Source organism: Rhizobium sp. BK098, from assembly GCF_014193155.1.
Lineage (GTDB): Bacteria > Pseudomonadota > Alphaproteobacteria > Rhizobiales > Rhizobiaceae > Rhizobium.
Window position 1 is genome coordinate 55,990 of record NZ_JACHYY010000012.1, and the last position, 55,704, is coordinate 111,693.

The 55,704-nt window shown below is 60.6% G+C and carries 56 protein-coding genes and 1 tRNA gene (1 of these 57 only partly in view); 34 read left to right on the forward strand and 23 right to left on the reverse strand.

Annotation, left to right across the window (positions count from 1 at the left end; all coding sequences use genetic code 11):
• Positions 1 to 107 precede the first annotated feature (107 nt).
• From FHT73_RS24930 to FHT73_RS24945, 4 genes are all read right to left on the reverse strand, one after another.
• Entirely contained in the window at positions 108 to 1,130 is a 1,023-nt protein-coding gene (locus FHT73_RS24930) for a glucokinase (RefSeq protein ID WP_183715579.1), read from the reverse strand.
• A 34-nt stretch (positions 1,131 to 1,164) separates the two neighbouring features.
• Complete coding sequence (locus FHT73_RS24935) at positions 1,165 to 1,545, reverse strand: methylglyoxal synthase (protein WP_015338371.1); 381 nt, start codon at positions 1,543 to 1,545, stop codon at positions 1,165 to 1,167.
• 100 nt (positions 1,546 to 1,645) lie between these two features.
• Positions 1,646 to 2,680, reverse strand: a complete 1,035-nt coding sequence (mepA, locus tag FHT73_RS24940) for a penicillin-insensitive murein endopeptidase (RefSeq protein ID WP_183715581.1) — start codon at positions 2,678 to 2,680, stop codon at positions 1,646 to 1,648.
• A gap of 139 nt (positions 2,681 to 2,819) precedes the next feature.
• Positions 2,820 to 3,389: an isochorismatase family protein gene (locus FHT73_RS24945; RefSeq protein ID WP_183715583.1), complete on the reverse strand. Its 570-nt coding sequence runs from the start codon at positions 3,387 to 3,389 to the stop codon at positions 2,820 to 2,822.
• Between the two features lie 36 nt (positions 3,390 to 3,425).
• Between FHT73_RS24945 and FHT73_RS24950 the strand changes: the two genes are divergently transcribed.
• The 7 genes from FHT73_RS24950 (at position 3,426) to pncB (ending at position 12,535) form a co-directional block, all read left to right on the forward strand.
• Positions 3,426 to 4,061 carry a TetR/AcrR family transcriptional regulator gene (locus FHT73_RS24950; RefSeq protein WP_183715585.1) on the forward strand — a complete coding sequence of 212 codons (636 nt, stop codon included), beginning with the start codon at positions 3,426 to 3,428 and terminating at the stop codon, positions 4,059 to 4,061.
• A gap of 107 nt (positions 4,062 to 4,168) precedes the next feature.
• Positions 4,169 to 6,007, forward strand: coding sequence for an extracellular solute-binding protein (locus tag FHT73_RS24955; RefSeq protein ID WP_183715586.1), 1,839 nt, complete (start codon positions 4,169 to 4,171; stop codon positions 6,005 to 6,007).
• Positions 6,008 to 6,178: 171 nt separating this feature from the next.
• Positions 6,179 to 7,273, forward strand: coding sequence for a microcin C ABC transporter permease YejB (locus tag FHT73_RS24960; protein ID WP_112414841.1), 1,095 nt, complete (start codon positions 6,179 to 6,181; stop codon positions 7,271 to 7,273).
• A complete protein-coding gene (locus FHT73_RS24965; protein ID WP_183715588.1) occupies positions 7,273 to 8,427 on the forward strand; it encodes an ABC transporter permease in 1,155 nt (384 codons plus the stop codon). The genes FHT73_RS24960 and FHT73_RS24965 overlap by 1 nt, the downstream gene beginning before the upstream one ends.
• Positions 8,424 to 10,061: an ABC transporter ATP-binding protein gene (locus FHT73_RS24970; protein WP_183715590.1), complete on the forward strand. Its 1,638-nt coding sequence runs from the start codon at positions 8,424 to 8,426 to the stop codon at positions 10,059 to 10,061. Before FHT73_RS24965 ends, FHT73_RS24970 begins: the two co-directional genes overlap by 4 nt.
• Positions 10,062 to 10,072: 11 nt before the next feature.
• Positions 10,073 to 11,032 carry a glyoxylate/hydroxypyruvate reductase A gene (locus FHT73_RS24975; RefSeq protein WP_183715592.1) on the forward strand — a complete coding sequence of 320 codons (960 nt, stop codon included), beginning with the start codon at positions 10,073 to 10,075 and terminating at the stop codon, positions 11,030 to 11,032.
• A gap of 198 nt (positions 11,033 to 11,230) precedes the next feature.
• The gene (gene pncB / locus FHT73_RS24980; protein ID WP_183715594.1) at positions 11,231 to 12,535 is read left to right on the forward strand and encodes a nicotinate phosphoribosyltransferase; all 1,305 of its coding nucleotides are present in this window, start codon (positions 11,231 to 11,233) and stop codon (positions 12,533 to 12,535) included.
• A 53-nt stretch (positions 12,536 to 12,588) separates the two neighbouring features.
• On the opposite strand, the gene FHT73_RS24985 is transcribed toward pncB, so the two are convergent.
• On the reverse strand, positions 12,589 to 13,560 hold the full coding sequence (locus FHT73_RS24985; RefSeq protein ID WP_210290477.1) for a hypothetical protein: 972 nt from the start codon (positions 13,558 to 13,560) through the stop codon (positions 12,589 to 12,591).
• Positions 13,561 to 13,799: 239 nt separating this feature from the next.
• Here FHT73_RS24985 and FHT73_RS24990 point away from each other — a divergent pair, with 239 nt between their 5' ends.
• A complete protein-coding gene (locus FHT73_RS24990; protein ID WP_246712220.1) occupies positions 13,800 to 15,914 on the forward strand; it encodes a mechanosensitive ion channel family protein in 2,115 nt (704 codons plus the stop codon).
• Here the strand turns inward: FHT73_RS24990 and FHT73_RS24995 are convergent.
• The gene (locus tag FHT73_RS24995) at positions 15,911 to 16,978 is read right to left on the reverse strand and encodes a LacI family DNA-binding transcriptional regulator (RefSeq protein ID WP_183715596.1); all 1,068 of its coding nucleotides are present in this window, start codon (positions 16,976 to 16,978) and stop codon (positions 15,911 to 15,913) included. The two genes, FHT73_RS24990 and FHT73_RS24995, sit on opposite strands and share 4 nt — an antisense overlap.
• 137 nt (positions 16,979 to 17,115) lie before the next feature.
• Between FHT73_RS24995 and FHT73_RS25000 the strand changes: the two genes are divergently transcribed.
• Positions 17,116 to 17,424, forward strand: a complete 309-nt coding sequence (locus FHT73_RS25000; RefSeq protein ID WP_246712221.1) for a hypothetical protein — start codon at positions 17,116 to 17,118, stop codon at positions 17,422 to 17,424.
• A 33-nt stretch (positions 17,425 to 17,457) separates the two neighbouring features.
• Here the strand turns inward: FHT73_RS25000 and FHT73_RS25005 are convergent, their stop codons facing one another.
• From FHT73_RS25005 to FHT73_RS25020, 4 genes are all read right to left on the reverse strand, one after another.
• Positions 17,458 to 18,186, reverse strand: coding sequence for an SDR family NAD(P)-dependent oxidoreductase (locus FHT73_RS25005; RefSeq protein ID WP_183715598.1), 729 nt, complete (start codon positions 18,184 to 18,186; stop codon positions 17,458 to 17,460).
• A complete protein-coding gene (locus FHT73_RS25010) occupies positions 18,183 to 19,304 on the reverse strand; it encodes an alkene reductase (RefSeq protein WP_183715600.1) in 1,122 nt (373 codons plus the stop codon). The genes FHT73_RS25005 and FHT73_RS25010 overlap by 4 nt, the downstream gene beginning before the upstream one ends.
• Before the next feature lie 135 nt (positions 19,305 to 19,439).
• Positions 19,440 to 20,246 (reverse strand): alpha/beta hydrolase, encoded by an 807-nt coding sequence (locus tag FHT73_RS25015; protein WP_183715602.1) that lies wholly within the window; start codon positions 20,244 to 20,246, stop codon positions 19,440 to 19,442.
• An 84-nt stretch (positions 20,247 to 20,330) separates the two neighbouring features.
• Positions 20,331 to 21,212: a LysR family transcriptional regulator gene (locus tag FHT73_RS25020; protein ID WP_183715604.1), complete on the reverse strand. Its 882-nt coding sequence runs from the start codon at positions 21,210 to 21,212 to the stop codon at positions 20,331 to 20,333.
• Positions 21,213 to 21,310: 98 nt separating this feature from the next.
• On the opposite strand from FHT73_RS25020, the gene FHT73_RS25025 reads away from it, so the two are divergent.
• The 4 genes from FHT73_RS25025 to FHT73_RS25040 all read left to right on the forward strand — a co-directional run bounded on the left by FHT73_RS25025 (position 21,311) and on the right by FHT73_RS25040 (position 24,121).
• Positions 21,311 to 22,060 (forward strand): sulfite exporter TauE/SafE family protein, encoded by a 750-nt coding sequence (locus tag FHT73_RS25025; protein WP_183715606.1) that lies wholly within the window; start codon positions 21,311 to 21,313, stop codon positions 22,058 to 22,060.
• A 79-nt stretch (positions 22,061 to 22,139) separates the two neighbouring features.
• Positions 22,140 to 22,724, forward strand: coding sequence for an isochorismatase family protein (locus FHT73_RS25030; protein WP_183715608.1), 585 nt, complete (start codon positions 22,140 to 22,142; stop codon positions 22,722 to 22,724).
• A gap of 69 nt (positions 22,725 to 22,793) precedes the next feature.
• On the forward strand, positions 22,794 to 23,243 hold the full coding sequence (locus FHT73_RS25035) for an Rrf2 family transcriptional regulator (protein WP_112412786.1): 450 nt from the start codon (positions 22,794 to 22,796) through the stop codon (positions 23,241 to 23,243).
• A complete protein-coding gene (locus FHT73_RS25040; protein WP_183715610.1) occupies positions 23,240 to 24,121 on the forward strand; it encodes an NAD(P)/FAD-dependent oxidoreductase in 882 nt (293 codons plus the stop codon). Before FHT73_RS25035 ends, FHT73_RS25040 begins: the two co-directional genes overlap by 4 nt.
• Before the next feature lie 41 nt (positions 24,122 to 24,162).
• Here the strand turns inward: FHT73_RS25040 and FHT73_RS25045 are convergent, their stop codons facing one another.
• The gene (locus FHT73_RS25045) at positions 24,163 to 24,615 is read right to left on the reverse strand and encodes a helix-turn-helix domain-containing protein (protein ID WP_112414852.1); all 453 of its coding nucleotides are present in this window, start codon (positions 24,613 to 24,615) and stop codon (positions 24,163 to 24,165) included.
• 109 nt (positions 24,616 to 24,724) lie between these two features.
• On the opposite strand from FHT73_RS25045, the gene FHT73_RS25050 reads away from it, so the two are divergent.
• Entirely contained in the window at positions 24,725 to 26,035 is a 1,311-nt protein-coding gene (locus FHT73_RS25050; RefSeq protein WP_183715612.1) for an MFS transporter, read from the forward strand.
• Here FHT73_RS25050 and FHT73_RS25055 read toward each other — a convergent pair.
• Positions 26,032 to 26,934, reverse strand: a complete 903-nt coding sequence (locus FHT73_RS25055) for a LysR family transcriptional regulator (protein WP_183715614.1) — start codon at positions 26,932 to 26,934, stop codon at positions 26,032 to 26,034. The genes FHT73_RS25050 and FHT73_RS25055 overlap by 4 nt on opposite strands.
• Positions 26,935 to 27,044: 110 nt before the next feature.
• Here FHT73_RS25055 and attM point away from each other — a divergent pair, with 110 nt between their 5' ends.
• Positions 27,045 to 27,836 (forward strand): N-acyl homoserine lactonase AttM, encoded by a 792-nt coding sequence (gene attM / locus FHT73_RS25060; RefSeq protein ID WP_112610766.1) that lies wholly within the window; start codon positions 27,045 to 27,047, stop codon positions 27,834 to 27,836.
• A 16-nt stretch (positions 27,837 to 27,852) separates the two neighbouring features.
• Here the strand turns inward: attM and FHT73_RS25065 are convergent, their stop codons facing one another.
• Positions 27,853 to 28,794, reverse strand: coding sequence for an NmrA family NAD(P)-binding protein (locus FHT73_RS25065; protein WP_183715616.1), 942 nt, complete (start codon positions 28,792 to 28,794; stop codon positions 27,853 to 27,855).
• Positions 28,795 to 29,041: 247 nt separating this feature from the next.
• A complete protein-coding gene (locus FHT73_RS25070) occupies positions 29,042 to 29,875 on the reverse strand; it encodes a helix-turn-helix transcriptional regulator (RefSeq protein WP_112399439.1) in 834 nt (277 codons plus the stop codon).
• A gap of 93 nt (positions 29,876 to 29,968) precedes the next feature.
• Between FHT73_RS25070 and FHT73_RS25075 the strand changes: the two genes are divergently transcribed.
• Entirely contained in the window at positions 29,969 to 30,865 is an 897-nt protein-coding gene (locus FHT73_RS25075) for an SDR family oxidoreductase (RefSeq protein WP_183715618.1), read from the forward strand.
• 121 nt (positions 30,866 to 30,986) lie between these two features.
• Here FHT73_RS25075 and FHT73_RS25080 read toward each other — a convergent pair whose 3' ends face one another.
• Positions 30,987 to 31,613, reverse strand: coding sequence for a TetR/AcrR family transcriptional regulator (locus tag FHT73_RS25080; RefSeq protein WP_183715620.1), 627 nt, complete (start codon positions 31,611 to 31,613; stop codon positions 30,987 to 30,989).
• A gap of 216 nt (positions 31,614 to 31,829) precedes the next feature.
• On the opposite strand from FHT73_RS25080, the gene FHT73_RS25085 reads away from it, so the two are divergent.
• Positions 31,830 to 33,371, forward strand: coding sequence for an FAD-dependent monooxygenase (locus FHT73_RS25085; RefSeq protein ID WP_183715622.1), 1,542 nt, complete (start codon positions 31,830 to 31,832; stop codon positions 33,369 to 33,371).
• A 205-nt stretch (positions 33,372 to 33,576) separates the two neighbouring features.
• Here the strand turns inward: FHT73_RS25085 and FHT73_RS25090 are convergent.
• A tRNA-Ser gene (locus FHT73_RS25090) sits at positions 33,577 to 33,666 on the reverse strand.
• A 233-nt stretch (positions 33,667 to 33,899) separates the two neighbouring features.
• Between FHT73_RS25090 and FHT73_RS25095 the strand changes: the two genes are divergently transcribed.
• The 9 genes from FHT73_RS25095 to deoA all read left to right on the forward strand — a co-directional run bounded on the left by FHT73_RS25095 (position 33,900) and on the right by deoA (position 42,542).
• Positions 33,900 to 34,217 (forward strand): hypothetical protein, encoded by a 318-nt coding sequence (locus FHT73_RS25095; protein WP_183715624.1) that lies wholly within the window; start codon positions 33,900 to 33,902, stop codon positions 34,215 to 34,217.
• Between the two features lie 364 nt (positions 34,218 to 34,581).
• Entirely contained in the window at positions 34,582 to 35,577 is a 996-nt protein-coding gene (locus tag FHT73_RS25100; RefSeq protein ID WP_041677159.1) for a BMP family ABC transporter substrate-binding protein, read from the forward strand.
• Positions 35,578 to 35,657: 80 nt separating this feature from the next.
• A complete protein-coding gene (locus FHT73_RS25105; protein WP_112399443.1) occupies positions 35,658 to 37,169 on the forward strand; it encodes an ABC transporter ATP-binding protein in 1,512 nt (503 codons plus the stop codon).
• Between the two features lie 7 nt (positions 37,170 to 37,176).
• Positions 37,177 to 38,280, forward strand: coding sequence for an ABC transporter permease (locus FHT73_RS25110; protein ID WP_112338447.1), 1,104 nt, complete (start codon positions 37,177 to 37,179; stop codon positions 38,278 to 38,280).
• A 10-nt stretch (positions 38,281 to 38,290) separates the two neighbouring features.
• Positions 38,291 to 39,262 carry an ABC transporter permease gene (locus FHT73_RS25115; protein WP_112414860.1) on the forward strand — a complete coding sequence of 324 codons (972 nt, stop codon included), beginning with the start codon at positions 38,291 to 38,293 and terminating at the stop codon, positions 39,260 to 39,262.
• A 3-nt stretch (positions 39,263 to 39,265) separates the two neighbouring features.
• Positions 39,266 to 39,658, forward strand: a complete 393-nt coding sequence (locus FHT73_RS25120; RefSeq protein WP_112412774.1) for a cytidine deaminase — start codon at positions 39,266 to 39,268, stop codon at positions 39,656 to 39,658.
• Positions 39,655 to 40,461: a purine-nucleoside phosphorylase gene (locus FHT73_RS25125; protein ID WP_183715626.1), complete on the forward strand. Its 807-nt coding sequence runs from the start codon at positions 39,655 to 39,657 to the stop codon at positions 40,459 to 40,461. The genes FHT73_RS25120 and FHT73_RS25125 overlap by 4 nt, the downstream gene beginning before the upstream one ends.
• Complete coding sequence (deoC, locus tag FHT73_RS25130) at positions 40,458 to 41,231, forward strand: deoxyribose-phosphate aldolase (protein WP_183715628.1); 774 nt, start codon at positions 40,458 to 40,460, stop codon at positions 41,229 to 41,231. The genes FHT73_RS25125 and deoC overlap by 4 nt, the downstream gene beginning before the upstream one ends.
• 3 nt (positions 41,232 to 41,234) lie before the next feature.
• Positions 41,235 to 42,542, forward strand: coding sequence for a thymidine phosphorylase (gene deoA, locus FHT73_RS25135; protein WP_183715630.1), 1,308 nt, complete (start codon positions 41,235 to 41,237; stop codon positions 42,540 to 42,542).
• Between the two features lie 49 nt (positions 42,543 to 42,591).
• Here deoA and FHT73_RS25140 read toward each other — a convergent pair whose 3' ends face one another.
• The 7 genes from FHT73_RS25140 to FHT73_RS25170 form a co-directional block, all read right to left on the reverse strand.
• Positions 42,592 to 43,116, reverse strand: a complete 525-nt coding sequence (locus FHT73_RS25140; RefSeq protein ID WP_183715632.1) for a TIGR02281 family clan AA aspartic protease — start codon at positions 43,114 to 43,116, stop codon at positions 42,592 to 42,594.
• Positions 43,117 to 43,242: 126 nt separating this feature from the next.
• On the reverse strand, positions 43,243 to 43,872 hold the full coding sequence (upp, locus tag FHT73_RS25145; protein WP_015338410.1) for a uracil phosphoribosyltransferase: 630 nt from the start codon (positions 43,870 to 43,872) through the stop codon (positions 43,243 to 43,245).
• 121 nt (positions 43,873 to 43,993) lie between these two features.
• Positions 43,994 to 44,962, reverse strand: a complete 969-nt coding sequence (locus FHT73_RS25150) for an adenosine deaminase (protein WP_183715634.1) — start codon at positions 44,960 to 44,962, stop codon at positions 43,994 to 43,996.
• Entirely contained in the window at positions 44,959 to 46,179 is a 1,221-nt protein-coding gene (locus tag FHT73_RS25155; protein ID WP_183715636.1) for a phosphopentomutase, read from the reverse strand. The genes FHT73_RS25150 and FHT73_RS25155 overlap by 4 nt, the downstream gene beginning before the upstream one ends.
• 132 nt (positions 46,180 to 46,311) lie before the next feature.
• Positions 46,312 to 46,884: a TadE/TadG family type IV pilus assembly protein gene (locus FHT73_RS25160; protein ID WP_112338550.1), complete on the reverse strand. Its 573-nt coding sequence runs from the start codon at positions 46,882 to 46,884 to the stop codon at positions 46,312 to 46,314.
• Positions 46,885 to 46,898: 14 nt separating this feature from the next.
• On the reverse strand, positions 46,899 to 47,519 hold the full coding sequence (locus FHT73_RS25165; protein ID WP_112412768.1) for a TadE/TadG family type IV pilus assembly protein: 621 nt from the start codon (positions 47,517 to 47,519) through the stop codon (positions 46,899 to 46,901).
• 153 nt (positions 47,520 to 47,672) lie between these two features.
• Positions 47,673 to 48,098, reverse strand: coding sequence for a pilus assembly protein N-terminal domain-containing protein (locus FHT73_RS25170; protein ID WP_015338415.1), 426 nt, complete (start codon positions 48,096 to 48,098; stop codon positions 47,673 to 47,675).
• Positions 48,099 to 48,501: 403 nt separating this feature from the next.
• Between FHT73_RS25170 and FHT73_RS25175 the strand changes: the two genes are divergently transcribed.
• The 8 genes from FHT73_RS25175 to FHT73_RS25210 all read left to right on the forward strand — a co-directional run.
• Positions 48,502 to 48,693, forward strand: coding sequence for a Flp family type IVb pilin (locus FHT73_RS25175; RefSeq protein WP_015338416.1), 192 nt, complete (start codon positions 48,502 to 48,504; stop codon positions 48,691 to 48,693).
• A 126-nt stretch (positions 48,694 to 48,819) separates the two neighbouring features.
• The gene (locus tag FHT73_RS25180; RefSeq protein WP_183715638.1) at positions 48,820 to 49,323 is read left to right on the forward strand and encodes a prepilin peptidase; all 504 of its coding nucleotides are present in this window, start codon (positions 48,820 to 48,822) and stop codon (positions 49,321 to 49,323) included.
• Between the two features lie 172 nt (positions 49,324 to 49,495).
• The gene (gene cpaB / locus FHT73_RS25185) at positions 49,496 to 50,311 is read left to right on the forward strand and encodes a Flp pilus assembly protein CpaB (protein WP_183715640.1); all 816 of its coding nucleotides are present in this window, start codon (positions 49,496 to 49,498) and stop codon (positions 50,309 to 50,311) included.
• Between the two features lie 14 nt (positions 50,312 to 50,325).
• Positions 50,326 to 51,825, forward strand: a complete 1,500-nt coding sequence (locus FHT73_RS25190; protein ID WP_112610798.1) for a type II and III secretion system protein family protein — start codon at positions 50,326 to 50,328, stop codon at positions 51,823 to 51,825.
• A gap of 55 nt (positions 51,826 to 51,880) precedes the next feature.
• Positions 51,881 to 52,627: a CpaD family pilus assembly protein gene (locus tag FHT73_RS25195; protein WP_112610854.1), complete on the forward strand. Its 747-nt coding sequence runs from the start codon at positions 51,881 to 51,883 to the stop codon at positions 52,625 to 52,627.
• Between the two features lie 37 nt (positions 52,628 to 52,664).
• Positions 52,665 to 53,936: a CpaE family protein gene (locus FHT73_RS25200; RefSeq protein ID WP_183715642.1), complete on the forward strand. Its 1,272-nt coding sequence runs from the start codon at positions 52,665 to 52,667 to the stop codon at positions 53,934 to 53,936.
• 77 nt (positions 53,937 to 54,013) lie between these two features.
• On the forward strand, positions 54,014 to 55,492 hold the full coding sequence (locus FHT73_RS25205) for a CpaF family protein (protein ID WP_183715644.1): 1,479 nt from the start codon (positions 54,014 to 54,016) through the stop codon (positions 55,490 to 55,492).
• Between the two features lie 8 nt (positions 55,493 to 55,500).
• Positions 55,501 to 55,704 carry the start of a type II secretion system F family protein gene (locus tag FHT73_RS25210; RefSeq protein ID WP_183715646.1) on the forward strand. It continues 804 nt past the right edge of the window, so the window shows 204 of its 1,008 coding nt (coding positions 1-204); the start codon lies at positions 55,501 to 55,503; the stop codon falls past the right edge of the window.

The following is a 55,704-nucleotide window of genomic DNA, read 5'->3' on the forward strand; positions in this document are numbered from 1 at the left end:
TGGTTAAGGCCGATCACGGAGCCGGGTCTACTATAGAGGAAGGCGGCCCCTTCAAAAAGGTAGGCGCGCCAGCTGTTTCGGTGCGCCATGAGCTGTTTGGCAAGCGGTTAACGCCGCCAGCGACGGCCTTCTGTCGCAAGGCCGAAGTTTGTCGGCTTGCGGGCATAGGTCGCCAGGCCGGAAAGCGCTGCCAGCGGATTGACGACCACGTGCGTCGGGATGGTCTTCATCAATTCCGTGTGCGGTGCCTTGTCTTCGAAGGCGGCGCGGAATTCCGGCTTCTGCAGCGCGGGCAGGATCTTCTGCGGAATGCCGCCCGAGAGATAGACGCCGCCGCGCGCCATGAAGACCATGGCGAAATCGCCGGCGACACGGCCGAGATAGGTAACGAACAGCGTCAATGTCTCCTCGGCCTGCCTGTTGGTGCCGGCGAGTGCATGATTGGTGATATCGGCTGGCTCTTTGAGGCTCGGTTCGATGCCGTCAGCCGCGCAGATCGCATGATAGAGGTTCTGGAGGCCGCGGCCGCAGATCACCTGTTCGGCCGAGATACGGCCTTCGATGGGTTCTAGATGCGGCCAGATCTGCAGGTCGCGTTCCGTGCGCGGTCCAAGATCGATATGCCCGCCTTCGCCCGGCACCGGCACCCATTGATGCTGAGTATGAACCAGGGCGCCGACGCCAAGCCCGGTACCCGGCCCGAGCACGACGCGCGATGCGGTCATGTTCCCGGATGCTTGGCCGATGGTTTGGCGATGCTCGTCGGAAATCTCGGCGATCGCGAGCGCCTGCGCCTCGAAATCGTTGATGACGAGCACGTCCTCGATGCCGAGATTGGCGATCATCGTCTTCGGACGGATCACCCAATCGCAATTGGTCAGCGGAATCTCGTCACCCTGCACGGGACCGGCCATGGCAAGAATTGCCGAGCGGGGTCGGACCTTGCTGTTTTCAAGGGCGAGTTTGATCGCGTCGTCGATCGTGGCGAAATTCGCCGTCTGCACGACCGGGAAATGCTCCTGTTCGGAGTCCGCATCGACGAGGATGGAGAAGCGTGCATTGGTGCCGCCGATATCGCCGATCAGGATTGGGAAAGGCAGGGGGGCATCACTGTGATTGAGCTCGGGCATGGCCAGGTCCGTGGTCTGCCGCCGGCAAGGCGGATTAATGGTTCAGTGTTTTGATCAGGCGCTCGGCAGTGGATTCGTTGAGCGCCATCGGAATGTCGTAGAGAACGGCAAGCCGCGTCAATGCCTTGACGTCGACGTCGTGAGGGTGCGGAGTGAGAGGATCGATGAAGAAGACGAGCATGTCGATCTCGCCGGTGGCGATGAGCGCGCCGATCTGCTGGTCGCCACCGAGCGGGCCGCTTTTCAGACGGGTGACCTTGAGGTCGGGGCAGGCATCCAGCACGCGGCCGCCCGTCGTACCCGTGGCGACGATGTTCCAATTGGCAAGGGCGGCCTCATTGCGTCGGGCAAATTCTGCCATCGCATCTTTTTTCTGATCATGCGCGATCAATGCGATGCATTTGCTGCCGGCCATGAAATCCTTGCTCCGCCCGATGCTTTCAATCGATTTATCCGCCTTCTATACCAAGGGGGCGCGTTTTGAAAGACGCCTCCGGCAAGGACGGGTGCAGGATCTATTGCTGTGGAATCTGACCTGGCGGCGTATCACCCGAAACCGGCATTGCGTCCGTCTCCGCCGAAACGCCGGCAGCTTTATCGCCGGAGGCAGCCGAGCGTGCGGAAGCAGCCGAAGGTGCCGCCAACACGGCCTGACAGGCCTTGGGCAGATCGGCAACCATGACTTCGCGTGGCTTGACCGGGGGCTTGGTGCTGGGCTTCGGCTTTGCCCAGGGCTCGGGTCCGAACCACCAGGCGAGCGACTTGTCGCAGCCATCGCCGGCGGCGACCGGGGCCTGCCCCGTGCAGCCGACCGAGCCGGGAGGGCAGCGAAGGCGGATGTGGAAATGCGAGTCGTGCCCGTATTCCGGCCTAAGCTTGCCGAGATTGCTGCGGTCGCCCGTCCATGTCTCGCACATCTTCTTCTTGATGGCCGGGTTGACGAAGATGCGCTCGACCTCGGGATAGCTCGCCGCGCGCATCAGCAGGCGCGCATGCGCCGGCGTCCAGACCTTGTCATTGATCGTCAGAAACTTGTCCTTGGCGAGCATCGTGGTGAAAGGCATGGCTTCGCGCTCTTCCGCCGTCATCTTGCGCCGTGGCATCGGCGTCAGCCAGACGTCGGCATCGAGGCCGATCTGGTGCGAGGCGTGACCGTTGATCATCGGACCGCCGCGCGGCTGCGAGATATCGCCGACAAGCAGGCCCGGCCAGCCGTCATTCTTCGCCGCGTCGCGCGACAGGCGCTCAAGCAGGCCGATCGTTTCCGGCCGACCCCAGCGGCGATTGCGCGACAGGCGCATCGCCTGCCACGTCGGGCCGTCGGCCGGCAGAGCGACTGCGCCCGCAAGGCAACCCTTGGCATAGAAGCCGATCGATTGCGGTGCCCCCTGCATCGGTAGCGTCACGGCGCCGAAGACCGCTTTTGCGCTGCCGGGCGAAGGTGTGGCCTGCTGCGCCAGCGCATCGCTGGCGACAAGGCCCATCCCGATCGAGGTTGCGAGAGAGAATTTGCCGATCGTTCGAAAGGCGCGAGCCAGAAGTGAAGCCATGCATATCCTTGAAGGCGGTCGGCATTAGCCGAAGTGATTTGCCGGGAGATTATCCTGAAACAGGATGGAAGTGAATCCGCGGCAATCGCCGGTGGCTACGGCCGACCGCCTTTGCCGGCATGGCCGTCGTTACTACAGATCAGTTCGCCAGGATTTCCTCGGTCTTGCGAATGCGCGATAGCCGCGGCAAGACCTTCGTGCAGGCGAAATCCTGCATCTCCTGTGAAAGGGTCGTCACGGCATCTTCAGCGACAATGACGGCGTAATTTGCCGCGTGGGCATCGCGCACGGTGCATTCCACACCGAAATTGGTGGCGACGCCAGTCACGATCAGCGTTTTGATGCCACGGCGGCGCAGCTGCAGATCGAGTTCCGTGCCGTAGAAGGCGCTCCACTGGCGCTTGACGATGGCGACATCGGGCGTCAGCGCTGCCATCTCGGCCGGAGCTTCGAGCGCGGCCGGCGGCAAGCCTCCTGGGGGAAGCGGGAAGCTTTCGTCGGTCGGCTGATTGACAGCGTCGGCATAGTCTGCGGAAAATCCGACGGTCACGAAAACGGTCGTTCCACCATCGGCCTTCAGTTTGTTTGCGATGGCGACCGTATTGGTGACGATCTGCTGGGCGGAGTAGGGCGCAAGCGGGCGGCTGAGCACGAGGCCTTGCAGGTCGATGGAAACAAGAGCGGTGGTCTTGGGATCGTAAAGTGACATCTGGGGGCTCCGAGAAAACATGAGGGTATCCTCACAATGGAAAATATGAGGATGACCTCACAAAAATCAAGTGAAGAATTGAAGACGCGTGCGCCGAAACGGCAGCGGGGCCACGATCGCGTTGCCGTTCTGCTCGAAGCGGCGGCAAAAGTCTTTGCGCGCAGGGGTTACGATGCGGCCACGATGACGGAGATCGCGGCGGAGGCGCATTCATCGATCGGCTCGCTCTATCAGTTCTTTCCGACAAAGCCCTTGCTCGCCGAGGCGCTGCATATCGATCGCCTCGAGCGCCTTAAGGCGGGGCTTCGTGACATGGCGGAACGGAGCATAGGGCTTTCCGCCGCCGGTACCGGTGAGGCAATCTTCGATGCGCTCGCCGCTTTCATCGAGCAATATCCCGAGTTTCCCGTACTAGCCGGGCGTCGCGATATTCCCAAGGACCGCAAGGCGCGCTCGCGCGCGGAGTTGCGAGAGCTGATTGCCGCCTTTCTGCGGCAGGCCCATCCGCCGATCACGGACGATATCGTTCTGATGGCGGGTATCGTGCTCGAGTTGCTGCGCATTGCTGTCGTCGTTTCCAGCGACCCGGATGCCGCCGAAGACCGGCGCGTCTTTGCGGAACTGCGACTGATGCTGCGCAAACGTCTTGAGGATGCTACGGCAAAAGATTGAGCCTCGGACACGGTTTTCAGCCTTTGCAACAAGATGAGTTGTTGCGTCCTGCTTTTTGCCCTCATTTGCCTTATGCTGATTCTTCAGACATCATCGGGAGATCATGAATGGCATTGTCGCGGTTGAAAGCAGGCTTGGTCGTTTCTCTTTTTTGCCTGCTGGCAATGCCTTTATCCACGAAAGCCGAAGAACCGCAATTCCGCATCGGCACGGCTATTCTTGGCGACTTGAAATATCAACCCGGCTTCAAGCGTTTCGACTATGTCAATCCGGAGGCGCCCAAGGGCGGCGAGCTTAAGCTTTCGGCCGAAGGCACGTTCGACACGCTCAATCCCGTGCTGTTTAAGGGCAACCCCGCCAGCGGATTGTCAATGGTTTTCGATACGCTGATGAAATCGTCCAATGACGAGATAGCCACTTCCTACGGCTTGCTTGCCGAGGGCGTCTCCTATCCCGATGACATAGCGAGCGCCACCTTCCGCTTACGCGCCGAGGCGAAATGGGCCGATGGCACACCGGTGACCCCGGATGATGTGATTTTCAGCTTCGATCGCACCAAGGAGCTCAATCCTCTCGCGACCAGTATCTATTCCCACGTGACGCGAGCCGAAAAGACCGGCGACAGGGACGTCACCTTCTATTTCAATGAAAAGAACAATCGCGAACTTCCTTTTATCGCCGGCCAGTTGCTGATCGTGCCGAAACATTGGTGGGAGAGCGCCGGTACGGACGGAAAGCCGCGCGATATCTCCCGCACGATACTCGAGCCGATCATGGGATCCGGACCGTATAAGATCGTCTCCGTGCAGCCGGGATCATCGATCCGATACGAACTACGCGACGACTATTGGGGCAAGAACCTGCCGGTCAATATCGGCCAGAATAACTTCGGGGCGATTTCCTATACCTACTACGCCGACAAGGATGTGCAATTCGAAGCCTTTCGCAGCGGAAACACCGATTTCTGGCAGGAGCAGTCAGCAAGCCACTGGGTGACCGCATATGACTTTCCAGCCGTCAAGGACGGCCGCATCAAGCGCGACGAGCTTCCCAACTCGTTGCGCTCTGTCGGCATCATGCAGGCGGTGGTGCTCAATCTCCGGCGGGATCAGTTCAAGGATCAGCGTGTGCGGGAGGCGTTGAACTACGCCTATGATTTCGAGGAGATGAACCGGGCGCTTGCCTTTGGCCAGCTGACCCGCGTCAACTCCTTCTTTTTCGGTACCGAGCTTGCCTCTTCGGGGCTGCCCACGGGCGAGGAATTGAATATCCTCAACAGCGTCAAAGATAAGGTGCCGCCCGAAGTCTTCACCACGCCCTATACCAATCCGGTCGGCGGCGACCAACAAAAGGCCCGCGACAATCTGCGCAAGGCGATCGAGCTTTTCAAGGAAGCCGGTTATGTGTTGAAGGGCAATCGCATGGTCAATGAAAAAACCGGCCAGCCCTTCACGATGGAAATCCTGCTCGGCAGCCCTTCGATGGAAAGATCAAACCTGCCCTACGTACAGAACCTGCGCCGCATTGGCATCGATGCGACCCTCAGAACGGTCGATTCATCGCAATACATCAACCGCATTCGCAGCTTCGACTATGATGCGACCTGGAACGTCTGGGGCACTTCTCTGCCGCCCGGCAGTGAACAGATCGATTACTGGGGCTCGGCTTCCGCAAACCGCCAAGGCTCTCGCAACTACGCCGGCATATCCGATCCGGGTGTCGATATATTGATCGGCAAGCTTGTCTCTGCCGCGACCCTCGAAGAAAAGACTGCTGCCGCCAAGGCGCTTGACCGCGTACTGCTCGCCCACCACTACGTTGTCCCGCTGTTTTATGGGACGACGAACAAGATCGCTTATTGGGACAAGTTCGAACATTTGCCCGAGCTGCCCGAATATTCCATCGGCTTCCCCGATGTCTGGTGGTCGAAAAGCGCCGGAAAGTGAGCCTCTCTTGCAATGAGGGGCCTGCTGGCTCCAAATGCAGAGGGCTGATTCGGGTAGTTTCAAGCTGATATGACTGCGCCGGTCTCGATCCGGCGGAAGGGAATGTGATTTGATCGACGGACGGATTGAGGCGAGGCGGAACATACCCCTCTTCGAGGGAGCGGCGGACTGATGGGCGCCTATATCCTGCGACGCCTCCTGCTGATGATACCGACCATCGTCGGTATCATGGCGATTTCCTTCACCATCGTACAGTTCGCGCCGGGCGGCCCCGTCGAGCAGGTCATCGCGCAGCTGACCGGGCAGGGAGATAACGCCAACGGCCGCCTGTCGGGTGGCGGTACGGACCTGGCTGCCCAGCAATCCTTCGACGACAGCGGCTCGAAATATCGCGGCGCGCAGGGGCTCGATCCCGAGCTGATCGCCAAGCTCGACAAGCAGTTCGGCTTCGACAAGCCGCCGCTCGAGCGTTTCGGCCAGATGATGTGGAACTATATCCGCTTCGATTTCGGCGAGAGCTTCTTCCGCAATACCACCGTCATCGACCTCATCGCCCAGAAACTGCCGGTGTCGATCTCGCTCGGGATCTGGATCCTGATCTTCTCCTACGCCATTTCCATTCCGCTCGGCATCCGTAAGGCGGTGCAGGACGGATCGACCTTCGATGTCTGGACGTCGGGCATCATCATCGTCGGCTATGCCGTCCCGAGCTTCCTGTTCGGCATCATGCTGATCGTGCTGTTTGCCGGCGGCTCCTTCTTCGACTGGTTCCCGCTGCGCGGCCTCGTCTCTGACAACTTCGCCGACCTCACCTGGTGGCGGAAGATCCTCGATTATCTCTGGCACCTGGTGCTGCCGCTGATTTCGCTGTCGCTTGCCGCCTTCGCCACGACGACGCTGCTCACCAAGAATTCCTTCATCGAGGAGATCAAGAAGCAATATGTCATCACCGCCCGCGCCAAGGGTCTTTCCGAACGGCGCGTGCTCTATGGCCATGTCTTCCGCAATGCCATGCTCATCGTCATCGCCGGCTTTCCGGGCGCCTTCATTTCCGCCTTCTTCACCGGCTCGCTTTTGATCGAAAACATCTTCTCGCTCGATGGCCTGGGGCGCTTGAGCTATCTCTCCGTCGTCCAGCGCGATTATCCGGTGGTGTTTGCCACGCTCTTCATCTTCTCGCTGCTCGGCCTCGTCGTCAGCCTCGTCTCAGACCTCATCTACACCTGGATCGATCCGCGCATCGACTTCGAGCGGAGGGACGTGTGATGGACGCAGCCAATCAGCAGACGCTCCCGACAACGGTGAAGCCGCCGCGCAAGGGGCTGTTTTCGCCGACCAATGTGCGCCGCTGGGAGAATTTCAAGGCGAACCGCCGCGGCTACTGGTCGCTCTGGATCTTCCTGGTGCTGTTCGTCCTCAGCCTCGGCGCCGAATTCATCGTCAACGACCGGCCGATCCTCGTCTCCTACAAGGGCGAGATTCTGACGCCGGTCTTTGTCGATTATCCCGAGGAGAAGTTCGGCGGTTTCCTGGCGCAGACGGATTATCGCGCCCCGGATATTCAGGATGAGATCAACGCCAATGGCTGGATGATCTGGCCGCCGATCCATTATTCCTATCAGACCGCCAACTCCAATCTGCCTAAGGGAATGTCGGCGCCGACGCCGCCTTTCTGGGCGATGAGCAAGGAAACGCGCTGCTCGGGCTATCCCGGCGGTGTTGCCGATCCGAATTGCAACTGGAGCAATTTCAACTGGCTCGGCACTGACGATCAGGCCCGCGATGTGCTCGCCCGCTTGGTCTATGGCTTCCGCATCTCGGTGCTGTTCGGCCTGGCGCTCACCATTTGCTCGGCCGTCGTCGGCGTCTGCGCCGGTGCGATACAGGGTTATTTCGGCGGCTGGACCGATCTTCTGATGCAGCGTTTCATCGAAATCTGGTCGTCCATGCCGGTGCTCTATATTCTGTTGATCATCGCCTCGGTGCTGCCGCCCGGCTTCTTCATCCTCCTCGGCATATTGCTGCTGTTTTCCTGGGTCGGTCTCGTCGGCGTCGTGCGCGCCGAATTCCTGCGGGCGCGCAATTTCGAATATGTACGCGCCGCCCGCGCGCTCGGCGTCAATAACCGTACCATCATGTATCGCCACCTGCTGCCGAACGCGATGGTCGCGACGCTGACCTTCGTGCCCTTCATCCTGTCGGGCTCGATCACCACCCTGACCTCACTGGATTTCTTGGGCTTCGGCATGCCGCCCGGCTCGCCGTCGCTGGGTGAAATGATCGCCCAGGGCAAATCCAATCTGCAGGCTCCCTGGCTAGGGCTTTCGGCCTTCTTCACCATGTCGATCATGCTGTCGCTGCTGATTTTCATCGGCGAGGCCGTGCGCGACGCCTTCGATCCGAGGAAGACGTTCCGATGAGCGAAAATTCCACTCCGCTGCTGTCAGTCCGCAACCTCTCCGTCGCCTTTCATCAGGGCGGGCAGACCTCGATCGCCGTCGATGGCGTCTCCTTCGATATAGCCAAGGGTGAGGTGCTGGCGCTGGTTGGCGAATCCGGCTCCGGCAAATCGGTTTCGGCCAATTCGATCCTGAAGCTCTTGCCCTATCCGTCCGCAAGCCATCCTTCCGGCGAAATCCTGTTCAAGGGCAAGGACCTCTTAAAGGCATCGGACAACGAACTGCGTGCCGTGCGTGGCAACGACATCACGATGATCTTTCAGGAGCCGATGACCTCGCTTAATCCGCTTCATTCGATCGAAAAGCAGATCAGCGAAATCCTGGCGCTGCATCAGGGCATCGTGGGCGAGGCCGCGCGCAGCCGCACGCTGGAACTCTTGAACCAGGTCGGCATCCGCGAGCCGGAAAAGCGCCTCAAGGCCTATCCGCATGAACTATCCGGCGGCCAGCGCCAGCGCGTGATGATCGCCATGGCGCTCGCTAACCGCCCCGAACTCCTGATCGCCGACGAGCCGACGACTGCGCTCGACGTCACCGTGCAGGCGCAGATTTTGGAATTGCTGCGCGATCTCAAGGGCGCGCACGGCATGTCGATGCTGTTCATCACCCACGATCTCGGCATCGTCCGTAAATTCGCCGACCGGGTCTGCGTCATGACCAAGGGCAAGATCGTCGAGACCGGCACCGTCGAGGACGTCTTCACGAGACCGCAGCATGACTATACCCGCCATTTGCTGGCCGCCGAGCCGCGCGGCGAGCCGCCGGTAAGCGATGCGAACAAGCCCGTCGTCATGGAAGGCAGCGATATTCGCGTCTGGTTCCCGATCAAGGCCGGCTTCATGCGCAAGGTCGTCGACCACGTGAAGGCGGTCGACGGCATCGATCTGAAGCTCCGCGCCGGCCAGACGCTCGGCGTCGTCGGCGAATCCGGCTCAGGCAAGACCACGCTCGGCCTGGCGCTCGCCAGGCTCATTTCCTCCAAGGGCCGTATCGCCTTCGTCGGCAAGGACATAGCCGGCTATTCGTTCCGCGAGATGCGGCCTCTCCGCAACCAGCTGCAGGTCGTCTTTCAGGACCCTTATGGATCGCTCAGCCCGCGCATGTCGGTCGGCGAGATCATCGCTGAGGGGCTCAAGGTGCATGAGCGCTCGCTTTCGGCCGACGAGCGCGACAAGCGCGTCTGCTGGGCGCTGGAGGAAGTCGGCCTCGATCCGTCCACCCGCTGGCGTTTCCCGCACGAATTCTCCGGCGGCCAGCGCCAGCGCATTGCCATTGCCCGCGCCATGGTGCTGAAGCCGCGTTTCGTCATGCTCGACGAGCCCACCTCGGCGCTCGACATGAGCGTACAGGCGCAGGTGGTCGACCTGCTGCGCGACCTGCAGCAGAAGCACGATCTCGCCTATCTCTTCATCAGCCACGACCTGAAAGTGGTGAAAGCGCTCGCCAACGAGTTGATCGTCATGCGCTTCGGCAAGGTCGTCGAGCAGGGCGCATCCGCCGATATCTTCCGGGCGCCGAAAGAGGACTACACCAGGGCGCTGCTTGCCGCCGCCTTCAATATCGAGGCGGTGCCGACCGCCGCGATCCAGCAATAGAGACCACCATCATGCCGGCCAAAAGCCCCATTCTCGTCGACCTCAAATTCGATCCTGTGTCCGTTGCTAAGGCGCTTGAGCCGGCCTTTGCCGATCGCGGCAGCATCAATCTGGCCGATCCTGCCAATAAAGGCGTGGATCTCTCCCATGTCGACTACGCGCTTGTGTGGAAGCCGGATGCCGATCTTTTCGAGCGCGCACCCAATCTCAAGGTCATCTTCTCGGGCGGCGCCGGTGTCGATTCGATGATGTCGATTGCCGGCCTGCCTGACATCCCGGTAGTCCGCTTCGTCGATCGCAGCCTGACGGTGCGCATGAGCGAATGGGTCGTGATGCAGTGCCTCATGCATCTGCGCGATGTGCAGGGGCATTTCAGGAACCAGCGTCAGCACGTCTGGGCGCCGCAGAATGGCCCTGAAGCCGCCGAAGTTACCGTAGGCGTCATGGGCCTCGGTGTTCTCGGCTGCGATGCCGCCGCCAAGTTGAAGATCATGGGCTTCAATGTCATCGGCTGGTCCCGCAGCAAGAAAGAGATCGACGGCATGGAAACCTTCGATGCCGCCGGGCTTGATGCATTCCTGGCGCGCACGGACATCCTGGTCGGCCTCCTGCCGTTGACGCCGGAAACGACGGGTATCTACAACACCTCGCTTTTTTCCATGCTGCATCGCAACGGCCCGCTCGGCAAGCCGGTTTTCATCAATGCCGGCCGCGGCAAGAGCCAGGTTGCGGCCGATATCGCTTCGGCTGTTCGTACTGGCATTCTCGGCGGCGCCTCCCTCGATGTCTTCGCCGTCGAGCCTCTGGCTGCGGACGATCCGCTCTGGGACCTGGAAAATGTCATCATCACGCCGCATGATTCCGCCATGTCTGACGAAAGGGCACTGATGCGCCATGTCGAGGAGCAGATCGCCTGCTTCGAACGCGGCGAACCGCTGCAGCATCTGGTAGATCGCAAACGGGGTTACTAAATCCGGTAGGATGCGGGGGAAGTTGCGGCGCTTCGCTTCCGCCGGTCGAATGTGGCGCGTTTGCCCTGACATCAATTTTCTTTCAGCGACTGGACTTTCGCTCAACATTTTTTGATAACAAGGCGCTACAACCGCATGCCGTAGGATAGTCGGCGGTTAGCATGACGTCCGTAGGGCAGGAGACGGGGCAGGAACGACATGACCAAGACGGATATCGCCACCCGCGTCTATAACCATACCTGGAAGCTTGATCCGATCATCCGCAGCCTGATCGATACGGATTTCTACAAGCTTCTGATGCTGCAAATGATCTGGAAGCTCTATCCGGATGTCGATGCCACCTTCTCGCTCATCAATCGCACCAAGAGTGTTCGCCTTGCCGAAGTGATCGACGAGAAGGAATTGCGCGAGCAACTCGACCATGCCCGAACGCTCCGCCTCTCCAAGAAGGAGATGATCTGGCTGGCGGGTAACAGTTTCTACGGCCGCGCACAGATCTTCGAACCGGAATTCCTCGCTTGGCTGTCGAATTTCCAGCTGCCGGAATATGAGCTTTCGAAGCGCGACGGCCAATATATTCTCGACTTCCACGGTTCGTGGAAGGAAACGACGATGTGGGAAATCCCGGCGCTCGCCATCATCAACGAGCTTCGTTCCCGCTCGGCGCTGAGGGCGCTCGGTCCCTTCACCCTCGATGTGCTCTATGCCCGCGCGAAGGCCAAGATGTGGGAAAAGGTAGAGCGGCTGCGGGAATTGCCAGGCCTGCGCATCTCCGATTTCGGCACCCGCCGACGCCACAGCTTCCTCTGGCAGCGCTGGTGCGTCGAGGCGCTGAAGGAAGGCGTGCCCCACGCTTTCACCGGCACCAGCAACGTGCTGCTCGCCATGGATTCCGATCTTGAAGCGGTCGGCACCAACGCGCATGAGCTGCCGATGGTCGCAGCCGCGCTTGCGAAAAACGATGAAGAGCTCGGCAAAGCACCCTACAAGGTGCTGCGTGACTGGAACCGTCTCTATGGCGGCAATCTGCTCGTCGTGCTGCCCGATGCCTTCGGCACTGCTTCCTTCCTGCGCAACGCTCCGGAATGGGTGGCCGACTGGACCGGCTTCCGTCCCGACAGCGCCCCGCCGATCGAAGGCGGCGAGAAGATCATCGAATGGTGGAAGAAGATGGGCCGCGATCCGCGCCAGAAGCTGCTGATCTTCTCTGACGGCCTCGATGTCGATGCCATCATCGACACCTACAAGCATTTCGATGGCCGCGTCCGCATGAGTTTTGGTTGGGGCACCAATCTCACCAACGATTTCGCCGGCTGCGCCCCGACCGAACTCAAGGGCCTTAACCCTATTTCGATCGTCTGCAAGGTCATCGAGGCAAACGGCCGGCCGGCCGTGAAGCTCTCGGACAATCCTCAGAAGGCGACGGGTGAGCCTGCGGAAGTCGAGCGCTATCTGAAGTTCTTCGGGGCAGAGGATCGCGTCGATCAGGAAGTGTTGGTTTAAAGCATTTCTAGGAAAGGTGCACAGCGGCTTTCCGCCTGGAATGCGTAAAAGTCCTAGTGTCGGCGCGCCGCTTCTATCCGGGTGACGCGGCGAAATAGCGTCCAGCGGCCATTTTCCCAGCGATATTGATCCGGCGAAATAACGTAGGGCACGTCGCTGAGATCGGCGCTGATCAGTTCCAGAAGCTGCAGGCCTTCAATGTCGTTCTCATGCGTGAAGAAAACCTTGTCGCGTGACAGGAAGGCGGCGATCGGCGCGGCGCCCCCGGATTGCTCCTGCACCTGCGCCCAGAAATTCGGAAGAAAGGCGATGCTGGATTCGAACTGGCCGTCCACCTCGACATATTGGAACCGGCTGCGTTTGGCGATCTGAACGCCGGTCTTGGCAAGGAACTTCTGCAGGTTGGCCTGTGCCGTTTCGGCGAGTTCCCTGGCATCGATGCCCCAATCGTCGAGTGCTTCGGCCATAACGTAGTTGACCGCCGTTTCGCCGTTGACGACGAAGAGCTTGATCAGGTTTTCGGCCTCGTCGAGGTAGACGAATTGCGGCGGATTTGGCTCGTCCTTGACGGCCTGCATCATCTGCTGGCGCGCAACCTCGACGAAGTCGCGCGCTTTTAGCACCGGCAGGACCTTGGCGAGATCGCCGCTGTCGACCATGGCCTCCGTCATGTTGAGATAGTTGAGGAGTGCCTGCGCGCGCGCCGGCCCACGCTTTTCCCGCAGCGCCAGCAGCGCATTGCTCAGGAATTTCGTCATCGTATCGCCGTTGCGGCTGTGCAGCGTCAGACTGCCGGCGGCAGAATCGTAATCGGCACGGATCAGGTCGCCGAAAAACGGCAGGCGTTCCTGCAGATAGGCGGCGAAAGCCGCTTCATCCTGCAAGGCTTCGTCGGGAATGTTGAGATCGAGGGTTTTGGTAGCGGCCGTGTTCTCCGGCTCCCGCGTCGGGGAGGTTTGGCCGGTACGCACCTCTGCCTGCTCGCCTCTGCCGAAGAGACTTTTCAGGAAATTGAACACGCGCATCCCCGAGTCCTGAACGGTATTGCAGCAGAACCTAGCGCGACAGCCGTTGCGGGGCAATGGCGGCATGATCAGGATTAGGAGCCGTAAGTGCCTGCTTGCCCGTGTCAAAAACGCGTATAGTCTGCAGCAGCGGGCCGGATGGTCCGATGGCAAGAAGGGCAGCGCAGATGAGGAATGTCAGGGGCGGCAGGTGGACGATCGGAGGCCTGCTTTTTTGTCTTTTCGTACTGGCTGTGCCCATGGCGGTCTTCGCTCAGAATGCGGCCGCACCGCAGCCGACAACTCCGCCGCCCGACAAGGTTCGCGAGCTGATCCAGCTGCTGAACGAGCCCGATGTCAGGCAGTGGCTTACCACGCAGCTCAACAGTCAGCCTGCGTCCGCTAGCGATAAACCCGCACCCGCCACCGATCCGGCTCCCGCCGACGGCAATCAGATGTCGGTTCTGTCGGGCATGCTCGGCCACACGCGGCATCACCTCGAGCTGGTCTCCGGCGCTGCGATGACTTTGCCCTACGAGGTCATGACCGCATCGGAGAAGCTGGAGGGAGAGGGCAAGTCGGTCGGGCTCGTGCGCATCATCGTTCAGATTGTCCTCCTGTTCTTCCTCGGATTGGTGGCCGAACTCGCCGTTGCCCGTTTCATCAACACCAGGCATATGCAGCGCAGCGAGAGGGCTGCCGGTACCGAGACGGAACTGCAGGCAGCGCGCTTCCAGTTTCTGGGTGGCGTCGTGCCCGCCATCATTCATGGTCTGGTGACGCTCGTTCCGCTTCTTGCCTTTGATTGGCCGCCGGTCATCGAAAACTTCGCCATCGCCTGCGTCATCGCGATGGTATCGATCAGGCTGGCGATCTCCATCGGCAAGCTTGTCATGGAATTGATCGCGATGCGTCGCGCCAACGATGTCCTAGACGAGGACGGCGGCACCGCCCGCATCGCTGAACGGCGGCGCGTGGCCTATTACTGGTATCGGCGATGCACGCTATTTGCCATTTATTTCGCCTGCGGCTGGGCGGTCATACAGGCCGTCACGTCGCTGGACTTTTCTGCCGGCGCGCGCGACCTCATCGGCTACACGCTCGGCATCGGTTTGTTCCTGATCGCCACGGCTGCCGTGTGGGCGAGGCCACTCCCGCCGGAAAAGCGTGGGGCAAAGACGGTTTCCTGGCTGCTGACGATTTTCTTCGTGGCGCTCTGGTGCCTCTGGGTGGCCGGCTTCGACGGCCTCTTGTGGATCGGCATCTATGCGATATTGCTGCCGCGCGTCCTCTCGGTATCGACAAAGGCAATCGACGCTCTGCATGATGCGGCCGACGGCATTTTTGGTGCCGGCAAGATCGCGGCTGTGCTGCTCGACCGCGGCGTGCGCGCGCTGATTATCACTTTCGCGGCTTTGTGGCTCGGCAAGATGCTTGGAGTCGAGGCGCATGCGATGATGAGTGGCAGCGAATCGGTCGTGGGCCGCATCGCTCGCGGCATTCTCGGTGGCATCGTCATCCTGCTGGTCGCCGATCTCGTCTGGCAGCTCGCAAAAACCTATATCGACGGCAAGGTGATGGAAGCTCTGCCCGCCGCCGGCGAATCCGACGAGATAAGGGCGAGCCGCGCCCGGCTGCAAACGCTGCTGCCGATCTTCCGTAATATCCTTGCCGTCGTCATCGGCATCATCGCCGTCATGATGGTGTTGTCGGGCCTCGGCGTTCAGATCGGGCCGCTGATCGCCGGCGCCGGCGTCGTCGGCGTCGCGGTCGGCTTTGGTGCGCAGACCATCGTCAAGGACGTCATCAGCGGTGTCTTCTATCTCTGGGACGATGCCTTCCGTATTGGCGAATATATCGAAAGCGGCCATTACAAGGGCGTAGTCGAATCCTTCAGCCTGCGCTCAGTCAAGCTGCGCCACCAGCGCGGCCCGTTGGCGACGATCCCCTTCGGCTCGCTCGGTGCGGTCAACAACATGAATCGCGACTGGGCGATCGATAAGATCATCGTCAAGGTCACCTACGATACCGATCTCGTGAAGCTGAAGCGCATCGTCAAGGATATCGGCCAGCGCCTGCTTGAAGACGAGGATCTGAAGCCAAGTATCATTCAGACGCTGAAGATGAAGGGCGTCGAGCAATTCGGCGATTTCGCGATCGAGATCAGGCTGGCGATCACCGCCAAGCCGAACGAGCTCTCGGTCATCCGCCGCAGCACCTTGGCCTTGATCAAACAGTCCTTCGACGAAAACGGCATCCAGTTCGCCTTCCCGACCGTTCAGGTGGCAGGCGATAAGGATGCGGCAGCGGCCGCTGCCCGGCAGCTTATCGAGATGCGGGCGGCAAATGTGGATGGCGCGCAGCAGGCGGGTTAGATCCGGTCAGATCTCGGCGCCGCCGTGCTGCCGCGCACGATCAGCGTGACGCCGATCATCTCGCGCTCGGCCGGCACGGCATCGTGAAGAACGGCCTGCACCGCGCGTTCCGCGATCTCGGCAAAGGGCTGGGCCATCGTCGTCAGGCCGGGCTCTACCATGCCGCCTTCCGGCACGCCGTCGAAGCCGATGACGGAGACGTCCTGCGGCACGGAGAGACCTCGTGCCCGCAGCCAGTTGATCGCCAGAAGCGCGATGTTGTCGGACATGGCGAGGATCGCAGTCGGCGGTTCGGGCAGGGAAAACAGGTAGTTCAGCCCGGCTTCAACGCTTGGCTTGTCGTTGAGCGTCTCATAGATCGGCACGTCCTCGCGGCCAATCCCGAATGCTTCGAGCGCCTGCCAATAACCGAGTGCGCGATTGCGGGAGGTGGAATAGATCCCGCGTTCGATCTCTGCAATTCCGACCGGCCCCACATGGTCGTCCGAAAGTTCTGTTGCGAGCACGCCGAAACGCCTGTGGCCCAATTCCGCCAGATGCCGCGCCGCAACGGCCGCGCCTCCCACGTTGTCGACGCTGATCGAAGGGATGGACGGGTCCTCGTCATTCAAGGCGAGAGCGATGAAGGGCAATTGCCGCTCGCGCGTCAACTGCACCAGTTTCTCTCCGCCCTCTACGCAGAGCAGGATAAAGCCATCTACCAATGCGCTCTTGATGTTCCAGTCCACCGTCTGCCGGTCCTTGGCCGAGACCAAAGCTAAACCGGTGCCGCTGGCATCGCACACGCGGGAAACCGCGGCCAGCAGAGCCCTGGCCCAAGGGTCATTGAAGAAATAGGCAATCGGCTCGACCGCGGCGACGCCGATCGCATTGACCTTTCCCGCCCGCAGCAGCCGGCCGGTCAGGCTCGGCCCGGCATAGCCGAGCCGCTTGGCTGTCTTGAGCACATGCTCACGCACTTCCTCGCGCACCACTTCGGGCCGGTTGAAAACATTAGAGGCGGTCCCCTGCGATACGCCTGCCGCCTTGGCGACATCCGCGAGCCTGATGGTGCCCTTGGCCAATGAAATGCTCCTTATGTTTCCGGCGGATACTAGCAACGAAGTTGTATCGGTTCAATTCTTCTTGACGGTGGAGTTTTAAGGCATATGATTGAACCGATTCAATAAGGTAGAGTAAGTTATAATTGAATCGATTCAAAATGAAAGGCAAACCGATGCTGACCAATTATCTCTTCAAGGATCTCTATGATGATCGATGGGGCGATCCGCGCAATCCGGATGCAGTCGAACCGCCTTCACCGGAGGACAAGGGCGGGGCCGGCCAACAAGGTTTGCTGGGTCGACTGGCAAACATTTTCCGCCGCCGCCGGAAACATCCCTCGGCATGGTCCTTTACGATTCCGAGCGACGCGTCTGACACCGAAAACGAAGCCGAGATCCGGCATCGCAATGGGCTAGAAGACCCGAAGTTTCTCGCGATTGCCAAGGCTTTGTCGCGAAATTGCTAGAGCTACGCCATGGAGCGCGCGAAATTTCGAGCCTCAGAAATTTTCCTTGTAGGGACGCAGATCGAGCTCCTGCGTCCAGGCGGAAGGATGCTGACGATGGATATGCCAGTAGCTCTCGGCGATGGCGTCGATATTCAACAGCCCATCGGCGTCCACATCCGGCCGACGCGAGCGCAGCCGTTCCCCGTCGATGCCGCCATCGATGATGGTGTGAGCGACATGAAGACCGAGGGGACCGAATTCGCGTGCCATGCTTTGGCTGATCATGCGAAGACCGGCCTTGGCGGCGGCGAATTGCGCAAAGCCTGCCTTGCCGCGCAGGCTGGCGGAAGCGCCAGTGAAGATCACGGTGCCACGGCCAAGCGGCGCCAGATGCCGCGCAGCCTCGCGCCCGACGAGGAAACCGCCGAAGCAGCAGATGCGCCAGAATTCTTCGAATTGGGCGGCCGTCAGGTCGCGGAAGCCGATCTGGCGATTGATGCCAGCGTTGAAGACGACCAGATCGGGCGGAGCGATGTCGTTCCGAGTGGTAAAGGCGTGCTCGAATAGCCGGATGACCGCGGCTTCATCCGTCGCATCCGTTTCGATCGCCTCGGCGCTGCTGCCGGCTGCCTGGATCGTAGCGACCACCTGATTGATCTTCGCTGCGGTCCGGCCTGCAACGACGACATGATAGCCCTTGTCCGCGAGAAGCCGGCAGAGCGCCGCACCCAGACCCTGCTCGGCACCCACTCCAACAATAATTGCGCTTGGCGTGCTCATTCGGCAGCCTCCCTGGCCTTCAGCGTCGGATAGTCAGTGTAACCCTCGGCACCGCCGCCATAGAAGGTTGGGCGATGATAGGGATTAAGGGGAGCACCGCGACGAATGCGCTCCGGCAGATCGGGATTGGCGATAAACAGGCGACCGAAGGCGATGGCATCGGCATGGCCCGCGGCAAGTGCCGCTTCAGCCGTATCAGGCCGGAAATTGCCCGCGGCGATCAGCGTGCCGGACCAGGCGGGCCGGAACAATTCCGCAGCCGACGGCACGTTCTTGTGGTCGACCTCGGCCTGGCCGGCACCGCTGGCGCGCGGCTCGATCAGATGCAGATAGGCGAGGTTGAGGCGGTCCAGCTCGCGAATGACATGGCCATAGAGGCGCAAGGGATCGTCCTCGCCGCTGTCATTGGCGATGCCGAAGGGCGAAAGGCGGACGCCGACGCGATCCGACCCCCAGACTTCGGAAACCGCCTCGACCACCTCGAGCAACAACCGCGTGCGGTTCTCGATCGAGCCGCCATATTGGTCGGTGCGCTGGTTCGTGCGCGCCTGCAGGAACTGCTCGATCAGATAGCCATTGGCGCCATGAATCTCGACGCCGTCGAAGCCGGCTTGCTTGGCATTGGCGGCGGCTTGAGCATAGACGTCGATCAAAAGCGGCATCAGGTCGATATCGATCGCCTGTGGCGTCTCGAAGGGCACGCGCTCGAAGGAGGCCGTGAAGGCCTGTCCCTGGGCGGCGATGGCCGAAGGAGCAATCGGCAGAGCGCCATCAGGCTGGTGCGAGGAATGGGAGATGCGGCCGACATGCCAGAGCTGCAGGAAGATCTTGCCGCCCTTGCAATGAACCGCATCCGTCACTGCCTTCCAGCCGGCGATCTGTTCGGCCGTATGGATGCCCGGCGTTGCCGGCATGCCCTGTCCGGCGCGTGAAATCTGCGAGCCCTCGGAAATGATCAGGCCGCCCTCGCTGGCGCGCTGCGCATAATATTCTGCATTCAAAGCCGAGGGCACATTGCCGGGCTGGCTCGCCCGCATACGGGTCAGCGGCGCCATGACGATGCGATGCGCGAGTTCGTAAGGACCAATGGAAAGAGGCGAAAACAAAGTGGCTGTCATAAAATTCTCCTGCCTGGAGCCAAATTGCTCCCCGGGGCGGAAGGGCCTGTCAGCGGCGATTCGGTCTCGGGAGTTCGAATAAGATGATGGTCATCATTTATTCCAACGATCGGACATGCGCAACTGAATCTGATCTCAGGCGGCAGTCCGAGCGAGGAAGGCGAGCAGAGCTGCGTTGAACTGCGCCGGCCGCTGCAGCGGTGCAAAATGGCTGACGCCGGGCAGAAAGATCAATTTTGCCCCGGGAATATGCCGGACAAGATAATCGGCGTGTTCGCGCTTGATGAACTCATCGTGCTCGCTGTGCACGATGGCAACAGGCACATTGATCTCTGTGAGATCGGCAATGGTGTAGTTCGGCTCCGTCCGCTGCATCAGGCCGACAGCCTCGACGAAGGCATCGAACCTATCCGGCGTGGCGGAAAGAGCTGCGTAATCCTTCGTATGGCGGGAGAAGCAGCGCTCGATAATCGGCGTCGCCACGAATTCTTTCGTGCCGCTCGCGTCCATGTTGCAGGCAAAGAAAAAGACGCCGGAAACGCGCTCCGGATGGGTTTTTCCAAGCACCATGCTGATGCAGGCGCCGTCGCTCCAGCCGGCCATGGCGGCCTTGTCGATCTTCAGCCTGTCCATGACGGCGAGAACGTCGGAGGCCATGAGCTCATACGTGTATGGTCGCTCGTCGCGTGTGCTGCGGCCATGGCCCCGGCTGTCGACGACGATAACCTGATGGCCTGCGTCGATCAGCGCCGGCACCTGATAGCCCCAATTGCCGCTGTTTCCGAGCCCGCCATGCAGGAGGATCACCGGTGCGCCGCTGCCATAGGAAGCGTACCAGATACGCGCGCCATCATGATCGACATGGCCTTCCACCTCGGTTTGCGGCAAGGGCGCGGCCCCTTCGGCTTCGAAGCGATGAAGCTCATCATCGTGAAATTCCATACCCACCTCCCATTGCGCCATCTCCTCTTGACAGCCATGCGGCGAGACTAGTCGATGCCGGCGCGTCTTTTCAACAGGCTACGGTCATATCGTTGCTAGGTGCTCGAAAAGATCGCGGGCGGGCGATGGCAGCTCTTCGAGGGAGCGGGCGCAGATCGAAAGCCGACGCGTCGCCCACCGGTCGGTGAGACGGAGGGCCGCAATTTTCGCGGATCGGCTGCAGCGTCGTGCTGCCGTTTCGGGTACGATGCCGATGCCGATGCCCCGGCCTGCCATCTCGCAAATGGCCTCAAATGTCCGCATCCGCACCCGCATTTTCAATCGGCTGCCGAGTCGGGCGGCCTGCGCGTCGATATGATCCTGCAGCGCTCCGCCTGCGAGCCCGACGAAATGCTCGTGCAGGATTTCTGCAAAAGCGATCTGCTTTGACGGCGCGAGCGCATGGTCGCGAGACATCACCACCACGAGGCTGTCGATCGCGAAGGGCCGCAATATCAGGCCGGAGGTATCGGCCGCGTCCGACAGGATACCGATCTCGGCCAGCCCGGACGAAACGGCCCGGGCAATCTCGATGCTCTGGCGCTCTTTGAGATCGATGTCCGTTCGCGGGTTCCTGGCCATCCATCCGGCAAGGCGCGGCGGCAGGTATTCGACAATCGCCGCGGTGTTGGCGAGAAGCCGGACGCTAGCGCGCAAGCCGCTGGCATGTTCCCCAAGCTCGCCGCGCATCTGCGTGAGCTGCCGCTGGATCAGCCGGGCATGATGGGCTAGCGCTTCGCCAGCGGGCGTCGGGCTCACACCGCGTCGCCCGCGCTCCAGCAGCTTTACGCCGCCATTCACCTCCATATCCCGCAGCCGCTCGCTGGCAGCCGGCAGCGAAAGCCCGACATCGGCGGCTCCATGCGTGATGCTGCCGGCATCGACGACGGCGAGGAAAAGGCGAAGGTCGGTCAGGTCAAAGCGCATGAAGCGGAGATTACCGCATCTCCAGACTTCGGAACAGCCGAAGGCTGGCTTCGCATCATGCGCATTGTGCCGGTCTTTGTCTCTGCTACTGAAAAGGCATGATGGATCATTCGATATGGCTCGTCGCGGCGATCTTCGCGACCTTCTTCGTCGCCGGCACTGTCAAGGGCGTCACCGGCATGGGGCTGCCGACTGTGGCGATGGGAGTTCTGGGCACGCTGATCTCGCCGCTCGTCGCGGCCAGCCTGCTGATTGTCCCGTCTTTCGTTACCAATGCCTGGCAGCTGCTGGCCGGCCCTAGTTTTGGCTCACTTGCCCGTCGTTTCCTTCTCTTGGTTCTTGCCGTGGTCATCGGAACCTTCGCCGGCTCATATTTTCTTGCCGCCGCCGATACGCGTCTGACGACCGCCGCGCTGGGTGCGGCGCTCATCGTCTATGCCGGCCATGCTTTGTTCGCCCGTCAACTGCATGTGCCCGCAAGGTTCGAGCCACTGCTATCGCCGCTCGTCGGCGGGGTCACTGGTCTGCTCACAGGGGCGACCGGTGTTTTCGTCGTGCCGGCAGTACCCTATCTGCAGTCGCTCGGACTGGAGAAGGAGGAGCTGGTTCAGGCGCTCGGCCTTTCCTTCACCGTGTCTACCGTGGCACTGGCCGCAGCGCTTGCCTGGCACGGCGCCTTCCGCATCGACAATCTCGCGCTCTCCGCCCTGGCGATCGTGCCCGCGCTTGCCGGCATGTGGGCCGGCCAGATCATTCGCAATCGCGTCAGTCCTGCCACTTTCCGCCGCTGGTTTCTGATTTGTCTGCTGGTGCTTGGCGCAGAGATGATCGTCAAAGCCGCTTCTTGAGGCGGTTTCATATTGCTGGGTTGCCCTACGGGTACCCATATGCTTCCGAGTTTGTTTCAAGGTGAGGCCTGACCGATCGATGGAAAGAGAGCAGCAAGAGATTTCCGATGACCATCCGCCGGCCGATGCCCTGCTCGTCGTCGATGTGCAGAATGCCTTCGTGGAGGGGTCGAGCGCGGTTCCTGGCCATGCCATCCTGAGAGCAATGGTCGAGCTCCTGTTGGACAAGGCACGCTCGGCATGGACGCCGGTTATTTTCCTGCAGAATGATGGTCCGGCCGGTGCACTGGACGAACCGTTTCAGCCGGGATGGAAACTCTATTTCCCACCTCTGTCGGGCGAAGTGGTCATTCGGAAAACGGAGGATGATGGTTTCGAGGGCACCGATCTCGACGCCATTCTGACCGCTTTCGGTGTGAAGAATCTGGTGATCTGCGGCGTGCTTTCGGAGATGTGCATTGCCGCAACGGCGCGGGCGGCGCTTGAGCGCGGCTATGGCGTGCTGTTGCCGCATGATGCGCACGCCACCTATGATGTTCCCGCTGGGCCGGGCTCGCAGGGCGTGCCCGCAGCCATGGCGGCAAGGGCGGCGGAGTGGTCTCTTGGCGACGAGATCAGGATCTGCGCTTCGGCACGCGAGGTTCGTTTCAAAGAGCGGGCTTAGTCGCAGGTCTCGCCTCATCAATGCAGGCCGCTCTTGAATGTCGCGTCGAATCGTAATAATTGAAGTTACATGAAACGCGATAGCCGACTTTCCTCCGTTCTCCACGCTCTGCTCCATATGGCCGAGCAGGAGGGGCCGCTGACCTCCGAAACCTTGGCGCAATGCATGCACACCAATCCGGTCGTCGTGCGCCGCACCATGGGCTTGTTGCGCGAGGTGGGCATTGTCCGTTCCGCCAAGGGGCATACCGGCGGCTGGACTATTGCGGCCGATCTCAAAAGCGTCACGCTGCGCCAGCTGCACGAAGCGCTCGGCGAGCCTGCCGTCTTTGCCATCGGCAATCGCAACGAGACGCCAGAATGTCTGGTCGAGCAATCGGTCAATTCCGTCCTCGATGATGCTTTTGCCGAAGCCGAAGCCTTGCTCCTCCAGCGCTTCGAAAACGTCACGCTGGCCGATCTCGCCGGCGAATTTGCGCGGCGTCATGCGCAGTGGCGCTCAGAAAGGACCCCGTCATGAGCCACGACGTCATCGTCATCGGAGGCAGCTACGCCGGAATGGCGGCCGCCCTCCAGCTTCTCCGTGCCCGCCGCAAGGTGCTGGTCATCGACGCGGGCAAGCGGCGCAATCGTTTCGCCGAGGAATCCCACGGCTTTCTCGGCCAGGATGGCATCAACCCCGGCGAGATCGCCCGCAAGGCGCGCGAACAGCTTTCCGCCTATCCGACGCTGACCTGGGTCGAGGGCATGGCCGAACAGGCCGAGGGCGAGAAGGATGCCTTTGCGGTCACTACGGCAGACGGCATGCGTCATGCCGGTCGGCGCCTTCTCTTCGCGACCGGCGTCTCCGACGCCTTGCCGGATATCGAGGGACTTGGCGAACGCTGGGGCAAGAGCGTGTTCCATTGCCCCTATTGTCACGGCTACGAACTCGGTCAGGGCCGTATTGGCTGCATCGCCACCGGCCCGATGTCGCTGCATCAGGCGCAATTGCTGCCGGAATGGGGCGAGGTGACGTTCTTCCTCAACGGCAGCTTTGTTCCGGATGAGACGCAGCACGCCGATCTCGCCGCACGCGGCGTCACGATCGAGGCGGCACCCATCGCAAGGCTGGAAGGAAAGGCCGATGTTCGGCTAACCGATGGACGGCTGCTGCCGTTTGCCGGCCTTTTTACCGCATCGCGCGTGTCGCCCTCGAGCCCGATTGCCGAACGGCTCGGCTGCGCGCTCGAGGAAACGCCTTTCGGCACCCAGATCCAGACGAATGCCATGAAAGAAACGACTATCTCAGGCGCTTTCGCTTGTGGCGACGCTGCCCGTATCCCGCATTCAGTGTCGCTCGCAGTCGGCGACGGCGCGTGGGCGGGTGCACAATTGCACCGGTCGCTGGTGTTCTAAGCCTGGTTTCGAAGGGGCCGGCGGCCACCGGCGTTCTTGTCTTATTCCGCTTCCGGCACCTTCACGATAACCGTTTCATCCGGTCCGATGGACCTGCCGTCCTGTGCCCGGATGTCGAGCTGCACCGGCTGTCCCGTGGCACGATCCACCAGCAGCGAATGTTCCTCGGCCGGTGCAAAGAGATGGCGCTCGCCGAACTTCCGCAATGCCACCATCACCGGGAAGAGATCCTTTCCCATCGCTGTCAGGTGATATTCCATGCGCGTGCCGCCTTCGCTTGTTGGCACAAGCTCCAGGATGCCGCTCGCGACAAGCGTGCGCAGGCGCTCGGTGAGAATATTCTTGGCGATCCCCAGGCTCTTTTGAAACTCGCCGAAGCGCGTCAGCCCGTCGAAGGCGTCGCGCACGATCAGGAGCGACCACCAGTCGCCGATCACGTCGAGCGAACGCGCGCTTGGGCAATAGTCACCCTTCAGGCTTTTCCGCGCGACCATCGCCTTAGCCCTTCCGGTCTTTTGTCAGTAGAAATGGTTGCATGATTAAACCAATAATGTTACTCGGTCGATGGTTTCATTATTAAACCAAAGAATCGGGAGTTTTGCAATGACGATCGATCAGGACGCGCCGCCGGCAGGCAGCGCGAAGGACATTCTGCGCCCTCATTCCTCGCGAGAGGGTTCGTCCAAGGGTGCCGAATACTCGGGAGAGGCCAATTCGCAGCTGACGCGAGCGACGATTTTCCTGTTTGCTGTCGCGAGCGGCCTTGCTGTCGCTAACGCCTATTTCGCCCATCCGCTTCTCGATGTCATGGCCGATGATCTCAAGCTGTCGCGCACGGTTGCCGGCCTCATCGTCGGTGCGACGCAACTCGGCTATGGGCTCGGCCTGATCCTCTTGGTGCCGCTCGGCGACCTTGTCGACCGGCGCAAGCTCATCATCGTGCAATCGCTGCTGAGTGTGGTAGCACTCGTCTTTGTCGGCTTCTCGTCCAGTGCCGCGATGCTGCTCGCCTCCATGGCTGCGGTTGGTTTTCTGGCCGTGGTCACACAGGCGCTCGTTGCCTATGCGGCGAGCCTGGCGCAACCCGCCGAGCGCGGCCATATCGTCGGCCTGGTCACAAGCGGCATCGTCCTTGGCATCCTGCTGGCGCGTAGCTTCGCGGGAACGCTGACCGACCTCTCCGGCTGGCGGACCGTCTACATTGTCTCGGCCGCGCTGACGCTGGTAATCGCGCTTCTCCTCTGGCGCGCGCTGCCGCGGCAGGAGAAGCCGAAGGGCGGACTCTCCTATTTCGGTCTCATCCGCTCGCTCGGCATCCTGCTCGTCGAGGAGCCGGTGCTGCGCATCCGCGCTGTCATCGCCATGCTGATTTTTGCCAATATAACCACCTTGCTGGCGCCACTCGTCCTGCCGCTGACCGGGCCGCCTTACTCCCTGTCCCACACCCAAGTCGGCTTGTTCGGCCTTGCCGGCGCCGCGGGTGCGCTCGGCGCCATCAGGGCGGGGCGCTGGGCCGACCGTGGCCATGGCCAGCGCACGACAGGCATCGCGCTTGTTCTCATGCTCTTTGCCTGGCTACCGATCTCGATGCTGGATCGCTCTATCCTCTGGCTGATTTTCGGCGTGCTTGTCATCGATTTCGGCTTGCAGGCGGTGCACGTTACCAATCAAGGCATGATCTATCGCGTCAGGCCTGATGCGCAGAACAGGCTGACCGCCGCCTACATGATCTTCTACTCCATCGGCAGCGCCGTCGGCTCCTCGACAGCGACCATCATCTATGGTCATGCCGGCTGGACGGGCGTCTGCATCTCGGGTGGGGTTATAAGCTTCGCAACGCTTCTCTTCTGGGCGCTGACCTTGCGGGCAACGCCTGAGGTGGCGACACGGAGCGTCGATCACAAAAATAGCTAGTTTTCCGGCGGGGAAGCCGAGCCCAGCTGCTCTTCCAACAATGAGAGCACCGCTCGAATCCGGGGCGGAACCGGCCTTATTGCGGGATAGAGCGCATGCAGATCGAATCCCGGCACGGCGAGCTCGGGCAGCAGGCGAATCAGCCTACCGCTCGCCAGATCTTCGGCGCAGACCGGCTCCTGCAGGACACCAATGCCGGCTCCATCCAGCAGCAAGCGGTGCAGCGGCCGCCAGTGGCTGGTGCTGAGCACAATATCGATAGGGGCAAGTTCGGTCCGTCCCTCCGGGCCGATCAACGGAAGCCGTCCGCTGTTGAACAGGCTGGAAACCCGCAGGAAGGGGTGGTCGGCAAGCTCGTCGGGTATCGTTGGCACCCCATGCTCATCGAGATAGGCAGGCGAGGCCACGAGCACACGGCCGACATGGCCGAGCTTGCGGGCAATGAAGCTGCCTTCGCCAAGATCGCCGAGACGCAGCGAGATATCGACGCCCTCCGTCACGGGATCGACGATCCTGTCGTTGAGGATCAGCTCGATCTTCAGCAGCGGATGGCGCTTGCGCATCTGCAGCAGGATCGATGGCAGCAGGACCTCGCCGACGCCATGCGGCGCTGCGATCCTGAACGTACCGCGGAGCGACTGATCGCCATTCGCGACCGTCAGGGCATCGTCGGCACTTTCGAGAACTTGCTTGCTGCGCTCATAAAAGGCGGCGCCGACATCGGTGACGGAAAGCTTGCGGGTGTTTCTGAGCAATAGCCGCGCACCGAGATATTGCTCCAGCCGATCAATGCGCTCGCTGACGGCAGGTTGACCCATGCCGAGATCGCGGGCGGCGGCCGACATGCTGCCCCTTTCCACCACTCTGACATAGACGCGCATCGCCACCAGCAGATCCATGCGCCCCAATATATCGGTTCAGCCGATAAATGTAAGTGGATGATGCCGTCTGGTGGGGAAGCGTTCGATCGCCGAAAACGGCGTTCAAACAGCAACCACAGGTCAGGCTCATGAGCGATATAAGGCTTTACATGTTTCAATCGGGCACGCAGCGCTGCAAGGCGCACGATATCAGGATGAATCAGGGTGGCGACGCCGATTGCGAAATCCCGGTTCCCTGGTTTCTGCTGACGCATCCGAAGGGTAATGTCGTCATCGATGGCGGACTGGCTGCTGAAGGTCTGACCGATCCGCGCGGCTATTGGGGCGATGTGATCGATAGCTATCAGCCTGTGATGACCGAAGAGCAAGGATGCGTCGCGCAGCTGGCGAACCTCGGCATATCCGGTGAAGACATCCGCTTCGTCGTGCTGTCCCACCTGCATTCCGATCACAGCGGCGCTATCGGCCGTTTCCCGAACGCGACCCATATCGCCCAACGTCGCGAATATCGCTACGCCTTTGCGCCGGATTGGTTCGCCGCCGGAGCCTATGTCCGAAAGGATTTCGACCGTCCCGGCTTGAAATGGCGCTTCCTGGAGGGCGACGCGACCGATGGCTACGATCTCTATGGCGACGGCGTGCTGCGGATGATCTTCACGCCGGGCCATAGCGTCGGCCATCAATCCTTTCTCGTGCGGCTGTCGAACGCAGGCGCGATATTGCTGGCGATCGATGCCGCCTATACGCTCGATCATTGGAACGAAAAAGCGCTCCCCGGTTTCATGGCGTCCGCCGTCGACACGGTGCGATCCGTCGGCAAGCTGCGTGCGCTTGCCGAACAGACCGATGCGCTGGTGGTCACGGGGCATGATCCCGAGGCGTGGCCTCGGTTCAAGCACGCCCCGGCCTATTACGATTGAAGGCGCATCCCTCCGATTAGCCTTGCTCGCCTGATGGTGCTCGTTCCGTATCGAAGAACTGTGCTCGATGCTGACGAACCCATTCCTCGACGCCCGTCGGCTGGAAATCCTCCAGGCCGGCTTGCGGCCTGAAGGGCTCGGCCAGCATAGCATCCGCCTCTTCCGGATGCGATGCGAAGAAGCGGAATTTCGAGGCGACGCGGCGCCCTGTTCCTGGCCCCATCGCGGCATCGACATCCCGCTCGAATTCGTCGAGCGGCTGCTGGCGATAAGCAATCCGGCGACCAAGCCCCGCACCGATGCGCGTGACAAGCTCGTTTCCATCAACGCTTTCCGGCCCGGCGATGCGATGATCGCCTGATACAATGCCCCGTTCCAGAAGAGTAACAGCGGCACGGGCGCAATCGTCGACCGAGGTCCAGGCGATCCGCTGGGATTCGGCAATCGGTGGCGCAAAGATCCCATGTTCAATGATGTCCTTGCGCGCCGAAGGCTTCAAGAGATTGTCGAGGTACATTGTGGGGCGAACTGTGGCGAAGGGCAGGCCTGACGTGCGGATGATGTCTTCGATCATGGCGTTGGCGGCGAAGCTCGGTTCCGCACAGGGCGCTGGGCGACTGGCGCTGGCAAGCTTGAGGACGACGGATTTCATGCCGGATGCGAGCGAAGCCGATATCGCGTTGTCGGTCTGGATACGCATATCCGCCTGAGATCCGATCGGGATCTGCAGCACGGCATGTGCAATGCCGACGCTGGCGGCGCGAAGCGAGGCGGCATCGCAAAGATCCGCCTCAACAAGCTCGACGCCGAGGGCCGAGAGTGCGGCGGCGCGCTCCCGGTCTCGCACAAGCGCCCGAACCTTGAGGCCACGCTGCAACGCGGCGTGGACGACGGCGCTACCTTGAACGCCGGCTGCGAGATAGACGAGGATAGGCTTGGATCGATCGATCATGGACATACAACGGCTCCTTCGAACATGGTCTGCCGAGGGAGCATCGTCAAATGGCTACCACCCGCAGACCCGAAACGCGCACGAGGCGCAGGGACTGTCGGGGTATCCGCGCAAGCGCGGAACAGAGCTTCTCCATTGAGGGAGAAGGGCCTGGGCCTACCGAGACCAAGCCAGCCATTTTCGACGGACGATATCTAGGTCGGCTTCACGGATGCTGTCAATAGATAGGTACGCGCGCGACGCAGGACTTGCCTTACGGCTGAGGCAGCAGCGACCTGATCCTCTCGGCATCGTCAGGCGTTGCCGGATTGTAGACGATCATGCTGAGATCCGTCCGGCCATCGACCGAAAAGGCCGAATACTCGAATGCCAGCGGGCCGAGGATGGGATGGCGTATATGTTTGACGGCTTCGGTATGGGTGCCAGGAACATCGTTTTCGCGCCACATGGCCCTGAATTCCGGGCTGATGCGGCAAAGTTCCGCCACGAAAGGCTCGATCTCACTCGATGCGCCCGCGCGCGCTGCATCGACGCGGAATGCACCCAGGGCGAAACGGGCGACGCTTTCCCAGTCATATTGCACGGCGCGCGCACGCGGATCGAGAAAGATATAGCGCAGAATGTTGCGTTCTTCCGGTGGCAGCGATCCGTAATCGATCAGCATCACGGGTGCTGCCCGGTTCCAGGCGATGACGTCCCAGGTGGCGGTCCGGATAATGGCGGGACTCGGCTCCAGCGCATCGAGCACGCGCTGCAGCCGCGGCGTAACGCCATCATTCTTGCGATAGCGCGCTTCCGGCGGACGTCCGAGGCCAAGCAGGAACAGGTGCTCGCGCTCCACTTCCGTCAGCATCAGCGCGCGGGCGATCCGGTCGAGCACGTCGGCGGAAGGCGCACCGCCACGGCCCTGTTCCAGCCATGTGTACCAGGTCGGACTGATATTGGCGCGCTGCGCCACTTCCTCGCGCCGTAGTCCAGGCGTGCGCCGCCGTTCGCCGGCAAATCCCAGGGCGGATGGGTCGAGTTTCGCGCGGCGGTCCCTCAGATAGGTCCCGAGCGCGTTTTCGGTTTCGATGAGATCGGTCATCCTGTTAGTGTCTTTACTATGATAAGGTCACTACTTTACCAGAATAAACGATAGGCACAAATTTGTCTCCGACGAAATAAGGAGACAGTGCATATGCGTATATTCGTTACCGGTGCGACCGGAAATGTCGGCTCGCATGTCGTCAGGGAATTGATCGGTGCGGGCCATCAAGTGCTCGGCCTTTCGCGCTCGAAGGAAAAGGCGGTTGCACTCGCCGCTGCCGGCGCCGAAGTCCTTCACGGCACGATCGAGGATGCGGCCATCCTGAAAAGCGGCGCTTCGCAATCCGACGGCGTCATCCACCTTGCCTTCAACCATGACTTCACGAGATTCGCCCAGAATTGCGAGGATGATCGTCGAGTCATCGCAACGCTGGCCTCTGCGCTTGCCGGTTCCGCCCGTCCGCTGGTCATTACGTCGGGCACGCCGATCGCCAACACGGTGCCGGGCGAGCCGGCGAAGGAAGATAATCCGATCGTCCGCTCCGATAGGCATCCGCGTGCCGCCACCGAGGAGGCCGGGATATTAGCGAGTGAAATCGGCGTCAATGTCTCGGTCGTGCGCCTCCCGCAGGTGCATGATCCGGTCAGCCAGGGGCTTATTACACCGTTGATCCAGATATTCCGGGAAAAGGGTGTCTGCGCCTATGTCGGAGATGGATCAAGCCGCTGGCCGGCGGCGCATTTTACCGATGTCGGCCGTCTTTATCGCCTCGTCGCCGAGCGCGCTGAACCCAATGCCAAATATCATGCGGCCGCCGAGGAAGGCGTGCCCATGCGCGATATCGTCGAGACGATCGGCCGCCGCCTGAACCTGCCGGTCAAGTCCGTCGCCAAGGAGGAGGCGCAGGATTATTTCGGCTGGCTCGCCCTGTTCGCGGGACATGACATGCCGGCTTCCAGCGCCAAGACGCGCCAGACGCTAGGCTGGGAGCCGAAAGGTCCGACGCTGCTTCAGGATCTTGCAGAGCTGCAGGTTTCCGCAGCGTAATGCCGGTGCCATCGGCCACGGTCCGCGGATGATCGAAGTCTGGCTGAGCATGTATTCGAAAACCCGGCCGACCCTTCGGCCGGGTTTCATCTTTCAGGCTGCGATCCAGAAAGCTCCGGAGTCAGGCATACGGTGTCCCGGCAAGAGCGGCGTTGACACCGGCAAAACCTCGGTTCAGGACGCTCGACAGCGCTGCCTCGGGCCTTCCGTTTTCGCGAAAGGCGCGAAGCGCCTCACCATAGGCGGTCACCAGCGTCGCCATCAGCATGGTGCTGGCGAGCCGCGCCTCTGGATCGGAAGCGGGCCGGCCCACGGCGTCGGACAGCATTATCGAGAGATCGCCGGCAAGGCTCACCTGCAGTCCGCATGCATGCGCCGTCAGTGCCGGGCTCTCCGCCACCATGCGCCAGAATGCGATAGGCCGCTCCGTGATCCTGAACAGGGGATGCTGCGTCTCCACCAGTTCCCGCATCAGCGCCTGGAAGGCGTGCACCGGCGGTGCTCGGCCACGATCGGCAATCGCCTCGCGCACCAGCTCCAGCACCTCATCCTCGCGATCGAAAACCAGATCCTCCTTGCGGCGGAAGTAGTTGAATACCGTCTTCCTGGCGACTTCCGCTTCATCAGCGATGTCGGCGACGGAAACCTTGTCGAAGCCATGTTCGACGAAGAGGCGTGTTGCGACATTGGAGATCGCCTGACGCGTCATCTCCTTCTTGCGGTCCCGGAGTTTGATTCGGTTTGACATAGCGATATTTATACCATAAGTAAATTTATACCGGGTATAAAATTGTGCCACGATCACGAAATCGGTGAAATCGGCACAGGTTTTATGGCTGTCCTGTAGCCGGACCGTCGCCCGCTCGAATGGAGATTGGCTTTTTCCACCGACTCGCGCCGGCTGGGACCCCTGGAAGCCGGAATGTCTGGCGCCCTCGCGGCGCTGTTCGCTTGAGGAATTCTCTTGATTTATGATGTCCTGATCGCCGGCGGCGGACCTGTCGGCTTGTTTCTCGCCTGTGAGCTGCGTCTCGCCGGTCTCTCCGTATTGGTGCTGGAGCAGGCCGAGGATCCGCGCTCGCCTCTAAAGCGCCTTCCCTTCGGCATGCGCGGCCTTTCGGCGCCGACCATCGAAGCCTTCTATCGTCGCGGCCTGCTGGGCGATATCGCTGCACCCAAAACTCCGAAGGACGGTTCGGGCGATCGCGCCGCATCGGCTGCGCACTGGATGCATCAGCCGCGCCGCCCCGGCGGCCATTTTGCCGGTATCCAGTTCTTCCATGACAATATCGATGCCTCGAAATGGCCCTATCGCCTGCCAAGCCCGGCCGGCACCAGCATGATGGTCGAGATGGAAAGCTTCGAAACGATCCTGGCCGCTCGCGCCGAGGCGATGGGCGTCGAGATCAGCCGCGGCTTCGGCGTCGAGAGCTTCGAGCAGTCGGATGAAGGTATCTCCGTCTGCGCCGGAGGCGAGACCTTTCGTGGGCACTGGCTCGTCGGCTGCGACGGCGGCCGCAGCATCGTTCGTAAGGCTGGTGGCTTCGAATTTGTCGGCACCGATCCCGAATTTACCGGCTATTCTGCTGACGTCGAGATCGCAGACCCGGGCAAGCTTCAAACAGGCCGCCACTACACCGCGACGGGCATGTACACTTTTTCGCCGCCCGCGACGATCGCGATGGTCGACTTCGACGGCGGTGCTTTCCACCGGACCCAGCCGATCACGCTCGAGCATGTGCAGTCGGTGCTGCGCCGTATCTCCGTCACCGAAGTCACTCTAACGGCAGTCAAGCTTGCCACCACATGGACGGACCGCGCCTACCAGGCGACCAGCTATCGCAGAGGGCGCGTTCTGCTTGCCGGCGATGCCGCGCACATCCATTCCCCCTTGGGCGGCCAGGGCCTCAACCTCGGTCTGGGCGACGCGATGAACCTTGGATGGAAGCTTGCCGCCGTGATCCGTGGCGATGTGCCGGACAGCCTGCTCGATACCTATTCCAGCGAGCGGCATCCCGTCGGAGCGCAGGTGCTCGACTGGTCACGTGCGCAGGTGGCGCTCATGCGGCCGAGCCGGAGCTCGCGGGCGCTCGAGGCGATCATCCGCGATCTGATCGATACCCGTGATGGCGCCACCTATTTCGCCGAGCGCGTCTGGGGCGTTTCTCTCCGCTATGATCTCGGCGACATCAATCCGCTTGTCGGTCGCAGCGCTCCCGATTTCGAGTTGGCCGACGAGGCGAGGCTTGGCGACTTCTTGAGAGCAGGCAGAGGCCTGCTGCTCGATTTCACCGCCAACGCATCGCTTGAGGCGCTTGCCGGTCGCTGGGGTAACCGGATCGCCTATCTCGCCGCGGACAATGTCGGGGACCGGCTTGACGTGAATGCCTTGTTGATACGGCCAGATGGTGTCGTCGCCTGGGTGTGCGAAGCTGAACCCGATATCGAGGAAGCCGCAAAGGCCGCGCTGCGATGGTTCGGCGAACCGGAGCGCGCATCTGCCTGAGAAGCGCTGCGTCCGGAGCATGAGATAAGGTGCGTGTTTGGCGAAGGTCATGGCCGATGCTATGCGAGCGGGCAAGCATCCGGAGCATGGCTCGGTGGAAAACCGCGACTGACGCGGATCAGGACACCAAACAGATCGGAAAAGAGGTTGTCATCCGCCTCTTGAGCAGGATGTTCTCTATCTCTGTAGTATAGGTAGTGGTCAATGGCGGACAAGGTGGGATTCGAACCCACGGTACGCTTTCACGCACACACGCGTTCCAGGCGTGCGCCTTAAACCACTCGGCCACCTGTCCATCTGCACTTTCGCATCCGATAAAGGAGCTATTGTGGGAACGGCGCGATATATACCGATGAATTTTCTAGGATCAACCCGAATCTGACAGTTTTTTGACTTCTGGACAAAAAACTCTGCGTCTCATCCCCATTGCGCTTATTTCGCGCTCCACTTATCTAAAGAAATGGATGAGGCGGCATAAGACCGGTCTGCCCGCAAAGGCGTGACGTAGTTGAGTATCGGGAGGAGTTTATGCGTTTCCTGTTGCGTTTTACCAGCCTTGTCGCACTGGTGGTGGCTGTGATCGCGGGCACCATCGATTCCATTCAATCCGTGGCGGCTTCCGCCGTGGTCATGACCCCGATGGGCGATGCGTGGAACGATGTCAGCCCTTCATCGCTGGCAAGCCTTCGCTCGACCATCGCCTATTATGTTCATCCCCGCTTCTATGACTTGGCGATGCAATGGCTGCTGTTTCAGCCGGCCTTTGCGGTCTTTCTAGTGATCTCGCTGCTTCTGTGGGTGATTGCCTATAAGCGTCGGCCCGTTGCCGGACGCTTCAGCGCCTGAAAGGGGCTGCGTTTCGCTCTGTGCCATTTGGGGATTTTGGTGACGTCGGAGAATGTCTGGCGATGGGCTTGCAGCTATGCCGTGGTGAGCAAAAGGGGCGATTGCGGAGAGCTGACCGGCAGCTGTTCTGACCAATAAAATTGCAGTTTTGGCCCGAAATTGTTTAAAAAAAGGGTCGTTTGGATGGGTTTTCACCAATTCCCACAAATCTTTACCAACTGAAAAATTTCTCGTGAATTTTTCATGCAGCCATGCAAGGATGCGCGCCAGCTTGGCCTCGGGGAGGTCGGCGGTTCCGCAGACTTGCCCGGTCAACGGGCTTGCGGGAGGACCCAACAAGATAGAAACAATAGGGCTGCACCACATGAAAAAATCCCTTTTGACCCTTTTCGCCCTGGCTGCCATGTCGGCAACGGCGCTTGCGGCCGATATCAAGCCGGCAATCGTTTACGGAACCGGCGGCAAGTTCGACAAATCCTTCAACGAAGCTGCCTATAACGGCGCCGAAAAATTCAAGAAGGAAACCGGCATCGCTTACCGCGACTTCGAGCCGACGGGCGACACCCAGGGCGAACAGGCGCTGCGCAACTTCGCGAGCAAGGGCTTCAATCCGGTTATCGCTGTTTCTTTCGCATGGACCTCGGCACTTCAGAAGGTTGCTGCCGAATATCCGAAGACCGAATTCGTCCTGATCGACGACAGCCTTGACCTGCCGAACGTCCGCTCGGTCAAGTTCAAGGAAAACGAGGGCTCCTATCTCGCCGGCGTCATGGCTGCCATTGCATCGAAGTCCGGCAAGATCGGTTTCGTCGGCGGCATGGACATTCCGCTGATCCGCAAGTTCGAATGCGGCTACGAGCTCGGTGCGCGTGCCACCAATGCGAAGATCGAAGTTTTCCAGAACATGACCGGCACGACCGGCGCTGCCTGGAATGACCCGGTTCGCGGCGGCGAACTCACCAAGAACCAGATCGACCAGGGCGCGGACGTTGTCTACGCGGCTGCCGGCGCGACCGGCCTCGGCGTGCTGCAGACTGCCGCCGACAATAAGAAGCTGTCGATCGGCGTCGATTCGAACCAGAACTACCTGCATCCGGGTTCCGTTCTGACCTCCGTCGTCAAGCGCGTCGACCTCGCCGTTTACAATGCCTTCAGCGACGCCAAGAACGGCAAGTTCACGCCTGGTACGCAGGAACTCGGCCTGAAGGAAGACGGCGTCGCCGTCGCTATGGACGACAACAACAAGTCGCTCGTCACTCCGGAAATGCAGGCTGCAGTCGACAAGGCCCGGACCGATATCGTCGCTGGCACCATCAAGGTCCACGATTATCTGACCGACAACGCCTGCCCGAAGAACTGATATGAAATGAGGGCGTATGACGGGACAAAAACGTCATACGCCCTTTTCTTATCCGGAAACCGGTTTCTGGAGCCCCTATAGTGAGCCAAATCTCTGCCATCGAGCTCGTGGGCATCGACAAGAAGTTCGGTGCTGTCCACGCCAATAAAGATATCAACCTGACCGTCGCCAAGGGCTCGATCCACGGGATCATCGGCGAAAACGGTGCCGGGAAATCGACTCTCATGTCGATCATCTACGGATTCTATCAGGCCGACAGCGGCGAAATCCGCATCAACGGCAATCCCATCGCCATCCGCGACAGCCAGACGGCAATTGCATCCGGTATCGGGATGGTGCACCAGCATTTCATGCTGGTTGACAATTTTACCGTCCTTGAAAACGTCATGCTGGGCGCCGAAGGCGGCGCGCTTCTCGCCAAGGGGGTAGCGGCCGCACGTGCCGAACTCAACCGGCTGGAAAAGGATTATGGCCTGGAAGTCGATCCGGATGCGTTGATCGAAGAGCTCCCCGTCGGTCAGCAGCAACGCGTCGAGATCCTGAAGGCGATGTATCGCGGCGCCGAGATCCTCATTCTCGATGAGCCCACCGGCGTCTTGACGCCGGCGGAAGCGGACAATCTTTTCCGCATCCTTCGCGTCCTTCGCGATCAGGGCAAGACGATCATCCTCATCACCCATAAGCTGCGCGAGATCATGGCGATCACCGATACGGTGTCGGTCATGCGCCGCGGCGAGATGGTGGCCACGCGCAAGACGGCGGAAACCACCGTCGAGGAACTGGCCGAACTGATGGTTGGCCGCCGCGTGCTGCTGCGCGTGGAGAAGGGTGAACCCAATCCGGGCGAGATTCTGCTCTCGGTGCGCAATCTCACCGTCAAGGACGGTCGCGGCGTCACCATGGTCGACAACGTCTCCTTCGACGTTCGCGCCGGCGAGATCGTCGGTATTGCCGGCGTTGCCGGAAACGGCCAATCGGAATTGCTGGAGGCGATCGCCGGTATCCGCAAGCCGGCCTCGGGCGAGATCCTTCTGCATGGCAAGCCGATCGGCAATGCCGATCCCGCAGCACTTCGCGACCTTGGCCTTGCCCATATTCCAGAAGATCGCCATCACATGGGCCTCGTCCTAAAGTTCGAGGAGTATGAGAATTCCATGCTCGGCTATCACCGCGACCGCAAATACGGACGCGGTGGCATGCTCGATCTCGATGCCATGCGCAAGGATGCCATCGAAAAGATCGAGAAATACGATATCCGCCCGCCGAACGCGCGGCTGAAAACAGCCAATTTTTCCGGCGGCAACCAGCAGAAGATCGTCGTAGCCCGTGAGATCGAGCGCGATCCGAAGGCTCTGCTGATCGGCCAGCCGACGCGCGGTGTCGATATCGGCGCCATCGAATTCATCCATCGCCGCATCATCGAAATGCGCGACGCCGGCAAGGCCATCCTGCTGGTTTCGGTGGAGCTGGATGAGATCCGTGCGCTTTCGGACCGTATCCTCGTCATGTTCGCCGGCCATATCGTCGGTGAGAAGTCGGCTGAGGCCGGTGAACAAACACTCGGCCTGATGATGGCCGGCATTGCCGCGTGAGGCGTATATGAGCACGGCTTCCGTTCCGCTCCCCAATTGGATCACCTACGGTCTGATCCCCCTTCTCAATCTCATTGTTGCCTTCCTGATCTCCGGCCTCGTCGTCTGGTTCATCGGCGAGAGCCCGCTCGATGCGCTTGTCCTGCTGCTGCAGGGCGCGCTTGGCAGCGGCGAAGGCATCGGCTTCACGCTGTATTATGCGACGAGCTTTATCTTCACCGGCCTGTCGGTCGCCGTCGCCATCCATGCCGGCCTTTTCAATATCGGTTCGGAAGGCCAGGCCTATGTTGGCGGTCTCGGCTGCGCCCTGGTGGCGCTGACCCTCGACCATTATGTGCCCTGGTATGTGACGATGCCCTTTGCCGTCATCGGCGCGGCGATCTTTGGGGCGCTCTGGGCCTTCATTCCTGCCTGGCTGCAAGCCAAGCGGGGCAGCCACGTCGTCATCACCACGATCATGTTCAATTTCATCGCATCGGCGATGATGAACTTCCTGCTCGTGCATATACTGATCGTTCCGGGCAAGATGGCCCCTGAAACCCGCACCTTTCTGGAGGGCGGTCAGCTGCCGAAGCTCGGCTGGTTGATGGATATGTTCGGCTCGACCATCGGTGCGGCACCGCTCAACGTCTCATTCCTGATCGCGCTGGTTATGTGCTTCCTGGTATGGGTGCTCGTCTGGCGCACCAAGCTCGGCTATGAAATGCGCACGCTGGGCCTCAGCCCGACCGCTGCGGTCTATGCTGGCATTCCCTATGCCCGCACGGTCGTTATCGCCATGCTGCTTTCCGGCGGCCTTGCCGGCATGATGGCGCTCAATCCCGTCATGGGCGCATCCGCGCGCCTGCAGGTCGAGTTCGTGCTCGGTGCGGGCTTCGTCGGCATCGCCGTGTCGCTGATGGGCCGCAATCATCCGCTTGGCATCATCGTGGCGGCGATCCTGTTCGGCATTCTCTATCAGGGCGGCGATGCGCTCTCCTTCGACATGCCGAACATCACGCGCGACATGATCGTGGTGATCCAGGGTCTCGTCATCCTGTTTGCCGGTGCCCTCGAATATATGTTCCGACCTGCGCTCGTGCGCATCTACCAGACATTCGCCAGGACGTGAGGATCGGACGATGGACTATTATGATCTTCTCATCAGCATACTTGGTTCGACGATCCGCCTGTCGATTCCGTTGATCTTCACGGCGCTGGCGGGCCTGTTTTCCGAGCGCGCCGGCATCTTCGATATCGGCCTTGAAGGCAAGATGCTGGCCTCGGCTTTTGCTGCCGCCTGCGTCGCCTCGATCAGCGGCTCACCCTGGGCCGGCCTTGGCGCGGGCATTGTCGTCTCTGTCGTCGTCGGCCTGTTGCACGGTTTCGCATCAATCACCAATCGCGGCAATCAGATCGTCTCGGGCGTCGCGATCAACTTCCTGATGGCTGGCCTGACCATCGTTCTCGGTCAAGCCTGGTTCGGTCAGGGTGGCCGTACGCCCACTTTGCCTGCCACTGCACGTTTTTCCGGCATCACCCTGCCGGGCGCTGATGCCCTTCGCGACGTTCCGTTCATCGGGCCGCTCTATGCGAATGTCATCTCCGGCAACAATATCCTGACTTATCTGGCCTTCCTGACGGTGCCGATTTCCTGGTGGATTCTTTATCGCACCCGTTTCGGTCTGCGGCTGCGTGCCGTCGGCGAAAATCCCGGCGCCGTCGATACCGCCGGCATCTCGGTCGAATGGCTGCGTTATCGCTCGTTAATAGCAGCCGGCATTCTCTGCGGCTTCTCCGGCACCTACCTCGCCATCGCCCAGTCGGCTGCCTTCATCAACAACATGTCCGCGGGCAAGGGCTATATCGCGCTTGCCGCACTGATCTTCGCAAAATGGAAGCCGGTGCCGGTCATGTTCACCTGCCTTCTGTTCGGCTTCCTTGATGCCTTCGCCAATTTCATGCAGGGCAAGGCGGTTCCGGGCATCGGTGAGGTGCCGGTACAGATTTTCCAGGCGCTGCCCTATATCCTCACCTGCATCCTGCTTGCAGGCTTTATCGGCGTCGCCAAGCCCCCGAAGGCTGGTGGCGTGCCCTATACCAAGGAGCGCTAGTCTATGTCGCATGATCTGTTCGAGGCTGCGCGCAGCGCGATGGCGTTCGCGCATGCTCCCTATTCGAAGTTTCCCGTTGGCGCGGCGATCCGTGCGGAGGACGGCAAGATCTATACCGGCGCCAATATCGAGAACCTGTCCTTCCCGCAGGGCTGGTGCGCCGAACCGACGGCAATCGGCCAGATGATCATGGGCGGTGCCAAGAAGATCGTCGAGATTGCCGTCATCGCCGAGAAGCTGCCGCTCTGCCCGCCTTGCGGCGGCTGCCGGCAGAAGATCGCCGAATTTGCCAGCAAGGAGACGCGCATCTATCTTTGCGACGAAACCGGCGTGAAGAAGACCATGACCATGGACGAAATGTTGCCCTTCAGCTTCGAAACGGAGGTGCTCGGATGAGCGCGGCCGTCGATATCCTCACCGAGAAGCTCGGCGAGCTGAAGCCGCGCTATGGCATCATCCTGGGTTCCGGCCTCGGCTCTCTCGTGGATGAGGTCAAAGACGCGCTGCGCATTCCCTATGCCGATCTGCCCGGCTTCCCGGTCAGCGCCGTCTCCGGCCATGCCGGCACGCTGGTCGCAGGCAAGCTCGGCGATGTCCCCGTCATCATGCTTTCCGGCCGGGTGCATTACTACGAAAAGGGCGACGCCAATGCCATGCGCGGGCCGATCGAGACCTTGAAGGCACTCGGCGTCGACACGCTGATCCTGACCAACTCGGCCGGATCGCTGCGCGAAGAGATGCCACCGGGCTCGGTGATGCAGATAACCGATCACATCAACTATTCCGGCATGAACCCGCTGATCGGCGAGGAGAGCGACAGACGCTTCGTCGGCATGACCAGCGCCTACGACCTCGACCTCATCATGCGCATGCGCAAGGCGGCGGAAAAGGCCGAGATCAAGCTGTCACATGGCGTCTATATGTGGTTTTCCGGCCCGAGCTTCGAAACGCCGGCCGAGATCCGCATGGCGCGCATCCTCGGTGCCGATGCCGTCGGCATGTCGACGGTGCCGGAAGTCATCCTAGCGCGTCTTTTCGGTTTGAGGGTTGCCGCTGCCTCCGTCATCACTAACTATGGTGCTGGCATGACCGGTGGCGAGCTCTCGCATGAGGAGACGAAGGACATGGCTCCGGTCGGCGGCGCGCGGCTTGCCGCTATCCTGAAAGAAATGATCGCGGACGAAGGAGATCCACAATGACCGGCCATTCGCTGAGAGAAACGGCAGCCGTTGCGCTTTCCCTTCTCGATCTCACCAATCTCAAGGATGACTGCACCCCGGCTCAGATCGAGGCGCTGTGCGCCCGTGCGCAATCGCCCTATGGCAATACGGCCGCCATCTGCATCTGGCCGCGTTTCGTCGCACAGGCGCGCGGCATTCTCGGTGTCGATCATGCCATAAAGATCGCGACCGTGGTGAATTTCCCGGCCGGCGATATGGAGGTGGCCGATGTTGCTGCCGAAGCGCGCGAAGCCATTGCCGATGGCGCCGACGAGATCGATCTGGTCATTCCCTATCGCGCCTTTCTGGCGGGCAATGAGCAGGCCGTCACCGATATGGTTGCCACGGTGAAGGCCGAATGCAAAGGCCCGGTCCTTCTGAAGACGATCCTCGAAACAGGCGAGCTTAAGGATGTTGCACTGATCCAGCGCGCATCGGAACTCGCGATCGATGCCGGATCCGACTTCATCAAGACATCCACCGGCAAGGTCGCCGTCAACGCGACGCTCGAAGCCGCTGACATCATGCTGCGCGCCATCCGTGCTAGCGGTCGCAACGTCGGCTTCAAGCCGGCGGGCGGCATCGGCTCTGTCTCCGACGCGGCCCTGTATCTCAGCCTTGCCGAGACCATCATGACACCTGATTGGGCTATGCCTTCGACCTTCCGTTTCGGTGCATCGAGCCTGCTCGACGATATCCTGAACGTGCTGGCCGGCGGTGAGTCCAAGACGGCGTCTTCAGGCTATTGATCCATGATCCCGCAGGAGATCATCCGGCAGAAGCGTAACGGCGCCACTCTCTCGGCCGCCGATATCGATGCGTTTATCGGCGCATTAGGCCGTGGCGAACTGGCCGAAAGCCAGATCGGCGCCTTTGCCATGGCCGTCTGGTTTCGCGGTATGACGCGCGAGGAAACGGTGGCGCTGACGCTCGCCATGGCCCGCTCCGGCGATACCCTCTCCTGGCAAGGCATCGACAGGCCGATTGCCGACAAGCATTCGACTGGCGGCGTCGGTGATAACGTTTCGCTGATGCTCGCCCCAATTGCCGCCGCCTGCGGCCTCGCCGTGCCGATGATTTCGGGTCGCGGTCTCGGCCACACCGGCGGCACGCTGGATAAGCTGGAATCCATTCCCGGTTACGGGATCACGCCGGATGCCGCCCGTTTTCGCAAGGTGGTCGATGAGGTTGGCTGCGCCATCATCGGCCAGACCGGCGCGCTGGCGCCCGCCGATGGCAAGCTCTATGCGGTGCGCGATGTCACCGCGACCGTCGATTCGGTACCGTTGATCACCGCCTCCATTCTGTCGAAGAAACTGGCGGCGGGGCTGGAAACGCTGGTGCTCGACGTCAAGATCGGCAACGGCGCCTTCATGACCTCGCAGGAAGAAGCCGAGACGTTGGCGCGCTCGCTGGTGGAGGTGGCCAATGGCGGCGGGGTCAAGACTTCGGCCCTGATTACCGACATGAACCAGCCCCTGGCCGATGCGGCGGGCAATGTGGTCGAGCTTCGCAACTGCCTGGATTTCCTGAAGGGCAACAAGGCAGGCACGCGCCTCGAGACGGTCGTGCTGGCCTTCGCATCCGAAATGCTCGTCCAAGCCAGCACTGCCGCAAGTGCTGCCGATGGGGAGAGAAGGGCGCGCGAGGCTCTGACCTCAGGCAAGGCGGCAGAGATCTTCGGCCGTATGGTGCACGCCCTTGGCGGCCCCGCAGATCTACTGGAACACCCGGATCGCTATCTGGCGAGTGCGCCGGTGCAGAAGCCCGTTCTCGCCGCGGCCGATGGCTGGCTTGGCGCCTGTGATGCGCGGGAGATAGGCATGAGCGTCATCGATCTCGGCGGCGGCCGTCGCCGCCCGCAGGACAAGATCGATCATCGCGTCGGCTTCACAGACATTCTGCCACTCGGAACGAAGGTGAGCAGGGGCGATCGTATCGCCACCGTGCACGCCGCCGACGAGGCAAGCGCGCAAAAGGCCGCGGTCGCTTTGTCGGCTAACTATCGCATCATGGATACGGCGCCCGCTTTGTCGCCTGTCATTCTCAGACGGATTTGATCTGAAGGCGCCAGTCGGCCACTTCGCAGTCTCGGGAAGGCCTTCTATCCTATTGCTTCAGAAGCAATGTGCCGTTCTGAACACCATAGGAGTTCAGCTTCGTCATGAAGCTCATGCCGATCAGCGTTGTGCTCAATGCGTTATCCTTTGCCACCACGGCCTCGATATCGCGGACCCGGATCGTGCCGATCTCCAGGCGGTCGAGTTTGATGTGGGCGACCTTTGACGTGCCATTCGCGGTCTGGACCGTGTAGCGATAGTCGAGATCGACGCCGCTGAAGCCGAGGCTGCGCGCGGTGCTTTCGTTCATTGCCACATAGGTCGCGCCGGTATCGATCATCCCGTGCACAGAGCGGCCATTGATGGTGAAATCGCCTTCATAGTGGCCGCCCGCATTGGCGCGCAGCTGAACGCTGCCATAGGAAACGGGAGCTTCCGCCTTCGGTGGAGCAAGCGAAACCGCTTCGACCGGCGCCGGTTTCGCGGCATGTTCGCCATAGCTGCTCACCAGCATCGGCATCTGGGTCGCCGCAACGGCGATGACACCGGCAAAGGCAAGAACGCGAACGAACATCGGCAAGGCCCCTCCTGCGGGCCATGCCATTTATAAGCCGAGAGTGCTGAAAGGATGCTAAAGCAATCAATAAAAAGCCCGGCAGTCGAATAACTGCCGGGCTTCCTGAAAAGTATTAGAGCGGGTTTACTTGGTGCCGTACATGCGGTCGCCGGCATCGCCGAGGCCGGGGACGATGTAGCCCTTTTCGTTCAGGTGGCTGTCGATGGCGGCCGTGAACACCGGAACGTCCGGATGCGCCTTGCGGAAATTGGCGATGCCTTCGGGAGCCGCCAGCAGGCAGAGGAAGCGGATGTTGTGCGCACCGCGCTCCTTCAGCTTTTCGATCGCGGCAATCGAGGAATTGCCCGTTGCGAGCATTGGATCGACGACGATGATCAGGCGCTCGGAGATATCCTCGGGCGCCTTGAAGTAATATTCGACCGGCTGCAGCGTTTCATGATCGCGGTAGACGCCGATATGCGAGACGCGGGCCGAGGGCACGAGATCGAGCATGCCTTCGAGCAGGCCGTTGCCGGCGCGCAGGATCGAGGCGAAGACCAGCTTCTTGCCCTCGAGGATCGGCGCATCCATTGGCTGCAGCGGCGTCTCGATGGTCTCGATGGTCAGTTCGAGGTCGCGCGTCACTTCGTAACAGAGCAGCGTCGAAATCTCGCGCAGCAGCCGGCGGAAGCTTCCCGTCGACGTGTCTTTCTTGCGCATGATTGTGAGCTTGTGTTGCACAAGCGGGTGATCGATGACAGTGACGCCGTCCATGGTTTCAGCCTTCCAGTAATTCCGCGGTATAAGATGGTTCTTCCACGGAAATCGCCTCTGGTGCAAGGAAATAGGCCACTTTGGGAGATTTCATCCCCAATCTGCGGCCAAAACCCTCATTTTACAGTTTTGATAGCAACGCCGCCCGTGTCGCCTCGTCCACAAACGCCGCCTTGATCGCCGTGCGCGTCATCGCATTGATCTCGTCGTCGCTGAAGCCGAAGGCTGACGACGCAAGCTCGTATTCCCGCTCGAGCGAGGTGTGGAAGAAGGGCGGATCATCGGAACTTATCGTCACCTTCACGCCGGCGTCGCGCAGCTTGCGCAGCGGATGTGACTGGAAATCCGGAAAAACCTTCAGCGCGACGTTGGAGCCGGGGCACACCTCCAGCACGGTGCCGAGATCGGCAAGACGCCTGACGAGATCCATGTCCTCGATGGCGCGCACGCCATGGCCGATACGCTGCGGGCGCACCAGATCCACCGCGTCGGCGACGCTAAATGCACCGCACACTTCGCCGGCATGGATGGTGATGCCGAGACCGGCCTCGCGGGCGATGTCGAAGGCGCGGGCATAATCGGCGACGCGGCCCATGCGCTCTTCGCCGGCCATGTTGAAGCCGGTGATCAGCGGATTGTCGCTCTTGGCGGCATATTCCGCCGCCTTCACCACGCGCTCCGGGCCGAAATGACGTTCGCCGGTGACTATCAGCCGTGCCTCGATGCCGGTCTTGGCCTTGGCTGCACGGATGCCAGCCGAAACGCCTGCCATATAGGCGTCGGCGCCGAGGCCGATGCGATCGCCATGGTCGGGCGAGACGATGAGTTCGCTATAGATCGTGCCGATGTCGGCAAGCTCTTCCAGATAGGTTTCCGTCAGAAGCGCATAGTCTTCCTCGGTGCGGTAGACCTCGGAAACCTTGTCGTAGCAGACGAGGAATTCGGCAAAATCCTTCCAAAGGTAAATACCGTCATTCAGAAATACGCTGGTATCTACTCCGTATTTCTCCGCTTGTGCGAGGGTCAACGCCGGTGGAGCCGCGCCCTCCAGATGGCAGTGCAGCTCCACCTTCTTCAAATGCGATGTCAAAGGAAGCTCCTCCCGTGCGGTCCTGCCGCAATTCCCAAATGTTTCGCAACCGTCTCGCCGATATCCGCATAGGTCTGACGGACGCCGATGGATCGGGAACGAATGCCCGGCCCGTAAGCCATGACGGGCACGCGCTCGCGTGTATGATCGGTGCCGCGCCAAGTCGGGTCGCAGCCATGATCGGCGGTCAGAATGACGAGATCGCCGGCCTTCAGCTTCTTATGCACCTCAGGCAGGCGCGCGTCGAAGGCTTCGAGCGCTGCGGCATAGCCTGGCACGTCGCGGCGATGGCCATAGACCATGTCGAAATCGACGAAATTGGTGAAGACAAGATCGCCGTCGTCGGCTTCGTCCATGGCCTTCAGTGTCGCATCCATGAGTGCCATGTTGCCATTGGCCTTGATGACCCTGGAGACGCCCTGATGGGCAAAGATATCGCCGATCTTGCCGACGGCGTGCACCGTGCGTTCAGCCTTGACCAGACGGTCGAGCAGTGTCGGCTCGGGCGGCAGAACGGAAAAGTCGCGACGATTGCCGGTTCGCTCGAATGTCGCCACCGTCTCGCCGACGAAAGGGCGGGCGATGACGCGGCCGATATTGTAGGGATCGAGCAGCGTACGTACGATCTTGCAGAGGCCGATCAGCCGGTCGAGGCCGAAATGCTGCTCGTGCGCTGCAATCTGGAAGACGGAGTCGGACGAGGTATAGCAGATCGGCTTGCCGCTGCGGATGTGCTCTTCGCCGAGCTTTGCGATGATATCCGTGCCGGAGGCATGGCAATTGCCGAGAATCCCCGGCAGATCGGCGGCTTCGCAGATGGCCTTCACCAGCTCCGGCGGAAAGGCATCGCCCTCCGCCGGAAAGTACCCCCAGTCGAACATGACGGGCGTTCCGGCAATCTCCCAATGACCGGATGGCGTATCTTTACCGCGAGAGACTTCATTGGCGCAGCCATAGAGACCATAGAGTTTTTCCGGTAGCGGCATGCCGGCGGGATAGTTGCCCGTTGCCGCCTTGGCGATCTCCAGTAGGCCGAGGCCCGATAGGATCGGCAATGTCAACGGGCCTTGGCGAAGGCCCGCCCGATCGGCCGCGCCAGCGGCGCAGAATTCCGCGATATGGCCAAGCGTGTCGGCGCCTTCATCCCCGTAGCTTGCCGCATCGGGGCCGCCACCCACGCCGAAAGAATCCAGAACGAAGAGAAAGGCGCGCGCCATAGATCACCCGATAGAATACCGTCACCCCGGGGAGGTCTTCCGGGTCATTGGACGTCACCCATATAACGGAGGCATCGACTTGGCAATTTTCCGTTTGGAAGCCCCGCCAGGCGCCTCTCTGCGGCGGCGTTCTCAGCAATCGCTGCAGCTGATCGAAGTTCCGACACGCTGGCGATAGTAATATTGCCGGCTGATGGTGATCTGGTTTGTACCGCTTGGCAGGAAATTGGCACCAAAGCTGAGGAGCTGATAGGGGAGGGCAAGTTCGCTGCGGACGAGGAATGTGCTTGCCTGGTTCATGTTGGCCGGCAAAGTGACCGTCGAGCCAACCGTATATGGCCTGGTTCCGTCCTGTGCCCAGGACCACGCGACTGTCGCCTTGCCTGAGGCGTCGATGGTGATGCCGGTGATCTTCAGCGTCAGGCCGGTGGTGCCATAGGGTGCGAAGATGGCGCCGGCGACCGAGGGCATTGTCGCAAGCACGGACTTTGTGATCGACGATTGCTGCGAGACGATGTCCGCGATCGAACCGGCCGAACGGCTGGCTCGTTTCGAGGCGCTGAGGCCGACGGTAAGCTCGAAGGCACCGAGATAGAGCATCAGCAACACGGGAAAAAGAATGGCGAATTCGATGGCGCCCACGCCGCGCTCGTCGCGGGCGAATCGCCGCAACATGCCCGAGGGCGCATTTTCTTTCGCGGTCATGTTTGCGGCCCTGCTCACGGATAATTCTCGTTCTGAAAGGCCGCCGTTGCGACGATGAGATAGACCGAGGCCGAACCGTCAGTCGGGTGCACGTTGGTCAGATAGGGGCGCAGCAGGTCCGTTATGATCCCCCAGCGATAGTAGGCGCGCACCATGTTCAGCGACTTGGCCCCGCCCGGTGTGAAGGCGAAACCTGTGGTGCTGAGGTCGGAATAGGGATCGGTTGAGGATTTGCGAGGGATTGTTGTCGGCATGGATGCGAAGCTCGAATAGCTCTGCACATCGAGGTAAAGGTTTGTGGGCGTCTGTAGTTCGGAAGATGAGCAGGTAATGAGCACGGAAATCTGATTGCAGAATGCCTGCCGGAATTGCTGCGAGCTGGTATTGGCCGCAGTAATCTGCCCGGTTCTGATCTGACGCGACAGAGTATCGACGGCGTTCGAAACGACTTGTTCCGCAGTAAAGGCGACAAAGGTTTCGATAATGGCGAAGATGATCAGAAAATAAGGAATCGCGAGCAGAGCGAATTCGATCGCTGCCGTCCCATCGCGAGAGCGCACGAATTCGCGCAATCTACCCCGGGCATGCTGCCGTGCAGGGCTTGTATTGGCGAGAAGCGCGTTGTCTGGCGTCATAGGTCATCCGCGATGTTTAAACGCGGAGGACACTAGAGTTGCTTTCTTGATAATCCGTTTCTCTTCTCTATTCATATTTAGAGGAAACCAGGATTATCGATCGCAATATAATTCTTTGAAAGTACTTTAGAATATTTGCGTTATCGAATGTTATTATGGCCCTGCGGCCGCGGTCGGCGTCGCCGTATTGTTTTGCTGGGCATGCTGTTCGCAATTCGGCGTGCATGACAGCACGGCGCGATCCGTCTGGCGGAAAACGCGGACCGTATTGCCTTCGTCGATCGATACCAGGATCTGCTCGTCGACGATCGCATTGCCGTCGGTATCGAGCAGGATGATATTCGTCGTGCCGAAGCTTCGGCCTGTCAGTACGATGGTTTTCGGATCGGCGACCGTTGCATCGGCGACCTGCGAATTGCCGACGATGACCTTGCTGACGGGGCGGTCCAGCTTCAACACGCGCGCGTGATCCATATAGACGCGCAGCATGCTCTCTCCGGCAGCGTGGGAAAGCTGCGGCATCATGCCGGCCGCGGCAACAATGCAGGCAAGGAATGCTGTTCTGCCGCCGATTGGCATGGCTTGGCCTCTTGGAAAGCGATAGTGAAAAGAATTTCCGGATAGAATGGGAAAGAATGGTGAATGAACGATTAAGCTGACCAGGCGTCGTTCGATTATGGCTCGGATGTGTCATTCGCGCGTCATATCATCCTATCATTGCGAAAATCCTGTATTGTTTCGAGACGAATTGCATGTAGCGCTAATATTTGCCCATCTAATAATTTCCATTTGGCTGAAAAACTTCTTTAAAACGGAAAGAAGAACATAAAACTTGCATTAACTATTCTATTTTCGCTTTTGTATTTACTGCGTATTAACCTAATTCTTTAAAGCGATGGAAACGGCGCGCAGCTACCGTGCAGTTCATCCGATCAACGGCAACAGTTGGCGGACGTGCTGTCAACAAAGTGGAGTTAAACTTATGTCCAAGCTTTTTTCGCGTTTCCTGAAGGATGAATCCGGCGCGACCGCAATCGAATATGGCCTGATCGCCGCCCTGATCTCGGTCGCTATCATTACCGGCGCGACGACCCTCGGTGGTACGTTGAATAATACCTTCCGAAATATTGCAACGAAGATGACTGCCGCTGATACTCAATCCAAGGGGTACTAAGGCGCAATAATAGCGCCTTGAAACCAACCCTGTTTCTGCAAGGTTTGGTGCTGCTAACGAAAACCGTTCTCTCTGCGAGCGGTTTTCGATTTTTTTATCTTGGTCGCAAAAGGCGGTGTATCTTCAATGCTTGAAACGGCAACATTGCTGATCTTCCCGCTCTGCATGTCAATCGCGGCGATCTCGGATCTATTGACCATGACGATCCCGAATCGCGTGTCGTTGGCGCTTGCGGTCTCGTTCCTTGTACTGGCGCCGATTTCGGGGCTTTCGACCGTTGAAATCGCCATGCATCTTGCCGGAGCGGGCGCTGTGTTCTCTGCCTGCTTCACGTTGTTCGCACTGAACATCATGGGCGGCGGCGATGCGAAGCTCCTGGCTGCTGCTGCACTTTGGTTTGGGTTCGATTCTTCTCTCATCGAGTTCTTGGTTTATGTCGCGTTCATCGGTGGCGCAGTTACTGTTTTGGTCATCATGCTGAGATCGCAGGCCACTACCATCATGGCTTTGGGCCTGCCATTGCCGCACTCATTGACGGTTGCCAAAAAAATCCCTTACGGCATTGCCATCGCGATTGGCGGGATGCTCGCCTTCCCCTCCTCGGCGGTTCTTCTGGGGGCAACGGCTTAAAAGTACTCCGAACCTTAACGAAGGAGTATAGGTGTACTTTTTGAAAGCGAACCCTAATATACGCCAAGTAATCATGGTTAAGTAACAATAAATGTAACCACCCATTAACCATAATTACACCAATTGCCGGTCATTCTGCAGGGCGAAGAATCCTGTTCCTCAAGGAATGACCATGAAACCCGCTCGCATAATGATACTCGCAGTGGCAGCCGTAGCAGCCGGGATGGCCGGTCTGCTCGCGATGCGCCTGGCGGGTTCGCGCGATATCGTTCCCCAGCAGATCGCGGCGGTCGTGGAGAAGGAGGCGACGGTCAACGTCCTCGTTGCCGGCGCCAATCTGCCCGTCGGTTCTCGTCTCAACGAACAGTCGATTCATTGGATGCCTTGGCCCGAAAGCGGTCTCGTCAAAGGCCTCGTCACCGAACGCGAACGGCCCGACGCTCTGAAAGATCTGACCGGCGCTGTCGTTCGCCTGCCGATCTTCGAGGGCGAGCCCATCCGCGAGGAGAAGATTGCCGATTCCAACAGCCGCATCCTTTCGTCCTTGCTGCCGGCGGGCAAGCGGGCCGTCGCCACGGAGATTTCCGTCTCCACCGGCGCAGGCGGTTTTATCCTTCCGAATGACCGTGTCGACGTCATCATGGTGCGCAAGGGGTCGCAGCAGCAGCTCGTCACGGAAACCGTGCTCAGCAACGTGCGCGTTCTGGCAGTCGATCAGCAGATCGAGGAAAAGCAGGACGGAAGCAAGGCCGTCGTCGGCGCAACCGCGACGCTGGAGCTAACGCCGGACCAGACGAAGGTCCTGGCGGTCGCGCATCAGATGGCCGATCGCCTGACGCTGGCATTGCGCTCCGTTGCCGACGCGCAGCAGCCCGATACGACGGCCGCCGATTATCTTCTGGCCGGCGACAATGGCGGCAGCATGATCCAGGTCATCAAATCCGGAGCAATCGTGACCGACGGCCCGACCGGGCCGAAGCCGCAGTGAGAAGGGGCGAGACCATGTTCAAGATAAGCAACAAAGCCAGCCTCTCCTTTGGTGTAAGCCTCTCCTTCTCGATCGCCTTTGCCGGGCTGCCTCTGGGACCGGCCTTTCTGCGCACGCCTGCGGCCTTCGCGGGCGGTTCCGACAGCATCGTGACGATAGCCGGCCTGGGCACGAAGCGCACATTGAAGCTGGGCCTCAACAAGGCGCTTGTCGTCGATCTGCCAGCCGATGCCCACGACATCCTCGTCTCCGATCCCAAAATGGCCGATGCAGTGACGCGAACCTCGCGCCGCATCTATCTTTTCGGCAAGACGGTCGGTCAGACCAATATCTTCATCTTTGGCGCCGACGGCAAGGAGATCGTCAGCCTCGATCTCCAGATCGAGCGCGACATTGCCGGACTTCAGGCCAATCTCAAGCGCTTCATTCCGGACTCCGACATCAACGTCGAGATCGTTTCCGACAACATCGTCATGACCGGTACGGTGCGCACGCCCCAGGATGCGACGCGGGCCGAGCAGCTTGCGCAGGCCTTCCTCAAAGGCGGCGAAGCGACCACTCGAAACCAGACTGCCTCGGGCAGCGGCGACAACAATGCGGTCGCCATTTTCGCGGAAACACGGCAGACCTCGCAGATCGTCAACATGCTGCAGATCGAAGGCGAAGATCAAGTGACGCTCAAGGTGACCGTCGCCGAAATCAAGCGCAGCGTGCTGAAGCAGATCGGCTTCGACAATCTCGTCAGGAATTCTTCCGGCTTGACGGTTGCCCAGCTCGGTAGTCCTGGCGCGGATGGGACTGCCGCGGCCGGCGGCGGCGGCCTGGCCAGCTTGTTCAAGACCGCCATCGGCAAATACGATATCAGCACCTATCTCAATGCTCTCGAGCAGGCTGGGGCCGTCCGTACGCTGGCCGAGCCGACATTGACGGCGATCTCCGGCCAGGCAGCGACCTTCAATTCGGGCGGTCAGACCCTATACGCCGTCACGAACAAGGACGGGACCGTCACGGTCACGCCCTTCACCTACGGTATCAGTTTGGCCTTCACGCCTGTCGTGCTGTCTGCCGGACGAATCGCTCTGCATGTGCAGACCCAGGTCTCCAATCCGGTTGGCACGGCCAACGCCGGCACGGCAACCTACAACCAGCGCGCCGCCGATACTTCGGTGGAGTTACCGTCGGGCGGCTCGATCGCTTTGGCCGGTCTCCTGAGCGATACCATTCAGCAGACCACCAACGGCACACCGGGCGCCTCGAAGATTCCGATTCTCGGCGCTCTCTTCCGTCAAAAGAGCTTTCAGCGCGATGAAACCGAGCTGGTCATCATCGCGACGCCTTATCTGGTGAGGCCGGTCGCCCGTAGCCAGCTTGCCCGCCCCGACGATAACTTCTCGCCGAGCAACGATATCAGCGGCGTCTTCATGAATCGTGTCAACAAGATCTACGGCCGCAAGGACGGGCCGCCGGTCGCCGATGCCGATTTCCACGGCACTGTCGGCTTCATCTACAAGTGAGGAGAGACCGATCATGACGCGCGCCTTTTCAACCGGATCAATGAAAGATCCCAAAATGGCCAGCCTGGAGCACAAAGCGCCTCGCACCGGCCGGTCCCGTTCCCTCAGGCTGGCTCTGATGGTGCCGGCCCTGATCGTGACGGCTGCAACTATCAGCAGCTGCGCCGATTCACGTGATCGCATGACCACCAGCGCGATCAATGACGATTATCGGCAACGTCATCCGATCGTGTTGACGGAGAAAGAACACAATCTCGATATCCCGGTTGCCGCCAGCGACCGTCGCCTGACGACGGGAATGCGCGATACCATCCGCGGGTTTATCCAGGATTACCGCACTCGTGCGAGCGGTACGGTCGAAATCCTTGCCCCCAGGGGATCGATGAATTCTTTGGCGGCATCTGCGTTGCGTCAGCAGATCCGCAGGGAGCTGGTTGCGAACGGCATTCCGTCGGCCCGCATCGTCGATAGCTACTATGGCGCTGGCGACCCTGGCGATGCGGCTCCGATTCGCCTGCGCTTCACAGCGACGACGGCGCTCACCAACACATGCGGTCAATGGCCGGACGATCTTTCGGACAACGCTTTCGACAACCAGAACTACTACAATTTCGGCTGCGCGACACAGCATAATCTGGCGGCGCAAGTCGCCAATCCGACAGATCTGATCTCGCCGCGCGCCGTGTCGCCGATCGATACCGATCAGCGCAGCAAGGTGATCGACAATTATCGCAATGGCTCGGTCCCGACGAGTACCGCCACGGTTGGCGGCTTCAGTGGTTCCGGCGGCTCGGGCCAATGAACATGAGAGTTACGCGCCGGCGGAACAGGATGAAATCATGAACGCCATCGAATATGATATCGGCTCGACTGCCCCGGAAGCGGAGGAGGTTTCGCGTTCGGCCAATCTCGACAATCTAAGGCCGCTGCCGCGTATTTCCATACATGCCTTTTGCGAAAGCGAGCAGCTGCAGCAGGTGATGGACCAGTGCGCCAACGATCGGCGCATGTCCAAGGTCAGCCTGCGGATCACCAGCGGCGGTGTGGCGGCTGCGGCGAACATGTTCGCCTCGGCGCCGACCCCTAATCTGATCATCCTGGAGACGCGCGCCGGTCCGCGCGGCCTGTTGGCGGAACTCGAACCGCTCGCCGCCGTCTGCGATCCGAGCACCAAAGTCATCGTCGTCGGCTATCACAACGATATCGGCCTCTATCGCGAACTCATCCGCAACGGCATCTCCGAATATATCGTCCAGCCGACCGACATGGTCGATCTCTTAACTGCGGTGGCGGCGATCTTTATCGATCCCGATGCCGAGCCGCTCGGGCGCAGTATCGCTTTCATCGGCGCCAAGGGCGGGGTAGGCGCATCGACCATCGCCCATAATTGCGCCTTCGGAATTTCCAGCCTTTTCTCCACCGAAACCATTCTTGCCGATCTCGATCTGCCCTACGGCACCGCCAATATCGACTTCGACCAGGATCCCGCGCAGGGTATCGCGGAAGCCGTCTATGCCCCTGAGCGGCTTGACGAGGTCTTCCTCGACCGGTTGCTGACCAAATGTTCCCAGCATCTCTCGCTGCTGGCGGCCCCCTCGATGCTGGATCGCGCCTATGATTTCGAAGGGCAGGCTTTCCTGCCGGTGCTGGACGTCCTCCAGCGCAGTGCGCCGGTCACGGTTCTCGATGTGCCGCATGTCTGGACGGAATGGACACGCTCGGTACTCGGCGCGGTAGACGAGGTCGTCATTTGCGCCGCGCCCGATCTCGCCAATCTGCGCAACGCCAAGAATCTGATCGACGCTCTGCACAAGCTGCGGCCCAACGACAAGGCGCCGCACCTCATTCTCAATCAGGTCGGCATGCCGAAGCGTCCGGAGATCAACCCTTCGGAATTCTGTGCGCCGCTGGAGACGGATCCGATCGCCATCATCCCCTTCGACATCAACCTGTTCGGCAATGCCGCCAACAGCGGGCAGATGATCGCCGAAACCGATCCGAAGTCGCCGACCGCGGAGACGTTCTCGCAGATATCGCACATCGTTACCGGACGTGTCGCTTTGAAGAAGGCCAGAAAGGGCGGTTTGCTGGGCCTTTTGAAGCGAAAGTGATCGTTTGATTTCGCACGGGCTTCCGAAGGCCGATTTTCATGGAGGCCGTGCAGCAGCATTAGAATTGGATCAGAAAGATGTTTGGCAAGCGCGGAAATGAAGGTCCTGCAAAGAGCGGCGCGATGTCTCCGCCGCCGGCGCGCGTGCCCGCCGTTGGCAATGGTCCGACGGCACCGGCCGTGCTGATTGAGCCGTCCCATGATTCCACGCAGCCGCGTCAGCAGGTCGTGCCTCCTTCGATGCAGACGCCCAGCCGCCGTCGCGTGGCGCGCACCGAAGAATATTACGATACGAAATCGCAGGTCTTCTCCGCGCTGATCGACACGATCGACCTTTCGCAGCTTTCCAAGCTTGGCAACGAGGCCGCGCGCGAGGAAATCCGCGACATCGTCAACGATATCATCACCATCAAGAATTTCGCGATGTCGATCTCCGAGCAGGAGGAACTGCTCGAGGATATCTGCAACGATGTGCTTGGCTACGGTCCGCTGGAGCCGCTGCTCGCCCGCGACGACATCGCCGATATCATGGTCAACGGTGCCGGCCAGACCTTCATTGAAGTCGGCGGCAAGACCGTCGAATCCGAAATCCGCTTCCGCGACAATTCGCAGCTTCTTTCCATTTGCCAGCGCATCGTCAGCCAGGTCGGCCGCCGCGTTGATGAATCCAGCCCCATCTGCGATGCGCGCCTGCCCGACGGTTCGCGCGTCAACGTCATCGCACCGCCGCTCGCGATCGACGGTCCCGCGCTGACCATTCGTAAGTTCAAGAAGGATAAGCTCACCCTCGATCAGCTCGTCCGTTTCGGCGCTATCACGCCCGAAGGCGCGACACTTTTGCAGATCATCGGCCGTGTGCGCTGCAATGTCGTCATCTCAGGCGGTACCGGTTCGGGCAAGACGACGCTTCTGAACTGCCTGACCAACTACATCGACCGCGACGAACGCGTCATTACCTGCGAAGACACCGCCGAACTGCAGCTGCAGCAGCCGCATGTGGTGCGCCTCGAAACCCGCCCGCCGAACATCGAAGGCGAGGGCGAGATCACCATGCGCGATCTCGTCAAGAACTGCCTGCGTATGCGCCCCGAACGCATCATCGTCGGCGAAGTGCGCGGACCCGAGGTCTTCGACCTGCTGCAGGCGATGAACACGGGCCACGATGGTTCCATGGGGACCATCCACGCCAATACGCCGCGCGAGTGCTTGAGCCGTATGGAATCGATGATCGCGATGGGTGGTTTCAGCCTGCCGGCCAAGACTGTGCGCGAGATCATTTCCAGCTCCGTCGACGTCGTCATCCAGGCCGCCCGCCTGCGTGACGGTTCGCGCCGCATCACCCAGGTCACCGAGGTGATCGGCATGGAAGGCGATGTGATTATTACACAGGACTTGATGCGCTACGAGATCGAGGGCGAAGATGCGAACGGCCGGATCATCGGTCGGCACGTTTCCACCGGTATCGGTAAGCCGCATTTCTGGGATCGTGCCCGCTACTACAACGAGGAGCGACGCCTGGCAGCCGCCTTGGATGAGATGGAACAGAAGGCGCAATAGGATTTACGATGTTCGGTATTGATCCAATAGTGCTATTGATTGTGCTGCTGGCGGCGGTTTCCGCCGCGGCGGTCTGCTATAGCGTTCTCTATTCCCGGATCGAGACCCAGAAGAAGGCGGAAGGCCGTGTCAATCGCGTCAAGCAGGCCGAAACCGATCGCGTCAAGGTCAAGGCAGCGCGTGACCGCGTCCAGGAAATGTCGAAGCGGCGC

Excerpts from the sequence above, each read along its gene's own strand:
- FHT73_RS24930 (WP_183715579.1), bottom strand. The coding sequence starts at position 1,130 with ATGCCCGAGCTCAATCACAGTGATGCCCCCCTGCCTTTCCCAATCCTG.
- FHT73_RS24935 (WP_015338371.1), bottom strand. The coding sequence starts at position 1,545 with ATGGCCGGCAGCAAATGCATCGCATTGATCGCGCATGATCAGAAAAAA.
- mepA (WP_183715581.1), bottom strand. The coding sequence starts at position 2,680 with ATGGCTTCACTTCTGGCTCGCGCCTTTCGAACGATCGGCAAATTCTCT.
- FHT73_RS24945 (WP_183715583.1), bottom strand. The coding sequence starts at position 3,389 with ATGTCACTTTACGATCCCAAGACCACCGCTCTTGTTTCCATCGACCTG.
- FHT73_RS24950 (WP_183715585.1), top strand. The coding sequence starts at position 3,426 with ATGGAAAATATGAGGATGACCTCACAAAAATCAAGTGAAGAATTGAAG.
- FHT73_RS24955 (WP_183715586.1), top strand. The coding sequence starts at position 4,169 with ATGGCATTGTCGCGGTTGAAAGCAGGCTTGGTCGTTTCTCTTTTTTGC.
- FHT73_RS24960 (WP_112414841.1), top strand. The coding sequence starts at position 6,179 with ATGGGCGCCTATATCCTGCGACGCCTCCTGCTGATGATACCGACCATC.
- FHT73_RS24965 (WP_183715588.1), top strand. The coding sequence starts at position 7,273 with ATGGACGCAGCCAATCAGCAGACGCTCCCGACAACGGTGAAGCCGCCG.
- FHT73_RS24970 (WP_183715590.1), top strand. The coding sequence starts at position 8,424 with ATGAGCGAAAATTCCACTCCGCTGCTGTCAGTCCGCAACCTCTCCGTC.
- FHT73_RS24975 (WP_183715592.1), top strand. The coding sequence starts at position 10,073 with ATGCCGGCCAAAAGCCCCATTCTCGTCGACCTCAAATTCGATCCTGTG.
- pncB (WP_183715594.1), top strand. The coding sequence starts at position 11,231 with ATGACCAAGACGGATATCGCCACCCGCGTCTATAACCATACCTGGAAG.
- FHT73_RS24985 (WP_210290477.1), bottom strand. The coding sequence starts at position 13,560 with ATGCGCGTGTTCAATTTCCTGAAAAGTCTCTTCGGCAGAGGCGAGCAG.
- FHT73_RS24990 (WP_246712220.1), top strand. The coding sequence starts at position 13,800 with ATGGCGGTCTTCGCTCAGAATGCGGCCGCACCGCAGCCGACAACTCCG.
- FHT73_RS25000 (WP_246712221.1), top strand. The coding sequence starts at position 17,116 with ATGAAAGGCAAACCGATGCTGACCAATTATCTCTTCAAGGATCTCTAT.
- FHT73_RS25005 (WP_183715598.1), bottom strand. The coding sequence starts at position 18,186 with ATGAGCACGCCAAGCGCAATTATTGTTGGAGTGGGTGCCGAGCAGGGT.
- FHT73_RS25010 (WP_183715600.1), bottom strand. The coding sequence starts at position 19,304 with ATGACAGCCACTTTGTTTTCGCCTCTTTCCATTGGTCCTTACGAACTC.
- FHT73_RS25015 (WP_183715602.1), bottom strand. The coding sequence starts at position 20,246 with ATGGAATTTCACGATGATGAGCTTCATCGCTTCGAAGCCGAAGGGGCC.
- FHT73_RS25020 (WP_183715604.1), bottom strand. The coding sequence starts at position 21,212 with ATGCGCTTTGACCTGACCGACCTTCGCCTTTTCCTCGCCGTCGTCGAT.
- FHT73_RS25025 (WP_183715606.1), top strand. The coding sequence starts at position 21,311 with ATGATGGATCATTCGATATGGCTCGTCGCGGCGATCTTCGCGACCTTC.
- FHT73_RS25030 (WP_183715608.1), top strand. The coding sequence starts at position 22,140 with ATGGAAAGAGAGCAGCAAGAGATTTCCGATGACCATCCGCCGGCCGAT.
- FHT73_RS25035 (WP_112412786.1), top strand. The coding sequence starts at position 22,794 with ATGAAACGCGATAGCCGACTTTCCTCCGTTCTCCACGCTCTGCTCCAT.
- FHT73_RS25040 (WP_183715610.1), top strand. The coding sequence starts at position 23,240 with ATGAGCCACGACGTCATCGTCATCGGAGGCAGCTACGCCGGAATGGCG.
- FHT73_RS25045 (WP_112414852.1), bottom strand. The coding sequence starts at position 24,615 with ATGGTCGCGCGGAAAAGCCTGAAGGGTGACTATTGCCCAAGCGCGCGT.
- FHT73_RS25050 (WP_183715612.1), top strand. The coding sequence starts at position 24,725 with ATGACGATCGATCAGGACGCGCCGCCGGCAGGCAGCGCGAAGGACATT.
- FHT73_RS25055 (WP_183715614.1), bottom strand. The coding sequence starts at position 26,934 with ATGGATCTGCTGGTGGCGATGCGCGTCTATGTCAGAGTGGTGGAAAGG.
- attM (WP_112610766.1), top strand. The coding sequence starts at position 27,045 with ATGAGCGATATAAGGCTTTACATGTTTCAATCGGGCACGCAGCGCTGC.
- FHT73_RS25065 (WP_183715616.1), bottom strand. The coding sequence starts at position 28,794 with ATGTCCATGATCGATCGATCCAAGCCTATCCTCGTCTATCTCGCAGCC.
- FHT73_RS25070 (WP_112399439.1), bottom strand. The coding sequence starts at position 29,875 with ATGACCGATCTCATCGAAACCGAAAACGCGCTCGGGACCTATCTGAGG.
- FHT73_RS25075 (WP_183715618.1), top strand. The coding sequence starts at position 29,969 with ATGCGTATATTCGTTACCGGTGCGACCGGAAATGTCGGCTCGCATGTC.
- FHT73_RS25080 (WP_183715620.1), bottom strand. The coding sequence starts at position 31,613 with ATGTCAAACCGAATCAAACTCCGGGACCGCAAGAAGGAGATGACGCGT.
- FHT73_RS25095 (WP_183715624.1), top strand. The coding sequence starts at position 33,900 with ATGCGTTTCCTGTTGCGTTTTACCAGCCTTGTCGCACTGGTGGTGGCT.
- FHT73_RS25100 (WP_041677159.1), top strand. The coding sequence starts at position 34,582 with ATGAAAAAATCCCTTTTGACCCTTTTCGCCCTGGCTGCCATGTCGGCA.
- FHT73_RS25110 (WP_112338447.1), top strand. The coding sequence starts at position 37,177 with ATGAGCACGGCTTCCGTTCCGCTCCCCAATTGGATCACCTACGGTCTG.
- FHT73_RS25115 (WP_112414860.1), top strand. The coding sequence starts at position 38,291 with ATGGACTATTATGATCTTCTCATCAGCATACTTGGTTCGACGATCCGC.
- FHT73_RS25120 (WP_112412774.1), top strand. The coding sequence starts at position 39,266 with ATGTCGCATGATCTGTTCGAGGCTGCGCGCAGCGCGATGGCGTTCGCG.
- FHT73_RS25125 (WP_183715626.1), top strand. The coding sequence starts at position 39,655 with ATGAGCGCGGCCGTCGATATCCTCACCGAGAAGCTCGGCGAGCTGAAG.
- deoC (WP_183715628.1), top strand. The coding sequence starts at position 40,458 with ATGACCGGCCATTCGCTGAGAGAAACGGCAGCCGTTGCGCTTTCCCTT.
- deoA (WP_183715630.1), top strand. The coding sequence starts at position 41,235 with ATGATCCCGCAGGAGATCATCCGGCAGAAGCGTAACGGCGCCACTCTC.
- FHT73_RS25140 (WP_183715632.1), bottom strand. The coding sequence starts at position 43,116 with ATGTTCGTTCGCGTTCTTGCCTTTGCCGGTGTCATCGCCGTTGCGGCG.
- upp (WP_015338410.1), bottom strand. The coding sequence starts at position 43,872 with ATGGACGGCGTCACTGTCATCGATCACCCGCTTGTGCAACACAAGCTC.
- FHT73_RS25155 (WP_183715636.1), bottom strand. The coding sequence starts at position 46,179 with ATGGCGCGCGCCTTTCTCTTCGTTCTGGATTCTTTCGGCGTGGGTGGC.
- FHT73_RS25160 (WP_112338550.1), bottom strand. The coding sequence starts at position 46,884 with ATGACCGCGAAAGAAAATGCGCCCTCGGGCATGTTGCGGCGATTCGCC.
- FHT73_RS25165 (WP_112412768.1), bottom strand. The coding sequence starts at position 47,519 with ATGACGCCAGACAACGCGCTTCTCGCCAATACAAGCCCTGCACGGCAG.
- FHT73_RS25170 (WP_015338415.1), bottom strand. The coding sequence starts at position 48,098 with ATGCCAATCGGCGGCAGAACAGCATTCCTTGCCTGCATTGTTGCCGCG.
- FHT73_RS25175 (WP_015338416.1), top strand. The coding sequence starts at position 48,502 with ATGTCCAAGCTTTTTTCGCGTTTCCTGAAGGATGAATCCGGCGCGACC.
- FHT73_RS25180 (WP_183715638.1), top strand. The coding sequence starts at position 48,820 with ATGCTTGAAACGGCAACATTGCTGATCTTCCCGCTCTGCATGTCAATC.
- cpaB (WP_183715640.1), top strand. The coding sequence starts at position 49,496 with ATGAAACCCGCTCGCATAATGATACTCGCAGTGGCAGCCGTAGCAGCC.
- FHT73_RS25190 (WP_112610798.1), top strand. The coding sequence starts at position 50,326 with ATGTTCAAGATAAGCAACAAAGCCAGCCTCTCCTTTGGTGTAAGCCTC.
- FHT73_RS25195 (WP_112610854.1), top strand. The coding sequence starts at position 51,881 with ATGGCCAGCCTGGAGCACAAAGCGCCTCGCACCGGCCGGTCCCGTTCC.
- FHT73_RS25200 (WP_183715642.1), top strand. The coding sequence starts at position 52,665 with ATGAACGCCATCGAATATGATATCGGCTCGACTGCCCCGGAAGCGGAG.
- FHT73_RS25205 (WP_183715644.1), top strand. The coding sequence starts at position 54,014 with ATGTTTGGCAAGCGCGGAAATGAAGGTCCTGCAAAGAGCGGCGCGATG.